42 protein-coding genes are annotated in these 42,608 nt (G+C 71.8%); 16 read left to right on the top strand and 26 right to left on the bottom strand.

Annotation, left to right across the window (positions count from 1 at the left end):
- Nucleotides 1-429: 429 nt before the first annotated feature.
- From ACTOQ2_RS40000 to ACTOQ2_RS39985, 4 genes are all read left to right on the top strand, one after another.
- Nucleotides 430-2,142 (top strand): ABC transporter ATP-binding protein, encoded by a 1,713-nt coding sequence (locus ACTOQ2_RS40000; protein ID WP_440106633.1) that lies wholly within the window; start codon nucleotides 430-432, stop codon nucleotides 2,140-2,142.
- Nucleotides 2,139-4,046 (top strand): ABC transporter ATP-binding protein, encoded by a 1,908-nt coding sequence (locus tag ACTOQ2_RS39995; protein ID WP_440106631.1) that lies wholly within the window; start codon nucleotides 2,139-2,141, stop codon nucleotides 4,044-4,046. Before ACTOQ2_RS40000 ends, ACTOQ2_RS39995 begins: the two co-directional genes overlap by 4 nt.
- A gap of 288 nt (nucleotides 4,047-4,334) precedes the next feature.
- A complete protein-coding gene (locus ACTOQ2_RS39990) occupies nucleotides 4,335-4,919 on the top strand; it encodes a DUF305 domain-containing protein (protein WP_440106635.1) in 585 nt (194 codons plus the stop codon).
- A 177-nt stretch (nucleotides 4,920-5,096) separates the two neighbouring features.
- A complete protein-coding gene (locus ACTOQ2_RS39985) occupies nucleotides 5,097-6,509 on the top strand; it encodes an Ig-like domain-containing protein (RefSeq protein ID WP_440106629.1) in 1,413 nt (470 codons plus the stop codon).
- Between the two features lie 248 nt (nucleotides 6,510-6,757).
- Here the strand turns inward: ACTOQ2_RS39985 and ACTOQ2_RS39980 are convergent, their stop codons facing one another.
- From ACTOQ2_RS39980 to ACTOQ2_RS39970, 3 genes are all read right to left on the bottom strand, one after another.
- Nucleotides 6,758-7,702 carry a sulfite exporter TauE/SafE family protein gene (locus ACTOQ2_RS39980; protein ID WP_440106627.1) on the bottom strand — a complete coding sequence of 315 codons (945 nt, stop codon included), beginning with the start codon at nucleotides 7,700-7,702 and terminating at the stop codon, nucleotides 6,758-6,760.
- 212 nt (nucleotides 7,703-7,914) lie between these two features.
- Nucleotides 7,915-8,751: an aldo/keto reductase gene (locus ACTOQ2_RS39975; RefSeq protein WP_440106625.1), complete on the bottom strand. Its 837-nt coding sequence runs from the start codon at nucleotides 8,749-8,751 to the stop codon at nucleotides 7,915-7,917.
- Between the two features lie 49 nt (nucleotides 8,752-8,800).
- Nucleotides 8,801-10,024 (bottom strand): MFS transporter, encoded by a 1,224-nt coding sequence (locus ACTOQ2_RS39970; RefSeq protein ID WP_440106623.1) that lies wholly within the window; start codon nucleotides 10,022-10,024, stop codon nucleotides 8,801-8,803.
- A gap of 94 nt (nucleotides 10,025-10,118) precedes the next feature.
- Here ACTOQ2_RS39970 and ACTOQ2_RS39965 point away from each other — a divergent pair, with 94 nt between their 5' ends.
- Together ACTOQ2_RS39965 and ACTOQ2_RS39960 are read left to right on the top strand one after the other, a co-directional pair.
- Entirely contained in the window at nucleotides 10,119-10,679 is a 561-nt protein-coding gene (locus ACTOQ2_RS39965; RefSeq protein ID WP_440106621.1) for a TetR/AcrR family transcriptional regulator, read from the top strand.
- Nucleotides 10,680-10,995: 316 nt separating this feature from the next.
- Nucleotides 10,996-12,825 (top strand): pentapeptide repeat-containing protein, encoded by a 1,830-nt coding sequence (locus ACTOQ2_RS39960; protein WP_440106619.1) that lies wholly within the window; start codon nucleotides 10,996-10,998, stop codon nucleotides 12,823-12,825.
- 141 nt (nucleotides 12,826-12,966) lie between these two features.
- Here ACTOQ2_RS39960 and ACTOQ2_RS39955 read toward each other — a convergent pair whose 3' ends face one another.
- Nucleotides 12,967-13,731, bottom strand: coding sequence for an SDR family oxidoreductase (locus ACTOQ2_RS39955; protein WP_440106617.1), 765 nt, complete (start codon nucleotides 13,729-13,731; stop codon nucleotides 12,967-12,969).
- A 122-nt stretch (nucleotides 13,732-13,853) separates the two neighbouring features.
- Here ACTOQ2_RS39955 and ACTOQ2_RS39950 point away from each other — a divergent pair, with 122 nt between their 5' ends.
- From ACTOQ2_RS39950 to ACTOQ2_RS39940, 3 genes are all read left to right on the top strand, one after another.
- A complete protein-coding gene (locus ACTOQ2_RS39950) occupies nucleotides 13,854-14,426 on the top strand; it encodes a TetR family transcriptional regulator (protein ID WP_440106615.1) in 573 nt (190 codons plus the stop codon).
- A gap of 104 nt (nucleotides 14,427-14,530) precedes the next feature.
- Nucleotides 14,531-15,427, top strand: a complete 897-nt coding sequence (locus ACTOQ2_RS39945) for a metalloregulator ArsR/SmtB family transcription factor (RefSeq protein ID WP_440106613.1) — start codon at nucleotides 14,531-14,533, stop codon at nucleotides 15,425-15,427.
- Nucleotides 15,424-16,026, top strand: a complete 603-nt coding sequence (locus ACTOQ2_RS39940) for a dihydrofolate reductase family protein (RefSeq protein ID WP_440106611.1) — start codon at nucleotides 15,424-15,426, stop codon at nucleotides 16,024-16,026. The genes ACTOQ2_RS39945 and ACTOQ2_RS39940 overlap by 4 nt, the downstream gene beginning before the upstream one ends.
- 5 nt (nucleotides 16,027-16,031) lie before the next feature.
- On the opposite strand, the gene ACTOQ2_RS39935 is transcribed toward ACTOQ2_RS39940, so the two are convergent.
- The 9 genes from ACTOQ2_RS39935 to ACTOQ2_RS39895 form a co-directional block, all read right to left on the bottom strand.
- Entirely contained in the window at nucleotides 16,032-16,700 is a 669-nt protein-coding gene (locus ACTOQ2_RS39935) for a response regulator (RefSeq protein ID WP_440106608.1), read from the bottom strand.
- Nucleotides 16,697-19,267, bottom strand: coding sequence for a DUF4118 domain-containing protein (locus ACTOQ2_RS39930; RefSeq protein ID WP_440106606.1), 2,571 nt, complete (start codon nucleotides 19,265-19,267; stop codon nucleotides 16,697-16,699). Before ACTOQ2_RS39930 ends, ACTOQ2_RS39935 begins: the two co-directional genes overlap by 4 nt.
- Nucleotides 19,264-20,133, bottom strand: a complete 870-nt coding sequence (locus ACTOQ2_RS39925; protein ID WP_440106604.1) for a potassium-transporting ATPase subunit C — start codon at nucleotides 20,131-20,133, stop codon at nucleotides 19,264-19,266. Before ACTOQ2_RS39925 ends, ACTOQ2_RS39930 begins: the two co-directional genes overlap by 4 nt.
- On the bottom strand, nucleotides 20,134-22,278 hold the full coding sequence (gene kdpB, locus ACTOQ2_RS39920; RefSeq protein ID WP_440106602.1) for a potassium-transporting ATPase subunit KdpB: 2,145 nt from the start codon (nucleotides 22,276-22,278) through the stop codon (nucleotides 20,134-20,136).
- Complete coding sequence (gene kdpA, locus ACTOQ2_RS39915) at nucleotides 22,278-23,939, bottom strand: potassium-transporting ATPase subunit KdpA (RefSeq protein WP_440106600.1); 1,662 nt, start codon at nucleotides 23,937-23,939, stop codon at nucleotides 22,278-22,280. Before kdpA ends, kdpB begins: the two co-directional genes overlap by 1 nt.
- 16 nt (nucleotides 23,940-23,955) lie before the next feature.
- Nucleotides 23,956-24,045: a K(+)-transporting ATPase subunit F gene (kdpF, locus tag ACTOQ2_RS39910; RefSeq protein ID WP_344745511.1), complete on the bottom strand. Its 90-nt coding sequence runs from the start codon at nucleotides 24,043-24,045 to the stop codon at nucleotides 23,956-23,958.
- Nucleotides 24,046-24,343: 298 nt separating this feature from the next.
- A complete protein-coding gene (locus ACTOQ2_RS39905; protein WP_440106598.1) occupies nucleotides 24,344-24,562 on the bottom strand; it encodes a hypothetical protein in 219 nt (72 codons plus the stop codon).
- Nucleotides 24,563-24,741: 179 nt separating this feature from the next.
- The gene (locus tag ACTOQ2_RS39900) at nucleotides 24,742-25,065 is read right to left on the bottom strand and encodes an ArsR/SmtB family transcription factor (protein WP_440106596.1); all 324 of its coding nucleotides are present in this window, start codon (nucleotides 25,063-25,065) and stop codon (nucleotides 24,742-24,744) included.
- Nucleotides 25,058-25,495, bottom strand: coding sequence for an SRPBCC domain-containing protein (locus ACTOQ2_RS39895; RefSeq protein ID WP_440106594.1), 438 nt, complete (start codon nucleotides 25,493-25,495; stop codon nucleotides 25,058-25,060). Before ACTOQ2_RS39895 ends, ACTOQ2_RS39900 begins: the two co-directional genes overlap by 8 nt.
- Nucleotides 25,496-25,602: 107 nt before the next feature.
- Between ACTOQ2_RS39895 and ACTOQ2_RS39890 the strand changes: the two genes are divergently transcribed.
- Entirely contained in the window at nucleotides 25,603-25,839 is a 237-nt protein-coding gene (locus tag ACTOQ2_RS39890; protein WP_440106592.1) for a hypothetical protein, read from the top strand.
- Nucleotides 25,840-25,872: 33 nt separating this feature from the next.
- Nucleotides 25,873-26,262 (top strand): hypothetical protein, encoded by a 390-nt coding sequence (locus ACTOQ2_RS39885; protein ID WP_440106590.1) that lies wholly within the window; start codon nucleotides 25,873-25,875, stop codon nucleotides 26,260-26,262.
- A 167-nt stretch (nucleotides 26,263-26,429) separates the two neighbouring features.
- Here ACTOQ2_RS39885 and ACTOQ2_RS39880 read toward each other — a convergent pair whose 3' ends face one another.
- Both ACTOQ2_RS39880 and ACTOQ2_RS39875 read right to left on the bottom strand, forming a co-directional pair.
- Nucleotides 26,430-26,795 (bottom strand): GntR family transcriptional regulator, encoded by a 366-nt coding sequence (locus ACTOQ2_RS39880; protein ID WP_440106588.1) that lies wholly within the window; start codon nucleotides 26,793-26,795, stop codon nucleotides 26,430-26,432.
- The gene (locus tag ACTOQ2_RS39875; protein ID WP_440106586.1) at nucleotides 26,795-27,814 is read right to left on the bottom strand and encodes a hypothetical protein; all 1,020 of its coding nucleotides are present in this window, start codon (nucleotides 27,812-27,814) and stop codon (nucleotides 26,795-26,797) included. The genes ACTOQ2_RS39880 and ACTOQ2_RS39875 overlap by 1 nt, the downstream gene beginning before the upstream one ends.
- 579 nt (nucleotides 27,815-28,393) lie before the next feature.
- Between ACTOQ2_RS39875 and ACTOQ2_RS39870 the strand changes: the two genes are divergently transcribed.
- Nucleotides 28,394-29,923 (top strand): carboxylesterase/lipase family protein, encoded by a 1,530-nt coding sequence (locus ACTOQ2_RS39870; protein ID WP_440106584.1) that lies wholly within the window; start codon nucleotides 28,394-28,396, stop codon nucleotides 29,921-29,923.
- A 171-nt stretch (nucleotides 29,924-30,094) separates the two neighbouring features.
- Here ACTOQ2_RS39870 and ACTOQ2_RS39865 read toward each other — a convergent pair whose 3' ends face one another.
- On the bottom strand, nucleotides 30,095-30,490 hold the full coding sequence (locus tag ACTOQ2_RS39865; protein WP_440106582.1) for a nuclear transport factor 2 family protein: 396 nt from the start codon (nucleotides 30,488-30,490) through the stop codon (nucleotides 30,095-30,097).
- A gap of 58 nt (nucleotides 30,491-30,548) precedes the next feature.
- On the opposite strand from ACTOQ2_RS39865, the gene ACTOQ2_RS39860 reads away from it, so the two are divergent.
- The 3 genes from ACTOQ2_RS39860 to ACTOQ2_RS39850 all read left to right on the top strand — a co-directional run bounded on the left by ACTOQ2_RS39860 (nucleotide 30,549) and on the right by ACTOQ2_RS39850 (nucleotide 32,764).
- Nucleotides 30,549-31,145, top strand: a complete 597-nt coding sequence (locus ACTOQ2_RS39860) for a CGNR zinc finger domain-containing protein (protein ID WP_440106580.1) — start codon at nucleotides 30,549-30,551, stop codon at nucleotides 31,143-31,145.
- A gap of 26 nt (nucleotides 31,146-31,171) precedes the next feature.
- The gene (locus ACTOQ2_RS39855; RefSeq protein ID WP_440106577.1) at nucleotides 31,172-32,257 is read left to right on the top strand and encodes a Gfo/Idh/MocA family protein; all 1,086 of its coding nucleotides are present in this window, start codon (nucleotides 31,172-31,174) and stop codon (nucleotides 32,255-32,257) included.
- 183 nt (nucleotides 32,258-32,440) lie between these two features.
- Nucleotides 32,441-32,764, top strand: coding sequence for a chorismate mutase (locus tag ACTOQ2_RS39850; protein ID WP_440106575.1), 324 nt, complete (start codon nucleotides 32,441-32,443; stop codon nucleotides 32,762-32,764).
- Nucleotides 32,765-32,957: 193 nt separating this feature from the next.
- Here the strand turns inward: ACTOQ2_RS39850 and ACTOQ2_RS39845 are convergent, their stop codons facing one another.
- Together ACTOQ2_RS39845 and ACTOQ2_RS39840 are read right to left on the bottom strand one after the other, a co-directional pair.
- A complete protein-coding gene (locus ACTOQ2_RS39845; RefSeq protein WP_440106573.1) occupies nucleotides 32,958-33,671 on the bottom strand; it encodes an SDR family NAD(P)-dependent oxidoreductase in 714 nt (237 codons plus the stop codon).
- Between the two features lie 122 nt (nucleotides 33,672-33,793).
- Nucleotides 33,794-34,156 (bottom strand): YybH family protein, encoded by a 363-nt coding sequence (locus ACTOQ2_RS39840; RefSeq protein ID WP_440106572.1) that lies wholly within the window; start codon nucleotides 34,154-34,156, stop codon nucleotides 33,794-33,796.
- 67 nt (nucleotides 34,157-34,223) lie between these two features.
- Between ACTOQ2_RS39840 and ACTOQ2_RS39835 the strand changes: the two genes are divergently transcribed.
- Nucleotides 34,224-34,841 carry a TetR/AcrR family transcriptional regulator gene (locus ACTOQ2_RS39835; RefSeq protein WP_440106570.1) on the top strand — a complete coding sequence of 206 codons (618 nt, stop codon included), beginning with the start codon at nucleotides 34,224-34,226 and terminating at the stop codon, nucleotides 34,839-34,841.
- 169 nt (nucleotides 34,842-35,010) lie between these two features.
- On the opposite strand, the gene ACTOQ2_RS39830 is transcribed toward ACTOQ2_RS39835, so the two are convergent.
- The 8 genes from ACTOQ2_RS39830 to ACTOQ2_RS39795 form a co-directional block, all read right to left on the bottom strand.
- Entirely contained in the window at nucleotides 35,011-36,387 is a 1,377-nt protein-coding gene (locus ACTOQ2_RS39830; protein WP_440106568.1) for a nucleotide pyrophosphatase/phosphodiesterase family protein, read from the bottom strand.
- Complete coding sequence (eboE, locus tag ACTOQ2_RS39825; RefSeq protein ID WP_440106567.1) at nucleotides 36,384-37,511, bottom strand: metabolite traffic protein EboE; 1,128 nt, start codon at nucleotides 37,509-37,511, stop codon at nucleotides 36,384-36,386. Before eboE ends, ACTOQ2_RS39830 begins: the two co-directional genes overlap by 4 nt.
- Entirely contained in the window at nucleotides 37,511-38,365 is an 855-nt protein-coding gene (locus ACTOQ2_RS39820) for a TatD family hydrolase (RefSeq protein ID WP_440070222.1), read from the bottom strand. The genes eboE and ACTOQ2_RS39820 overlap by 1 nt, the downstream gene beginning before the upstream one ends.
- Nucleotides 38,365-39,000 (bottom strand): EboA domain-containing protein, encoded by a 636-nt coding sequence (locus tag ACTOQ2_RS39815; RefSeq protein WP_440106565.1) that lies wholly within the window; start codon nucleotides 38,998-39,000, stop codon nucleotides 38,365-38,367. The genes ACTOQ2_RS39820 and ACTOQ2_RS39815 overlap by 1 nt, the downstream gene beginning before the upstream one ends.
- The gene (locus ACTOQ2_RS39810; RefSeq protein WP_440106564.1) at nucleotides 38,997-39,899 is read right to left on the bottom strand and encodes a sugar phosphate isomerase/epimerase family protein; all 903 of its coding nucleotides are present in this window, start codon (nucleotides 39,897-39,899) and stop codon (nucleotides 38,997-38,999) included. The genes ACTOQ2_RS39815 and ACTOQ2_RS39810 overlap by 4 nt, the downstream gene beginning before the upstream one ends.
- Complete coding sequence (locus tag ACTOQ2_RS39805) at nucleotides 39,896-40,789, bottom strand: SCO3242 family prenyltransferase (protein WP_440106563.1); 894 nt, start codon at nucleotides 40,787-40,789, stop codon at nucleotides 39,896-39,898. Before ACTOQ2_RS39805 ends, ACTOQ2_RS39810 begins: the two co-directional genes overlap by 4 nt.
- Nucleotides 40,789-41,937, bottom strand: coding sequence for an inositol-3-phosphate synthase (locus ACTOQ2_RS39800; protein ID WP_440106560.1), 1,149 nt, complete (start codon nucleotides 41,935-41,937; stop codon nucleotides 40,789-40,791). Before ACTOQ2_RS39800 ends, ACTOQ2_RS39805 begins: the two co-directional genes overlap by 1 nt.
- Nucleotides 41,938-42,386: 449 nt before the next feature.
- Nucleotides 42,387-42,608 (bottom strand): sugar phosphate isomerase/epimerase family protein (locus tag ACTOQ2_RS39795; protein ID WP_440106558.1); only part of this gene is annotated, 222 nt, incomplete at its 5' end.

Raw genomic sequence — 42,608 nt, 5'->3', positions numbered from 1 at the left:
CGGACACGGGGAACGCTCCGGCGCAAGCCGGAAGCTGCCTGAGAGCGCGCTCACCACAGCACACTCACAAGCAACGGTTACAGCATGGGGACCGTCAAATCAGTTGCCGACGCCGCGCCCGGGTGCGAAGACTGGATGGTCACCCGTGTCACGCGGGTGGCGGTGATCCGACGGGGCGGCCACCGGGAGCGGTGGCACGGGAGAGACCGGTCGAGAGGGGATGGTGTTCCGGCCTGCCATGTCCCGGACGGCTCTCACCCCGTCAGAACACCGTGAGGAGCGTGCCGCCTGCCGATGCCCCCTGACACCGGAACCACCACATCCAAAGCAGACAACACAAACAACACAGACACCTCGGCCGCCGACACGGAATCCCCGCCCCGGCAACCCCTCTCCCCGCGCCGCGCCAGGGCCGCCTCCCTGTGGCGGTTGAGGTCCTACCTCCGCCCGTACGTCGCCCGCCTGGTCGCCATCTGGCTGGTGTCCTTCGCCGCGGTCGCGATCGGCATCGCCATCCCGCTGATCGGCAGGGAGATCATCGACGGCCCCGTCGCCCGGGGCGACACCGGGGCCGTACCTCCCCTCGCGCTGCTGGCCCTGACCCTGGGCGTGGTCGAGGCACTGCTCGTCTTCCTGAGGCGGTGGCTGCTGGCCGACGCCGTCCTGGGCCTGGAGACCAGCATCCGCGACGACCTCTACGGCCACCTGCAGCGGCTGCCGATGGGGTTCCACGCCTCCTGGCAGTCGGGCCAGCTGCTGTCCCGGGCGACGACCGACCTGTCGACGATCCGGCGCTTCCTCGGCTTCGGCCTGCTCTTCCTCGTCCTGACCACCGTCCAGATCGCGACGGTGACCGGGTTGCTGCTCCACATGTACTGGCCGCTCGGGTTGCTGGTCGTGGCCTCGGCGGTGCCGATCGTGTTCACCACCCTGCGCTTCGAGCGCACGTACATCACCATCTCCCGCCGGGTCCAGGACGAGCAGGGCGACCTCGCCACGGTCGTCGAGGAGTCGGCGGCCGGCATCCGTACGATCAAGGCCTTCGGCCGCGGTCGGTACGTCTCCGGGATCTTCGAGGAAGGAGCGCTGAAGGTCTACCGGACCTCGATGGAGAAGGTCCGCCTGTCGGCCAGGTTCTTCACCTTCCTCGAGGTGATCCCGAACATCACCCTCGCGCTCGTGCTGCTGCTCGGCGCCCTGGCGGTCGGCTCGGGCACGCTGACGCTGGGCACGCTGGTGGCCTTCGCCACCCTGATGCTGCAGCTGGTCTGGCCCGTCTCCGCGCTCGGCTTCATCCTGACGATGGGTCAGGAGGCGATGACCGCGGCGGACCGGGTGATGGAGGTGCTCGACACCGAACCGGAGATCGTCGGGGGCACCGGCGCGATCGAGCGGCCCCGGGGGCACCTGCGCTTCGAGGGGGCGTGCTTCGCCTTCCCCGGTGCCGCCGAACCGGTGCTCCACGACGTCTGGCTGGAGGTGCGGCCGGGAGAGACGGTGGCGGTCGTGGGCGCGACGGGGTCGGGCAAGACCACGCTGACCTCCCTGGTGCCGCGGCTGTACGACGTCGGCGCCGGCCGGGTCACGATCGACGGGGTCGACGTCCGCGACCTGCCGCTGCCCGTGCTGCGCTCGATGGTCGCCACGGCCTTCGAGGAACCGACGCTGTTCTCGATGAGCGTCAGGGAGAACCTCACGCTGGGGCGGCGCGACGCGAGCGAGGAGGAGATCGCGGAGGCGCTGCGGATCGCCCAGGCCGGATTCGTCCACGCGCTGCCGTGGGGGCTGGAGACCAGGATCGGCGAGCAGGGCATGTCCCTGTCCGGCGGCCAGCGCCAGCGGCTCGCGCTGGCCCGCGCGGTTCTCAGCCGTCCCAGGATCCTCGTGCTGGACGACACGCTCTCTGCCCTGGACGTCGAGACCGAGGCCCTGGTGGAGGAGGCGCTGCGGCACGTGCTGCGCGAGGCCACCGGGATCGTCGTCGCCCACCGGGCCTCCACCGTGCTCCTCGCCGACAGGGTGGCCCTGCTGCTCGACGGCACGATCGCGCATGTCGGCGAGCACCACGAGCTCATGGCGAGCGTGCCCGAGTACCGCGCGCTGCTGTCGGCCGACCCGGACGCAGAGGAGGCACGGCTGTGAGCGTGACCGAACCTTCCACCCAACCTTCGAGACCTTCCTCCGGACCCTCCCCTGCCGAGACCGCGAACGGATCCCGGGAGTGGCGGGGGGTCGCGGCGGAGAACCAGGACGAGCTGTCGGCGCGGGTGTCGTTCCTGCTGCGCGACAGGTCCAGGCGGCTGCTCGGCGACCTGCTGCGCCCGTACCGCAAAGAGATCATCCTGCTCGTCGCGATCATCGTGACCTGCAACGTCGCCTCGCTCGCGATCCCCTACCTGGTCAAGGTGGGCATCGACGCGGGCATCCCGCCGATGGTGGCGGGCGCGGGACCGCGGACGCTGGTGACGGTCGTCGCGGCGATCCTGACGGCGGCGGTCGTCCAGCTGGTGACCCGGCGGATATTCCTCAGGATGGCCGGGCGCATCGGCCAGGGCATCCTGCTGGAGCTGCGGCGGCGGGTGTTCGTCCACTTCCAGCGGCTGTCGCTGTCGTTCCACGAGGACTACACCTCGGGCCGGGTCGTCTCCCGGCTCACCTCCGACATCGACGCCATCTCCGAGATGCTGCAGTCGGGGTTCGACGACCTCGTCACCGCCGTGCTGACGCTGGTCGGCACGGCGGTCCTGCTGCTCGTCCTGGACGTCCACCTCGGCGTGGTCGCGCTGCTTCCGCTGCCGGTCCTGATGCTGTTCACCGGTTGGTTCCGGCGGCAGTCGAGCATCATCTACCGCAGGACCCGGGAGACCGTGGCCCTGGTGATCGTCCACTTCGTGGAGTCGATGGCCGGCATGCGCGCGGTCCAGGCGTTCCGCGGGGAGCCGCGCAACCAGGAGATCTTCTCCCACCTGAACGCCGACTACCGCGACGCCAACCGGCGGAGCATGCACCTGATCGCGATCTTCTCACCGGGCGTCAAGCTGATCGGGAACGTGACGATCGCGGCCGTCCTGCTCTACGGGGGCACGCTGGCGATCCAGGGTGAGGTCACGGTGGGCGTGCTGGCCGCCTTCCTGCTCTACCTGCGCCAGTTCTACGAGCCGATGCAGGAGATCAGCCAGTTCTACAACACCTTCCAGTCCGCCGGGGCTGCGCTGGAGAAGCTCTCCGGCGTGCTGCAGGAGCGTCCCGTGGTGGCCGAACCCGACGACCCGGTGACGCTGGAGCGGCCACGCGGGAGAGTCGAGTTCCGGGGCGTGGAGTTCTCCTATCTGGACGGCACCCCCGTGCTGCCTCGGCTGGACCTGGTGGTCCCCGCCGGGCAGACCGTGGCACTGGTCGGCACCACGGGGGCGGGCAAGACCACGCTGGCGAAGCTGGTCTCCAGGTTCTACGACCCGGTGGCGGGCCGGGTGCTGCTGGACGGCGTCGACCTGCGCGACCTCGGCGAGGAGTCGCGGCACGCCGCGGTGGTCCTGGTTACCCAGGAGAACTTCCTGTTCAGCGGGTCGGTGGCGGACAACATCAGGTTCGGTCGGCCGGGCGCGAACATGACCGACGTGGTGGCGGCGGCCCGCTCGATCGGCGCCGACGCGTTCGTCTCCGCGCTTCCCGAGGGGTACGACACCCAGGTCGGCAAGCACGGCGGCCGCCTGTCGGCCGGGCAGCGGCAGCTGGTGGCGTTCGCGAGGGCGTTCCTGGCCGACCCGGCGGTGCTGATCCTCGACGAGGCGACGTCCAGCCTGGACGTCTCCAGCGAGCGGCTGGTGCAGCGGGCGATGCGGACCATCCTGGCGGACCGGACGGCCCTGATCATCGCGCACCGCCTGTCGACCGTCGAGATCGCCGACCGGGTGCTGGTGATGGACGGCGGCAGGATCGTGGAGGACGGCCCGCCCGGCGAGCTCGTCCGGCGGGCGGGCCGCTACGCCGACCTGCACCGCGCCTGGCTCGACAGCATCTCCGACCACCGCGACGTCCCCGGCTGACCCACCCGGCGGCCGGGCCCTGCGAGCTCGTCGGGCGGGCGAGCCGCCACTCGTTCGAGTCCCGCGACGTCCCCGGCCACGTCAGACAGGGCGCGCTCAGGACAGGGCTCACCCAGAGGACGGAGTGCGCTCGGAAGACAGGGCGCGGCCCGAGCCGGAACCGGGTGCCCGGAATGTCGGGCACCCGATTTCCGGCGGACCCTGAACCCCGGGAACGGGACCCGCGTATCTCAGGGCGGAACGGCACGAATGATCCTTCCCACCCGCAGGAAAGGGGCAGTGATCTCGATGAGCACCCGGCGGTCGCGCAGAAGACGGTCTCTGACCGCCACCTTGCTGGTCTCCGCCATACTGGCCGCCGGGTGCTCGTCAGCGGCCGTGACGACCGGGGCCGCAGTCCAGGCGGTGGGACTGGCCGACGATCGGGCGGACGCGGACGTCCGCTTCTCCCAGGAGATGATCCCCCACCATCGCCAGACGATCCGGCTCGCCGGCCTGGTGGACGGCCGGAGCGAGAACCCGTACGTGCGCGACCTGGCCGCGAAGATCAGGAAGCACGAGGCCGCCGACATCGACCTGATGTCCGGCTGGCTGCGGTCGTGGCAGGTCGAGGTGCCGGCGGAGGGCGACCACGCCGCGCACGACATGCCGGGCATGCTGTCCGCCGCCCAGTTCTCGTCCCTGGAGGGACGGTCGGGTGCCGCCTTCGACAAGCTGTGGCTGAGCGTGCTGGGCAAGCACCTCGACAGCGGTGTCCAGATGGCCCAGGTCGTGATCGCGCTGGGCAGGCACCGGCCCACCGCCCGGCTGGCGGAGAAGATGGTCACCGGGCAGCGCGCCCTGATCGCCGAGATCGGGAAGAAGCTCGCCTGAGCCGCCGTACCTCCGGGTGGCGGGCCGTCCAGGAGCGGCCCGCCACCCGGACGCGTCGAGGGCGCGACATGAAGATCGTCCCACACCTCACGCGATCGAACGACTACAGAGAGTAGCGTGCGTTGTGAAGTTGATCTACGAGGACACCCATCACGACAGAATGGGAGTTCAGCGTTGGTGTCACAACGGTCCAGATCCGCCCTCACCGCGTTGGCCTGTGCCCTGCTGGCGCTACTGGCCGTACCGGGGCCGGTGGCGGCCGATACCGGTGCGCACGCCGCCACCGACGCGCGGCAGGCCGTCACGCGAGTCGCCGCCGCGCCCTGTGTCCGGCCGGGGCAGACGACCTACCCCGTCGACTACTACTGGAAGAACGCGTTGGGCATGAGGCTGGGCAGCGGGTCGATCTCGGTCGGCACCTCCCCGTCCCTGTGGGGCGGGCAGATCACGCCGGGCGGCACCTTCACCCTCACGCTGGCGCACCGCACGGCCCAGTGGCCGCTGCTGGTCAGCCGCTACACCACCACGTGGGATCTGTCGTCACTGCTGGCCCACGCCGACGTCGTCGGCCAGTCGGGGACCGGCACCATCAGCGGCAACACCCTTTCGATCGCCTCGTCGGGCACCAAGACCGGCCCCTCCCCGAAGGTCATCACCTTCCAGGTCAGGCAGGGCATCGCCGGGGGCGCCATGACGATCCGGCCGACCGGGATCAGCAGCGTCATCGCCGCTCCCGGCCAGCTCGGGAACAACACGGCCGCCCCCGCGATCCAGATCGCCGACGGGCAGTCCATCTCGCCCACCAGAGCCGTCAACGACACCGCCACCGCCGGGCAGGGCACGGCCGTCAGCGTGCCCGTCCTGGCCAACGACACCGCGACCTCACCGACGATCAGCGGCGTCACCCAGCCCGCCCACGGCACCGCGACGATCTCCGGCGGCAACGTGGTCTACACACCCGCCACGGGCCTCGGCGGCACCGACACCTTCACCTACACCGTCACCACCGCCTGCGGAACCAGCACCGCGACGGTCACGGTCGTCGTCACCTGCGCCTACACACCGGTCACCCTGGTCAACGGCGGTTTCGAGGCGCCACCCGTGACCACGATCGACTGGTCCATCCCCGACGCCTCCGTCAACCCGAGCGTCGGCTGGCGCACCACCGCCACCGACAACAAGCTGGAGTTCTGGCCGGGCGGCGCGAGCGGGGTTCCGGCGGCCGAAGGCCGGCAGTTCGCCGAACTCAACGCGAACCAGGTCTCCACGCTCTATCAGGACGTGCCCACCGTGCCGGGAACGCCGATGACCTGGTCGCTGTATCACCGGGGCCGCCTCGGCACCGACGTGATGCGGGTGCTCATCGGCGCCCCGGGCGCGACCGTGGCGCAGACTCCCACGGGGCCTCCTCCCCTGACATCTCCGACGACGACACCGCCTGGCGTCAGTACACCGGGGTGTACATCGTGCCTTCGGGACAGACCACCACACGATTCTCCTTCGAGTCGGTCTCGGCCGCGGGTGGCAGCCAGGGGGCGGGCAACTTCCTGGACGGCGTGGTGTTCCAGACGCCGCCCTGCCTGCCCATGACCAGGAGCACATGAAGGCCGGCGGAGTCCTGGGGCGCGCACCGCGAACCGACCGGCCGCCGCGCGACCACCCGGGTCCCTGACCGTCACACACGACACACGACACCCGGCCGAGGAGCGAGGGCCGCCCGGACGGAAACCGACGGACAGCTCCCGCGTCCCGCGAACCCGCCGTACACGGCACGAAGGCCCCTCTCGCCGGAGCGAGAGGGGCCTTCGTGCGATATGGCGGCCCGGAGCGCGCCGGGCTCAGCTGGCGGTGCCCGCGGTCTCCTGCTCCCCGGCGCGGCGCCTCTCCTCCTCCTCGATGGCCTCGACCGTCTCGTTGTCGCGGTCACGGCGGTACTCGCGGACCGAGTAGGCGATGGCGGCGGCCCAGATGACGGCGATGGTGATGTAGGCGAAGGTCTGGACGCCGCTGGAGGCGTCGATCCAGTCGCTGCGCAGCAGGGTCCTGACATTGGTCAGGATGATGACACCGCCGACGGCGGAGCCCAGGATGCGCGGCGGGATGTGCCGGACCAGCCAGGCGGCGATGGGGGCCGCGATGACGCCGCCGATCAGCAGCACGGCGACCCAGGAGAAGCCGATGTTCTCGGAGCCGATGCCGACGAAGAAGCCGATGCTGGCGGCGATGGCGACCAGGAACTCGCTGGCGTCGATGGAACCGATCACCTTGCGCGGCGCCAGGCGGCCGCTGGCCAGGATCGCCGGGGTGCCGACCGGGCCCCAGCCGCCGCCACCGGTGGCGTCGACGAAGCCGGCGACCAGGCCGAGGGGGGCGAGGAAGCGCTTGCGCAGCGGCTTGCCCAGGTTGCCGCGCGGGAGGCCGAAGGCCGTGAAGCGGATCAGGACGTAGGCGCCCAGCGCGAGCAGGATGATCGACATGACCGGTGCCGCGACCTCGGTGGAGAGGCCGGACAGGAAGGTGGCTCCCGCGAACGCGCCGACGGCGCCGGGAACACCGATCTTGGCGACGACCTTCCAGTCGATGTTGTTGAAGCGCCAGTGGGATATGCCCGAGGCGAGGGTCGTGCCGATCTCGGCGAGGTGGACGGTGGCCGAAGCGGCGGCGGGGTTGGTGCCGATGGCCAGGAGCAGCGTCGTCGAGGTGACACCGTAGGCCATGCCGAGGCTGCCGTCGACGAGCTGTGCCGCGAAGCCGACCAGGCCTAAGAGGATGAGCGCACGCACAACGCTCCCCTTCCTGTTTTTCCTACTCTGTTGATAGGAATTATCGTGATTGAATGCCACGGCGACGTCAAGTCACGTTTCGAGCAAGGCGTCTCAAGGTATGGGAATCTTCATCCCACGCGCGGCGCACAGTGCACCGTCACACCCCGCGTCGCCGGCCGGCCGCCCTCGCACCGAGGTCAGCCCGCCGGCGCCGGAGAAGGCCGGTGGGGTCAGTGACCGACGGAGTCGGAGTCGGTCGCGGCGGCCTCGCCCCGGTCGAGGGAGGACAGCTCGGAGACCTCCTCGGGGGTGAGGGCGAAGTCGAAGATGTCGGCGTTGGCCCTCATCCGTTCGGGGCTGGACGACTTCGGCACGGTGATCAGGCCGAGCTCGATGTGCCAGCGCAGCACGATCTGGGCGGGGGTCCTGCCGTGCCGCTCGGCGGCGGCCGTGACGACCGGCTGCGCCAGCAGGTCGCCGCCCTGCCCGATGGGGCCCCAGGACTGGGTGGCGATCCCGTGGGCGGTGTCGTAGGCGCGGGGCTCGTCACGGGTGAAGAACGGGTTGAGCTGGATCTGGTTCACGTCGGGCACCACGCCGGTCTCGGCGAGGAGCCGATCGATGTGGGCCGGCTTGAAGTTCGACACGCCGATCGCCCGCACGCGACCGTCCTCCAGCAGCTTGACCATGCCCTTCCACGCCTCCACGTAGCGGTCCTTGCGCGGCAGCGGCCAGTGGATCAGGTAAAGGTCGGCGTAGTCGAGGCCGAGCCGGTCCAGGCTGGCCCGGTACGCCTCCTGGGCGGCGTCGTATCCGTGCCACTCGCCGTTCAGCTTGGTGGTGACGAACAACTCCTCCCTCGGCACTCCGCTCGCCCGCAGCCCGCGCCCCACGCCGGTCTCGTTGCGGTACGCGTAAGCGGTGTCCACCAGCCGGTAGCCCATCTCGACGGCCTCGGCGACCGCGACCTCCGCCTCCTCGTCCGACATGGGCCAGGTGCCCAGGCCGACCTGCGGGATGTCCGCGCCGTTGACCAGCTTCAAGGTTGGGATGTCCAGAACAGTCATGGCCGACAGCCTTCCACGCCGGGCCCGGCGAGCCGTCGCCGGGGAGCGGTCACGCCGGGCGCGTCGCCTCGGGGAGACGCTCGCGGACGAAGAACGTCCCGGCCAGGGCGGCCAGGGCCAGGAGGGTGAGGACGATCCCGTAGTACGTGGTGAGTTCGACGAGGGGCAGGTGGCCCGCGACGACCCCGGCGGCGGTGGCGGGGATGCTCATGGCGAGGTAGCTGACGATGTAGAAGGCGGCCATCAGCCCGGCCCGCTCGTGCGGGGCGGCGGCCGGCAGCAGGGTGCGCGCGGCGCCCTGGAAGCCCGCGCCGAAGCCCAGCCCGGCGACGACCGTACCGGCGAAGAACAGCACTCCCGAGCCGGCGTTGACACCGAGCAGGGTCACGACGACGCCGAAGGCCAGCAGTGCGGAGGCCACCCGCATGGCGCGCCGGGCGGGGACCGCCCGCAGGGCGAGGATCGCGACGGTGCCGCTGATGGTCAGCGCGAAGAGCAGCAGCCCGCCCACCACGACCGATCCCGAGCCGGTGACCTCGCGCGCCAGGGACGGCCCCAGGGACAGGTAGAACCCGCCGAGCGCCCACCCGGCCACGGTGATCGGGGTGACCAGCAGCAGGACCCGGCGCGCCCCTGCGGGCACGCTGACGCGCGGGCGCAGCGAGGCCAGCGCGCCCGCCCGGCGGCCGGCGGACTCGGGCAGGAGGAGGATGGCGGCGCCCTGCAGCACGAACGCGACGGCCAGGACGAGGAACACCGTCCGCGTCGGCGCGGGCAGGTACTGCACGAGCAGGCTCGATCCCAGGCCGCCCGCCGCCAGGCCCAGGGCGGGCGTCACGCTGTTGACCAGCGGGCCGCGCGTCCGGTCGGCGTCCAGCAGGCCCGCTCCCAGCGCCCCGGTCGCGGCCCCGGTGGCGAAGCCCTGCAGGACGCGCGCGACCACCAGGGCGGTCACCCCGTCGGCGGAGGCGAAGATCGCCATCGCGACCGTCTCGAGCGCCACCGCTCCGAGGATCACCGGGCGGCGCCCGACGTGGTCCGACAGGGAGCCCACGGTGAGCAGGGCCACCAGCAGGCTGACGGCGTAGACGGCGTAGACCGCGGTCAGGACGCTGGAGGAGAAGCCCCAGTGGCCCTGGTACACGGCGTACAGCGGGGTGGGCGCGCTGGCGGCGGCCATGAACGTCGTCAGGGTCGTCGCCAGGAGCACCACGGCCGCGCCGGCCCCCAAGCGGACCCGCTGGGCGGGCAACGTCGAAGTCACGGTGGACATGGAGGAACTCCCGAAGCTTTAAAGCAAAGGATTTGCGTTAGCAACGTACACACCTCGGACCACTGAAGCAAATATTTTGCGTTAAGCTCGGTGCATGGCGACGAGGCAGGCGGTACGCACCGGGGGACGGAGCGCGCGGGTGCAGCAGGCCGTCCACGAGGCGGTACGGGATCTCCTCGCCGAGCGCGACCGAGCCGACCTGACCGTTCCGCTCGTCGCCGCCCGCGCGGGCGTGACCCCCTCGACCGTCTACCGCAGATGGGGTGACCTGCAGGAACTGCTGGCCGACGTCGCCCTTGAGCACATGCGGCCCGACGGCCCCCCGGCCGACCTCGGCAACCTGCGGGACGACCTCGCGACGTGGGCCGAGGAGTGGCTGGAGGAGATGTCCTCCCCCACCGGGCGCGCGTTCACCCGCGACGTGGTCGCCGGCGACGACGACGGCAGGAGCGCCGGACAGTGCTGCGCGTACACCAGCAGCCACATCCAGACCATCCTCACCCGCTCCGCCGGGCGCGGCGAGGACGTGCCCACGCTGGACGCGGTGCTGGACCACGTGGTCGCGCCGATGACGTACCGGCTCCTGTTCATGAGCGACTCCCTCGCTCCCGGATACGGCCGCGCCCTGGTCGACGCCCTGCTGGGCTCCCGGTAGCGGCCGGGCGGGGAAGCATCGGATCCGTCCGCGGCGCTGTGTCTTCGGCGCCTTCGGCGCCTTCGTGTGCGCCGCCCCGATCGGCTCCGCGGGCGGTGCCGACCCGGCACGGCGGGAGAGGAGCCACCGCGGAAGGCGGTTCGCAAGCGGGCCGCAACCGGGCCCTCCTATAAAGGGTCGCGTTCCCGTATGGTCCATCGGGCGGGCCCCTCCCCCTCGGGATGTCACCCGCACCGGCCTGTCCACGAGCTCCCGCCCGGCACCGCTCTCCCCCGCCGGCGGATCCGCGCGCCCCGGGGGAGACAGTGAGAGAGACATGCCCAGCCTTACCCGCCTGCTCGCCGGGGCCGTGATCGTGCTGCCCGCCCTGCTGCCCGCCCTGCTGCCCGCCCCCGCGGCGTCGGCCCACGCCGTTCAGGACACCCACGCCGTCCAGGACGGCCGGAGCGCGCGGGACGACCGGGCGGCGGGGAGCGCCGCCGGTTGCAGGCCCGGCAGCGGTCCCAAGCTGGCCGGCAGGGACCTCACCCGGATCACGCTGCCCGCCGACCTCTCCTGCGCCGACCTGCGGAGGGCGAGGCTGGACGGCGTGGTCGTGCGCAGCCTCCTCACCGGGGCCGACCTGCGGGGCGCCTCGCTCAAGGGCGCCCGCCTCGGGAACGCCGAGATGGCCGGGGCCAAGCTGCGCGGGGCCGACCTGACGGAGGCGGAGCTGTACTACGCGAACCTGCGCGGCGCCGACCTGCGCGAGGCGACCATGGACGACTCGCTGCCCTACGGCACGCACTTCGAGGGTGCCGACCTGAGCGGGGCCACGATGGTGCGCGCCAGGACGTACGGAGCCCAGTTCGACGACGCGAAGCTGGTCGGCGTCGACCTCACCGACGCCGACGCCTACGGCGTGGACCTGCGCCGAGCCGATCTCACCGGTCTCAAGGCGCCCAAGGCCCGCATGTACGACTCCACGATGATCAAGGCCGTGTTCCGGGACGCCGACCTGCGGGGCGCGCAGTTGCGCGGGTCGGTGCTGGACGGCGCGACCTTCCAGGGCGCCGACCTCGGCGGGACCGAGCTGCGCGAGGCCACGGGCGCGCTGCTGGCGGGCAGCAAGGGCATGCCCAAGGACCTGCCGACCCCCGACCCGGCGTGCGCGCCGGGCAGCGGGCAGAAGTACGCGGGCTGGGACCTGACCTCGGTCGCCGAGTTCCCCCGGGACCTGAGCTGCGCCGACCTGACCGGCGCCAAGCTGGACGGGGTCGACCTGGGCAGCGTCAAGCTGGACCGGGCGATCCTGCGCGACGTCTCGGCCACCGGGGCCACGATCCGCTACCTCAAGGGCGCCGACCTGCGCGGCGCGCGCCTGGAGCGCGCCAAGCTCGGCAGCGTCGAGCTGATGGGGGCCGACCTGACGGGGGCGCGCATGGCGAGGGCGGAGCTCGGCAGCGCCAAGCTCGCCGGGGCGAACCTGTCGAAGGCGGACCTGTCGGGGGCGGCGTTCGGCAGCGCCGACCTGACGCAGGCCAGGCTGGGCGGCGCCGACCTGCGCGATGCGGAGTTCGGCAGCGCCAGGGCCGACCGGGCCGACTTCACCGGTGCCAGGATGGAGCGGGCCGACCTGAGCAGCGGCAAGTTCCAGGACGCGGTCTTCCGCGGGGCGACGCTGACCGACGCCGACCTGAGTTTCGCCGAGCTGCGGGGGGCCACCTTCGTGGACGCCGAGGTCACCGGCATGAAGACCGGCCACGCCAAGGACGCCGACCTGTCCGGGTCGTCCAGCCGGATGGCGATCGGCTGGGTGATCCTCCTCTCGCTGGTGGGCCTGGTCGCGCTCTGGGTGCTGGTCAAGGTGGTCGCGCGCGGGCGGCGGCTCGCGAAGGCGGTCAAGCGAGAGGTGGCCGAGCGGGCGGCCCGCCTGGAGAAGACCAGGCTGTCGCAGGAGGAGAACGTGACGCGGCTGGGCGAGGAGATCGACCGCCTGGCCGACGGGGGCGAGGGCGGCGACGACGTCAATTGGCACCGGGCCCTGGACGCCTACGACGCGGCCAAGCAGGCGCTGGCTGCCGCCCGCGACATCGACGAGGTCAAGGCCGTCGACATCATCGTGGCGCGGGGGCGTGACGCGTTGAGGGGACGCACCGCGAGGTAGGAACCGCCAGGCGGGAACCGGCGCCTCCGTCGCGCGGGGGCGGCGCCCAGGCGGTCGTCCCCACCGGGAAGAGGTAGCGGGCCGGCCGTCCCGGGCAAGGACGCCGGTTTCCCGCCACCGACCGGACGGACGCGTCGCCGATCAGACGCGCGGCCCGAGGAACAGGCCACCGCTCGCGTCGATGACCTGACCGGTGATCCAGCGCGCGGCGTCGGTGGCGAGGAACGCGACCACGTCGGCGACGTCGCCGGGCCCGCCCAGGCGATCGAGCGCCGTCGTCCCGGCGATGAGCTCGGCCAGGCCGGGCACTTCGAAGACCGCTGCGTTCGTCGCCGTACGGGTGGCGCCGGGAGCGACCGCGTTCACCGTGATCCCCCGGACTCCGAGCTCGTTGGCCAAGGTCATGCTCATCGTCTCGACCGCGCCCTTCGTCATGGCGAAGGACGTCTGGGCGGGGTTGGCCATCCGGGTCGCCACGGACGAGATCGTGACGATGCGGCCACCGTCGCGGAGCAGCGGCAACGCCCGCTGGATGATGAAGTACGGCGCTCGCACGTTCACCGCGAAGAGGTGGTCGAACTCCGTCCGCGTCGTGGCTCCGAGCGGGCCGGCGGGCGCGGCCGCCGCGTTGTTGACGAGGATGTCGAGTGGCCGCCCGGCCAGACCGGCCTCGACTCCCGCGAAGAGTGTCTCGACGTCGTCGTCCACGCCCAGCTCCGCCCTGACGGCGAGCGCGGTCCCACCGGCACGCTCGATCTCGTCGACCGTCGCCGTCGCGCCGTCCTCGTCCGTGCCGAAGTGCACGATGACCACCGCCCCCTTCGCCGCCAGCCGGACCGCGATCGCCTGCCCGATGCCGCGCGACGCGCCGGTCACGAGAGCCGTCCTGCCGATCAGATCGTTCATGCCGACCACCTCATCTCGTTAGTCACTACCAATCTGGTAGTAACTACCAACCTGGTAGGGTCTATCACATGTCCGACCAGCACTCAACCCTGCGAGCGCAACGGAGAGCCGAGACGCAGCGCATGATTCAGGCACACGCGGTACGGCTGTTCACCGAGCGCGGATACGACGCCACGACCGTGACCGACGTCGCCGAAGCCGCGGGCGTGTCGCCCATGACCGTGTACCGGCACTTCCCCACGAAGGAGGACCTCGTGCTCGTCGACCAGCACGGCCGTCTGGTCGCGGAGCGGATCGTCGCGTCGTCCGCCGCGCAGCCCCTGGTCCGCCGCATCGGCGGCGCGCTCATCGACTCGGCCGCGACGTTGACCCGTGGCGCTCGCGGAGACGACGTGGAGACGGGCGAGCGGTTCCTGCTCGCCCGCCTCCGGCTCATGATCTCGACGCCGGCCCTGCGGGCCAGGCACCTGGACAACCACTACGCCCTTCAGCGGGCGATCGTCGACGCCCTCGGGGACGACGCCACCGATCCCGACACGGCGTTCCACGCCCAGGTGGCGGCCAGTGCCTGCCTGGCCGCCATGCACACGGCACTGGTGCGCTGGGCCGAGGACGACGGGCGGACCGAGCTGCCCGACGTGATCGCGAAGGCGCTCGCCGCCGCCTTCGGCGACGACGTCGGGGACCGTCGATGACCTTCACCGGGATCCCCGGCGGGGCGCATGTCGCGCGAGCCGCAGCGGCCACGTTCTCAGACATTCCTTGACACGAATATTCTCTATGAAGAATACTTTTCTTCATGGATGCGCTCCTCACCGCACTGGCCGACCCGGCCCGATGGCGGCTCGTGAACCTGCTGGCCGAGCGGCCCCGGTCGGTCGGTGTCCTCGCCCAGCTCGCCGGGGCGCGTCAGCCGCAGACGACCAAGCACCTGCAGACCCTTGAGCGCGCCGGCCTCGTCACCTGCCGGCGCATCGGCCAGCGCCGCGTCTACGCGCTCCAACCCGGTCCTCTACGGGAGGTGGCGGCCGTGCTCGGCCGGCTCGCCGACGCCGCGGACCGGCCTGGTGGCCCGCGCGAGGCCTACGACCGCCACGGGCTCAGCCTCCACGCGGAACGGCTCGCCGCCGAGGAGCCGGGCTGGGCCGACGGCCGCATGTTCAGGTTCCTCCGGTCACTGACGGCGCGTCCCGAGGTGGTCTGGCGCCACCTGACCGAGGCCTCCCTGCTCGCCCGGTGGTGGACGCCCGACGACCTCCGCGTCTCCGAGCTCGTGTTCGAGGCGCGACCGGGCGGGCGGATCGTCCAGGAGTACCGCGACGCCGAGGACGCCGACGGCTCCGACCTGGTCGCCGGGCGCGCGGAGGGAGTCGTCGACGACGTACGCCCCGGCGAGCGCCTCTCCTACCGGCTCTCCCCGCTGCTTCCCGGCGGCGGCCTCGCCTTCACCGCCCACCTCGACCTCGGCCTCCGGCCCACCGGCACCGGCACGGACCTCGACGTCCACTACCGGATCACCGACAGCACGGTCGACTCCGCCGACTTCCTCGCGGGCATCGAGATCGGCTTCGGCCAGAGCCTCGACAAGCTCGTGGCGACCCTCGCCGCGAACCCGCACGACACCGCCGACACCGCCGACAGCAGCGGCAGCACCGGCAGCACCGAGCATGACCCCGACACGAGGAGCACGAAGTGACACAGCAGACCGGCGGCCGCAGGGTCGTCACCAACATGAGCCTCTCCCTCGACGGTCACTACGCTGGGCCGGGCGACCCTCGGGACATGGGCTGGGTGATGCCGTACGCACACACCGATGTCGCCCGCGACCACCTGACCAGCCTCTGGGAGCCGGCGACGACGGCTCTGCTCGGGCGGGTCAACGCCGAGGGGTTCCTCGGCTTCTGGCCCACCGTCATCGGCGTGGAGGGGGTCGACCCGCGTGACGAGGGCTTCGCGAAGTGGCTCGTCGACACCGACAAGGTGGTCCTGTCCTCCACCCTCGGCGAGGCGCCGTGGGAGCGGACGACGGTCGTCGACAAGCCGGCCGACGAGGTGGTCGCGGACCTCAGGGCGACCGAGGGCGGTGACATTCTCGTGCTCTCCAGCGCGAGCGTCATCAAGGCGCTGCTGGCGGCCGACGAGGTCGACCGGCTGGCACTCACCGTCTTCCCGGTCTTCCTCGGCGGCGGGCCGCGCCTCTTCGACGACGGCCTGCCCGCCGGGCGGTGGACGCTCGCCGGCCAGGCCGCGGGCGAGCACGGCACGTTGGCCCTCGTCTACGACCGGATCCGCTGAGCCGGTCAGGGCTGGAAGCGGTATCCCATGCCGGGCTCGGTGAGCAGGTGGACCGGGCGGGCGGGGTCCCGTTCCAGTTTCTTGCGCATCTGGGCCATGTACTGGCGCAGGTAGTGGGTCTCCTTGAGGTAACTGGAACCCCAGACCTCCGTCAGCAGCCGCCGCTGGGTGATGAGCTTGCCGGGGTTGCGGACCAGGATCTCCAGCAGGTGCCACTCGGTGGGGGTCAGCCGTACGCCGCCGGAGACGGTCTTGCCGACCAGGTCCACGATCCGGTCGCCGACGCGGATCTGGGCGAGTTCCGCGTCGTGCAGCGTGCTGCGCCGGGAGACCGCCCGGATACGGGCGAGGAGCTCGTCGATGCCGAACGGCTTGGTGACGTAGTCGTCGGCCCCGGCGTCCAGCGCGTCGACCTTGTCGGATCCTCCGGTACGGCCGGAGAGCACGATGATCGGGACGGTGGTCCAGCCGCGCAGGCCGTGGATGACGTCGATCCCGTCGAGGTCGGGCAGGCCGAGGTCGAGCACGACCAGGTCGGGGTGCCAGTCGGCGGCCTGCCGCAGGGCCCCGCCGCCGTCGGGGGCCACGGCCACGTCGTAGTGGCGCGCGGCGAGGTTGATGCGCAGGGCGCGCAGGAGCTGGGGCTCGTCGTCGACGACGAGGACGCGGGTCACGGTCGTTCCGCCGCGTCGGCCCCATCGCGCGCCCGCGCGCGGGAGGAAACGGGAAGTGTCAGGATCATGGTGAGACCACCCCCTGGGGTCTCGTCCGGTAGCAGGGTGCCGGCCATCGCCTCGGCGAGCCCCCGGGAGAGCGCGAGGCCCAGGCCGACGCCGGTGTGGTTGTCACGGTCGCCGAGCCGCTGGAAGGGCATGAAGACCCGGTCGTAGGCGTCGGGCGGGATGCCCGTGCCGCGGTCGACGACGCGGATCTCCACGTGGTCGCCGTGCTCGCCGGCCATGACGAGGACCTTGCGGTCCTCGGGGCTGTAGCGGACGGCGTTGGACATGAGGTTGACCAGGATCCGTTCCAGCAGCGCCTGATCGGCGACGACCTCGGGCAGCGCGACGGAGAGATCCGTCTCGATCCGCGACGACAGGGGGCCGAGGTCGTCGACGGCGCGCGGCACGATCTCCTCGAGCGCGGTCGGCTCCAGCCTCAGCCCGAGCACCCCCGCCTGCAGGCGGCTCATGTCGAGCAGGTTGGCCACCAGGCGGTCCAGCTTGACCAGGGACTCGTCGGCCGTGGCGAGCAACTCCTCCCTGTCCTGCGGCGACCAGTCGATGCCGGTGTTGCGCAGGCTCTCCACGGCCGCCCTGGCCGAGGCGAGCGGGGTGCGCAGGTCGTGGCTGACCGCGGCGAGCAGCGCGGTGCGCATCCTGTCGGCCTCGGCCAGCGGCCTGGCCCGCTCCGCCTCCGCCGCCAGCCGGTCCTGGCGCAGCGCCACCGCCGCCTCGGCGGCGAACGCCTCCAGCACCCGCCGGTCGGAGGCCTCCAGCAGCCTGCCCCGGATGGCCAGGACGAGCCGCTCGTCGATGGCCACGTCGGTCTCCGCGCCCCCCGGGCAGGTGCAGGGCGCCTCACCGGCGGTGGCCACGATCCGCCACGCCTCGGGATCGGACTGGTCGTCGAAACCCGGCTCGCCGGTGCGTTCCAGCAGGGTGACCGAGGCGAGCCCGAAGGTCTCCCGCAGCCGGGCGAGCAGCGAGGCGAGCGCGTGCTCGCCGCGGAGCACGTGCCCGGCCAGGGTGGAGAGGACCTCGGCGTCGGCGCGGGCGCGGGCCGCCTCCCGGGTACGGCGGGCGGCGACGTCCACGACCGCGCTCACCATGACGGCCACCAGCACGTAGACGCTCAGCGCGAACAGGTTCTCCGGGTCGGCGATGGTGAAGCGGTCGACCGGCGCGGTGAAGAAGTAGTTGAGCAGCAGGAAGCCGAGCACGGCGGCGGTGACGGCCGGCCACATGCCTCCGGCCAGGGCGACCACGACCACCATGAGCAGGAAGAGCAGGATGTCGCTCGGCAGGTTCACGTCGCCGCGGAAGGGATGCAGCGCCAGCGTCAGGAGCGGCAGCCCGAGGATCGCGAGGAGCCAGCCCGCCACCCGGCGGGTGCGGGTCAGCGCGGCCCGCGACGGGGCGCGGCCGCGCCCCCGCTTCACCTCGTCGTGGGTGATCATGTGGACGTCGATGGGCCCGGACCGCGCGGTCGTGGTCACCCCGACCCCCCGGGAGAGGATCTGCGCGAACCGGCCGCGCCGGGAGGCCCCCAGCACCAGCTGGGTGGCGTTGACGCCGCGCGCGAAGTCCAGCAGGGCGGTCGGGACGTCGTCGCCGACGACCTGGTGGTAGGTGCCGCCCATGTCCTCCACCAGCGTGCGCTGGCGGGCCGTGCTCGCCGGATCGGCCCCGGCCAGGCCGTCGGCGCGCGTGACGTGCACGGCCAGCAGGTCGGCCCCCTTGCTCCTGCCCGCGATCCTGGCGGCCCGCCGCACCAGCGTGTCACCCTCCGGGCCGCCGGTCAGCGCGACCACGACGCGCTCGCGCGCCTCCCAGGTGCCGGCGATGCCGTGCTCGGCGCGGTAGCGGTCGAGCTGGTCGTCGACCTTGCCCGCCACCCACAGCAGCGCCAGCTCGCGCAGCGCGGTCAGGTTGCCGACCCTGAAGTAGTTCGACAGGGCCGCGTCGACCTTCTCCGGCGCGTACACGTTGCCGTGCGCCATCCGCCGCCGCAGCGCCTCCGGCGCCATGTCCACCAGCTCCACCTGGTCGGCGCGGCGCACCACCTCGTCGGGCACCTTCTCGCGCTGAACCACCCCGGTGATCTCCTCGACCACGTCGTTGAGCGACTCCAGGTGCTGGATGTTGACGGTGGAGATGACGTCGATGCCCGCGTCGAGAATCTCCTCGATGTCCTGCCAGCGCTTGGCGTTGCGCGAGCCCGGCACGTTGGTGTGGGCCAGTTCGTCGACCAGGGCGACCGCAGGCCTCCTGGCGATGACGGCGTCCACGTCGAGCTCGGTGAACACGCTTCCCCGGTGGACCATGCTCGCGCGCGGGACGACCTCCATGCCGTCGAGAAGTTCCGCGGTGCGAGGGCGGCCGTGGGTCTCGACGAGGGCCACGACGACGTCGGTGCCCCTCGCGAGGCGGCGGCGGCCCTCGCAGAGCATCATGTACGTCTTGCCGACACCCGGCGCGGCCCCGAGATAGACGCGCAGCCGCCCCCGCCCCCCGTTCATCGGTCGAGCGCCAGGTTGAGCTCGAGGACGTTCACCGCCGGCTCTCCCATGAAGCCGAGGGGGCGGCCGGTGGTGTTCGCCGCGATCAGCCGCCGCACCGTCTCCACCGGCATGCCGCGCTCCCTGGCGACGCGCGCCGCCTGGAGGCCGGCGTACGCGACGGAGATGTGCGGGTCGAGGCCGGAGCCGCCGGCGGTGACCGCGTCGGCGGGCACCACCGCCCTGGCCGTGCCCCGGACCGGGACGGTGCGCCCGGCCGCGTAGTCCTCGCCGGGCCTGCCGCACTCGACCTTCACGCCGCGGTACTCGGTGACGAACGGGGCCGCGGGGCAGGCCTGGTTGACGCTGACGGCCCTGGTGGGGGTGCCGACCGCGGGGAAGACCTTGAGCACGGCGCCGACGCCGTCGGGCGTGCAGTACGGCCGGGCGCCGCTCACCCCCTCCAGCTCCCCGACGGCCCTGGAGCGGGCGCAGACCTGGGTGAGCAGGCTCTGCCTGCCCTCGTCCGGGTTGCCCTCGTCGTCCTTCGCCCCCGGGACCGGCAGGACGTCCACGACGTCCTCGGGCCCGAGGTTGCTCGCGGAGGTGGAGAGCATGTCGTAGCCGTCACCGGCCGCCGACGGCCGGCTCTGGAAGTATCTGCCGACCGGCCTGCCGCCGGCGTCGGTGAAGCTCTGGCCGACGATCGCGCTTCCCACGTCCTTTCCGTCCTTCTGGACGAGGGAGCCGTTGGCGCCGGTGTTGAACACGGCCTGGGCGACACCGGTGACCACCAGCGGATAGAGGGCCCCGGTGACCAGGGTGAGGACGAGCAGCGCGCAGAGCGCGGCGAGATGCTGGCGGATCCAGCTGGGCATGCGTTCCATTTAAGACATCCCCGGAAGGAACTGGATGAGAAGGTCGATCAGCTTGATGCCGACGAAGGGCACGACGATGCCGCCCAGACCGTAGACGTAGAGGTTGCGGCTGAGCAGCTTCGACGCGCTGGAGGGGCGGTAGCGCACGCCACGCAGGGCGAGCGGGATCAGCGCGACGATGACGACCGCGTTGAAGACGACCGCGGACAGGATCGCCGACTGCGGGCTGGACAGACGCATGACGTTCAGCGCGTCAAGACCCGGGTAGACCGCCGCGAACATCGCGGGAATGATCGCGAAGTACTTGGCGACGTCGTTCGCGATCGAGAAGGTCGTGAGCGCGCCGCGGGTGATGAGCAGCTGCTTGCCGATCTCGACGATCTCGATGAGCTTGGTCGGGTTGGAGTCGAGGTCGACCATGTTGCCGGCCTCCTTGGCGGCCGAGGTGCCGGTGTTCATCGCCACCCCGACGTCGGCCTGCGCGAGCGCGGGCGCGTCGTTGGTGCCGTCACCGGTCATCGCGACGAGCCTGCCGCCCTCCTGCTCCGATTTGATCAGGGCGAGCTTGTCCTCGGGCGTGGCCTCGGCGAGGAAGTCGTCCACGCCCGCCTCGTCGGCGATGGCCCTGGCCGTCAGCGGGTTGTCACCCGTGATCATGACGGTGCGGATGCCCATCCTGCGCATCTCGTCGAAGCGCTCGCGCATGCCCTGCTTGACGACGTCCTTGAGGTGGACGACCCCCAGGACCCGCGCCTTCCCCTCGACTACCTCCCCGACGACCAGCGGGGTGCCGCCGGAGCCGGAGACGGCGTCGACGATGCTCCCCACCTCGTCGGTGGGGTGGCCGCCGTGCTCGCGCACCCACTTCATCACGGCGGTGGCGGCGCCCTTGCGGACCCGGCGGCCGTCGAGGTCGACGCCGCTCATCCGGGTCTGCGCGGTGAACCCGATCCACTCGGCGTGGGCGAGCTCTCCTGGCTCGCGTTCCCTCAGGCCGTACGCCTGCTTGGCGTAGACCACGATGGAGCGGCCCTCGGGGGTCTCGTCGGCGAGGCTGGCCAGCTGCGCGGCCGCCGCCAGCTCGTCGGCGGAGATGCCGGGGGCGGTGAGGAACTCCGACGCCTGCCGGTTGCCCAGCGTGATGGTGCCGGTCTTGTCCAGCAGCAGGGTGTTGACGTCTCCGGCGGCCTCGACCGCGCGGCCGCTCATCGCGAGGACGTTGCGCTGGACGAGGCGGTCCATGCCCGCGATGCCGATCGCCGACAGCAGTGCCCCGATGGTGGTCGGGATGAGGCAGACCAGCAGCGCGACCAGCACGATGCCGGTGACGCCGTCCCCGGTCAGGGCGAGCGAGTCCGGTACGCCGGGGTTCTGGGCCTTGGCGTAGATCGCCAGCGGCTGCATGGTCGCGGTGGCGACCAGGAAGATGATCGTCAGGGCGGCCAGCAGGATGTTGAGGGCGATCTCGTTGGGCGTCTTCTGCCGGTCGGCGCCCTCGACCAGGGCGATCATCCGGTCGATGAAGCTCTCGCCTGGCCGCTGGGTGATCTGGACGACGATCCGGTCGCTCAGCACCTTCGTGCCGCCGGTCACCGCCGACCTGTCGCCGCCCGACTCGCGGATGACCGGGGCGGACTCGCCGGTGATGGCCGACTCGTCCACCGAGGCGATGCCGTCGACCACGTCGCCGTCACCGGGAATGATCTCCCCGGCCTCCACGACGACGAAGTCGCCGCGCAGCAGCTCGGGGGCTCCGACGACGTCCCACTCGGCGGAGTCGCGCCCGCGCAGCCGCCGCGCCGTGGTGTCGCGCTTGGCGGCGCGCAGCGTGGCCGCCTGGGCCTTGCCGCGCCCCTCGGCGACGGCCTCGGCCAGGTTGGCGAAGATCACCGTCAGCCAGAGCCACACCACGGTGGCCCAGGCGAAGAACGACGGGGTGAGCACGGCGAGCACCGTGGTGAAGACCGCGCCGATCTCGACGATCAGCATCACCGGGTTGCGCCAGAGAGTGGCCGGGTTGAGCTTCCGCACCGCCTCGGGCAGCGAGGTGAGCAACTGCCTGGGGTCGAGGAGGCCGCCGCCCACCTTCCCGTCCTTGCCGCCGCCCTTCGGGGCGGGGGTACGGCCCGGCGCTTCGAGCGTCTGGGTGGGCATCACTGGATTCCTTCCGCGAGCGGGCCGAGCGCCAGGGCGGGCAGGAAGGTCAGCGCGACGAGGATCACCGTCACGCCGACGACCATGCCGACGAACTGCGGGCGGTGCGTGGGCAGCGTGCCCGCGGAGACGGGCACCGGTGCCTGCCTGGCCAGGGAGCCGGCCAGGGCGAGAACGAAGACGATCGGCAGGAAGCGGCCGAAGGCCATGCACAGGCCGAGGGCCACGTCGTACCACGGGGTGTTGACGGTGATGCCGCCGAACGCGGAGCCGTTGTTGTTGGACGCGCTGGTGAAGGCGTACAGCACCTCGGAGAAGCCGTGCGGGCCGCTGTTGAGCATGCTCGCCCGCTGCTCGGCCGAACCCATCGCCAGCGCCGTGCCGGTCAGCACGAGCAGCGGCGTGACCAGGAAGTACATCGCAGCGAACTTGATCTCGCGCGAGCCGATCCGCTTGCCCAGGTACTCGGGGGTGCGGCCGACCATGAGCCCGGCCACGAAGACCGTGATCACGGCGAGGACGAGCATGCCGTACAGGCCCGCGCCCGCGCCGCCGGGGGCGACCTCGCCGAGCATCATGTTGAACATGGTGAGCATGCCGCCGAGCGCGGTGAACGAATCGTGGAAGGAGTTGACCGCCCCAGTGGAGGTGAGCGTGGTGGCGGCGGCGAAGGTGCCGGAGTTGGGCACGCCGAAGCGCACTTCCTTGCCCTCCATCGCCGCGCCGACCGCCTGCGGGACCGTGCCGCCGTGGGCGATCTCCAGCCCGGTCAGCAGCGCGACGCTCGCCAGCGCCAGGGTCCCCATGATCGCGACGATCGCGTAGCCCTGCCGGGTGTCGCCGACCATGCGGCCGAACGTGCGGGGCAGCGCGAACGGGATCAGGAAGATCGCGAAGATCTCGACCCAGTTGGTCCAGGCGGTGGCGTTCTCGAACGGGTGGGCCGAGTTGGTGTTGTAGAACCCGCCGCCGTTGTTGCCCAGCTCCTTGATGATCTCCTGGCTCGCCACCGGGCCGCCGGTGATCGCCTGGGTGCCGCCGGTCAGGGTGGTCACCTCGTGCGGGGAGGCGAAGTTCTGGACCAGACCGCCCGCGAGCAGCACGACCGCGCCGACGAGGGCGAGCGGCAGCAGGACGCGGACGACGCCGCGGACCAGGTCCACCCAGAAGTTGCCGAGCTCCTCGGTCCTCCTGCGGGCGAAGCCGCGGACCAGCGCGATCGCCACCGCCATGCCCACTGCGGCGGACACGAAGTTCTGCACCGCCAGGCCGGACATCTGCACCAGGTGACCCATGGTCGACTCGCCCGAGTACGCCTGCCAGTTGGTGTTGGTGACGAAGCTGACGGCGGTGTTCCAGGCGACGTGGTCGGGCACCGGGGCGAGGCCCAGTGACAGGAACAGCCTGTCCTGCAGCCGCTGCAGCCCGTAGAGGAGCAGGACGGAGACCGCCGAGAACGCCAGCAGGGCGCGGGCGTAGACGCTCCAGCGCTGCTCGGCGTCCGGCTGGACGCCGACGAGCCGGTAGATCACCCGCTCGACGGCGAGATGCTTCGTACCGGTGTAGACGCGGTACATGTAGTCGCCCAGCGGCCGGTGGACCAGCGCGAGGGCGACGACGAGGGATCCGACGAACAGGATCCCGGCCGTGGTCGAGGACATTAGAAGCGCTCCCTCATCAGAAACGCTCCGGGAAGAGCAGGGCCGCGACCATGAAGATCACCAAACCGGCGACCACGACGAGACCGACGGCGTTGACGGCGCTCACAACCGTTCCACCGCCCTGACGACCAGCCCGAGGATCACGAAAACCGCGACCGTCAGGGCGACGAAGATGACGTCTGCCATCCCCACTCCTCGAATCCGGGGTTCACTCGCCACCGCCCGACGGGCGGGGCATACGTAAGGAAACCGCCGTTTTTCGCACTTACTGCGCGTCTTGACGGGTCCCATACGCCCCGGCCCCGAGGCTTGACGCCTCCCCTACGCGAGACCCGGACGACCCCGGACCGGATCCCGTACGGCCTTGCGGCAGCCGTACGGGATCCGGTCCGGGGCGCGAGCGGTCACGACGCCGGCGCGGTGGTGTCCGCCCGGCGCGGCTTCACACAGCCCGGCTCGACCCGGTCGGCGAGGCGGCGCAGCGCCACCGCGGTCAGCCGGCGCACCGCGGCGCCGCGCCGCCGCCGCGGGCGCTCGGGCACCACGGGCGCGTTCGGACGGGCGGACAGCACGTGACGTCTGGTCGCCTTGTCAGCCAAGATCATCGCGACTGGGTCGAACATCGGACACTCCCTTCGGACGGGGTCGGCCGGGACCCGGACGACGAGTTCGGCGGGCAGAACGGCCAGGCACTGCGCGAGGCCGGCCGGCGAGATCACGCGGAAACCGGTCGGCCGGGCGCCCGGCCTCACCGCGACCGGCCGGGCCCCGGTCCTTGCTTCAACCGGCCGGGCGCCGCCCCCTACTTCAACCGGTCCTGCAGGGCGGCCAGCGGACCGTCCCAGTCGCGGGCGAGCACGGCGAGGAACTGCTGCGCCACCTTCATCGGCGCGGAGTCCACCCGGTAGCGGACCCGGCGCCGCTCCCCCGGCTCGGCCACCACCAGCCCCGCCTCGGCCAGCAGGGCGAGATGCTTGGCGATGGCCTGCCGGGTGATCGGCAGCTGGGCGGCCAGATCCGTCGCGGTGGCCGGCCCCCCGGCCGCGAGCGCGGCGAGGATCTCCCGCCGACTCGGATCGGCCAGGGCGGTGAAGACCTCCTGCGCCACCGCCTCCAGGTCAGCCATGTCCGTCGAGGTACGCGACCAGCTCGCCCAGCTCGTTCGTCCAGCCCTTGGTGTTGCCTGAGTAGGCCGCCTTGTGGGCTTCGGCGTCCGGCAGCTGCGCGAACCCGCTCTCGACCATGGTCAGCGTGGTGCCGGCGCCGGCGGGCTCCAGCGTGAACTCCACGTAGGTGCGTCGCGGATCGCCGTCGGGGAGGCCGGCGACCGGCCAGGTGTAGCCGAAGACGCGCGGCGGCTCGAGGCGCTCGATGGTGAGGGTGGCGGTGTCGCCGCTGTCCCAGACGAGCTTGGCCTCGCCGCCGACGCGCAGGTCGACCTCGGCACGGTTCCCGAACCAGGTGCCCAGGCCCTCGGCGGTGGTCAGCGCCGCCCAGACCCGCTCCGGCGAGTGAGCCAGCTGGACCGTGCGCTCGATGCGATCGGGGAATGTCATGTCCGCCTCCATGTAGCAACCAGTTGGTTGCTACTGAATATATGGCAATCAACTGGTTGCGTCAACAGGGCTGTTCTTGACCGCTCGATTTCGTGAGACTGCCAGCTATGACCTCCCTGGACGAACACGACTCCGCCGATCGTGTTCATCGGCTGGCGCATGTCCGCTGGATCGCCGGGGGCACCGGCGCCGGCAAGAGCACGCTCGTCCGGATCCTGGCCGAGCGGCATGACGTACTCGTGTATGACGGCGATCTGGCCGAACGCCGCTACGTCCGGCGATGCACTCCGCAGCGACAGCCCCGCCTGCGGGCATTGTCGCGAACACCCCTGGAACGCAGATAGGCGGACCGCACACCCGAGGAGGCCTTCCGGTCCATGCCCAGCCTGCACGGCGAGACATTCGGATTCGTCGTCGAAGACCTGCTCACCTTGCCCGCCGACCGCCCCGTGCTCGTCGACGACTTCCGCACCCTGCCCGCGCACGTCGCACCATTGCTGGCGTGGCGCGGGCAAGCCGTGTTCCTGCTGCCCACACCCGAGTTCCGCGGCCACGCGCTGGGCACCCGATTCGCCGACCCCGCCCGAGCACGGGCCAACTGGGGGAACAGTGATCACTCCGGCGCACTGGCGAAGCGACTGGCCCGTGACGAACTCTGGGATGAAGAGGTACGACGCCAGGCTCTCGGGCTGGGCCTGCCGGTCCTGGATGTCGACGGCTCCCAGGACGCCGCCCGGCTGGCGAACTGGCCGCGATGTTCCTGCTGACCGGGAACCGGTCGCACACGCCCGGCCGGACTCCGGGGAACCACCATGGGAACCGCTCAGATGGGCGATCCCGAACCGAGACGGACGGGTTCGAGGCCGGACCTCGATAAGCGGCCGACGGCCGGCTGGATGGCGGCGATGACTCGCGGATCGGATCCGCCCTCCGATCAGTCTCGCATGGCGAGAAGCGCCTTCCGTGCCGCGGCGAGCGCCTCCTCCTCGGAGGCTCCGGCGCGCAGAGCGGCCTGGGCGAACTCCTCGGCCGCCGCCGCGAGCCGGAGGCGGAACTGGTCGGCCGCGCCGGTGATGACGGCCGCCCGGCCCCGGCGTAACTCCACCAGCCCCTCGTCGCGCAACTGCTGGTAGCCCCGCAGCACGGTGTGCAGGTTGATGCCGAGGGTGGCTGCCACGTTGCGCGCGGAGGGGAGCCGATCTCCGGGGGCGGCCATGCCGTTGGCCAGCGCGGCACGTACGGAGCCCGCCACCTGGTCGGCGAGCGACTGTGCCGAGGAGGGGTCAACCGTGATCAGCACTACGCCGTCCCCGTCTGTCGTTCTCTGCTCAGCCATCCGTTGACCAGCGCGGCCGCCGTCTCCGCTTCGCGCGTGGAGTAGACGAACCAGCGGCCGTCACTGAGCGACAGGGCGAGCACCGGCCCCTTCCCTCCGACGACGCCCCAGCCCGCCGTCCCGTCGTCCAGCTTGTACCGCCCGGGGGGAGCCTCGCTCCTGACCTCGGCGAACCGCACCATCTGGTACGGCACCGTCCGGCTCAGAGGAGGCAGCCAGGGGAGTTTCACCGTGACTCCCGAGCCGTCGATCTGCAGGTGGGTACGCGCCTGTACCGCCTCGAAGACCGTACACGCCGCCAGTATCACCGTACCCTGCCACGCGTTGGAACCGTTGAACACGGTCCACACGGTGACCACGGCCAGCACCGCGGCGATCAGCAGCCTGCGCGCCGACCAGGTGGAGGTCACGAACATGGCGCGCTGCACCGGGCCGAGCGCCATGGTGGGCGCGTGCGGCGGTGGCACGGCGGTGACCACGGGCGCCGATGGCAGCGGACCCGCCGCCACCCAGCCCAGGACGATCGCCCCCGCGGTGGCGACGATCTCCACCGCCAGGTGCCAGGCGGGCCGGGCCACGGCGCTCGGGGCGCCCGGGGCGCCGGCCAGCGTCAGCAGCCACAGCGCGCCGGACACCGGGACGGCCACGCCGATGAGGAAGCCGCCCACCACCAGAACCCGCTGAGCCTGAGGTAAGCGCCAGTAGCGCAGGAACGAAAGGAAGAACAGCACTTCGAACCACACCACCACGGCCCAGAGTGGCTGCGAGAGCCAGTCTTGCCAGGTCGCCGTACGCCTGGTGTCGATGGCCCAGTTCTGGATGTGCACACGGTCGGGAAGGAGCTCGCCGTACAGGGTGACCAGGACCATCGGTACGACCAGGAGGAACAGCGGGCCGACGATCGTCAGGGCCAGGCGGCGGAGCCTGCCCGGCGCCGCATGGTCGGGATAACGCGGCAACGCGGAAGACAGGGGGATGAACACGGCACACCTCCAACTGTTTGCGTTCGAATATAACAATACAAACAGTCTCCTGGAAGGTACCGGAATACCTCCCAAGCCGGACCGACTTCCGGTTCCACGTGATGTGATCACACATGTGCGCCGGGTGGCTCCACCGGGCCGACCCGCGACGCAGATGGCGCGGAGATCATGTTCAAGGCCGGAAGCCGGTGAGCGCTCCGGCGCTCGCCGGCACTCACCAGCAACGGACATCCCAACCTCCGCCGTCGTGACCGTTGTCCTGGATCTCGACGATGACCCGCTGACGACCACCGTCTTCCAACGGGGAAGGCTGTGACCGGGACAGCGTCCACACATTGATCTCAAGCGGCCTGTTCCCTTCAACAGGTTCGATCTTCGCTGCCTGGTAGTGCTTCAGCGTCTCCGCTGCCGACCTGTACGTGTGCGGGAATCGGCGCGGGAGGGATCGTTTCCGGAAAGCGTTCAAGATTAATTCAACGCGGCTTTTCAGGCTCATGCGGGCCGCGTCCTAAATGCTTTGCCCGCGGATGGCGCGCGCTGGGATGCTCGACCGAGCCGGCACGGGGAGGAAACCGCGAAATGGCCGTCACCGCATCGAGCAAGTCGTCCGAGTCCGAGCCGGAGGTCCGCACGGCGGCCGGCGTCCTGCGCGGCGGCCGGGAGGCGGGCCTGGCGGTCTTCCGCGGCGTCCCGTTCGCCGAGCCGCCGGTCGGCCCCCTCCGCTTCGCCGCGCCGCAACCGGTGCGCGGCTGGGACGGTGTGCGCCCGGCGGTCGCGTACGGCCCGCCACCCCCGCAGTCCGGCGTGCTCGGGGTGTCCCGGGACACCGCCGGCGACGACTGGCTGACGCTCAACGTCTGGACACCGGAACCGGATCCGGCGGCAGGGCTCCCGGTGATGGTGTGGATCCCCGGCGGCGGTTACGCCATGGGCGACTCCAGCCTCCCGGAATACGACGCCGGGCACCTGGCCGGGAGCGGAACCGTGGTCGTGACCCTCAACTACCGTCTCGGGGTCGAGGGGTTCGCGCAGATCGGCGGAGCCCCGGCCAACCGGGGGCTGCTCGACCAGGTCGCGGCCCTGCGGTGGGTGCGGGACAACATCCGGGGGTTCGGCGGCGATCCGGACCGGGTCACGATCTTCGGCCAGTCGGCGGGTGGCGGATCGGTCGCCGCGCTGCTCGCCATGCCGCGCGCCGCAGGGCTCTTCCACCGGGCGGTCGCGCAGAGCGTGCCGGGGACGTTCTTCTCCCCCGAGCTCGCCGCCGACATCGCCGCCGCCTGCGCCGCCGAGCTGGGGGTACGGCCCACGGTGTCCGGCCTGTCGGCGGTGGCCCCGGACCGGCTGCCCGCCGCGGGCGACGCGGTCTTCGCCAAGACGGTCCAGTGGCGGGAGCGCTGGGGGCAGATCACACACCGGCCGATCCCGTTCGCACCGGTCGTCGACGGTGACGTCCTGCCGGCGGCCCCCTGGCAGGCGCTGGCCGACGGCGCCGCCCGGGACGTCGGGCTTCTCGTCGGGCACACCCGTGACGAGCACCGGTTGTTCAGCCTGATCGACGGCGTGCTCGGCCAGGTCACGCACGAGCAGGCCGAGACCGCCCTGCGCATGCTCGCCCCCGGCCCTGACGGCGCGCGCCGATACCGGCGGGCGTTCCCGGCCGCGTCCGACGAGGAGCTGTACGAGCTGGTCAACGCGGACTGGTTGTTCCGCATGCCGAGCCTCCACCTCGCCGACGCGCAGATCGCCGGCGGCGGCCGGGCCCACCTCTACGAGCTGACCTGGCCCGCCCCGGGATTGGGCGGTGCCCTCGGCGCCTGCCACGGCCTGGACGTGCCGCTCGTCTTCGGCAACCTGAGCAGCGGACAGCCCGCCATGCTGATCGGCGACCAGCCCTCCCCGGTGGCGGAGGAGCTGTCCGCGCGGATCCGCGGGGCGTGGACGGCGTTCGCCGCCCACGGCGACCCGGGCTGGCCCCTGTACGACGCCGGCCACCGCCTCGCACAGCTCTTCGACACGCCGTCGACGGTGGCCGCCTACCCGGAGGAGACCTCGCGGCTGCTGTGGCAGGACCACACCTTCCCGGCGCTCCCGCTGCTCGCGCGGTGAATCTGGAGCGGTGTGGGCGATTCGCCCACACCGCCGGAGAAATCCACCTTGGCGAATATCCTTATTTCGGAGGATTGCCATTTACGACATGAATGGCATCTGAAGCGGCACGCTACCGAAAACCGCTCGTGGAGCCGCGTCACCTCGATGATCACCTGACCGGGACGCGCCTCACCCGGCGGGCGCCGGGGTGATCTGGAACAGGGCGGCCTTCCACTCGCCGTCGCGGCGGGTCAGCACGGTGGTGGCGAAGATTCTCATGGTCTGCTTGTCCGTGCCGTTGACTAGCACGTCGATCTCCACGGTGGCGGTGTGGGTCGCGCCGCCGTCGTTCAGCACGGTCACCCGGTGGTCGCTCAGGTCCGTGCGCGTGTACGGGTTGCGGTTCTCGGCGAACCCCTTCAGGATCGCCTCCCGGTCGTCCACGATCCCCCACTGCGACACGCTCAGCGGCGCCTCGGTGAGGAAGCGGTCGTAGAACTCCGCGTCGCCGTTCCTGTTGGCCTCCCAGGCCCGCTCAGACAGTTCGATCAGCTCACGCTCGGCCTGCTCACGCTCAGGGCTCATCGTCACGCTCCCTCTCGTTGACACTGGTTTAACCGGTGTCAAGTGTTACACTCGATCCATGACCCTGGCAACCGGTATGGAGCTCACCCCGCTCGACGGGCAGCGCTTCAGGTTCGACGCCGGCACGCTGTGCCTGGAGCTTCTCGTCACCGGAGGCGAGGGGGAGCTCTCGAAATGGGAGCGGCTCCACACGCCCGGCGACCTCGCCGCCTGGATCCCGCACTCCAGGGCGGGGCTCGGAAACCTCGTCCAGGTCTCCCCCGGCGACCTCGCCGCCGCCCTCCGCCTGCGCGCCGCCGTCCAACGGCTCGCCGCGACCGCCGCCACGGGCTCGCGCGCCTTCTCCGAGGCCGATCTCGCCACGCTGAACGAGGCCGCCGCCGCGCCGCCGCCCGTCCCGGTCATCGGCCCCGCCCTGGATCGCGGCTGGGCCTCCCCCGTGACCGGGGCGCAGTTCCTCTCCGCGGTGGCCCGCGACGCCGTCGAGGTGTTCGGCGGCCCTGCCCTCGACCGGATCAGGATGTGCGGGGGCGAGCGCTGCTACCTGCTCTTCCTCGACACCTCCCGCCCCGGGGCGCGGCGCTGGTGCTCGATGGACCGCTGCGGCAACCGCCACAAGCTCCGCACCCGCCGCGACCGCCACCCGACGGGCTGACAACGCCCCCCTTTCAAGGAAGTGTGATGACCTCACAGTCAGCAGGACGTTTCGGCCTGGTCGGCAGCGGATGGCGTTCGGAGTTCTTCGTCCGCCTGGCCAGGCAGTTGCCCGGGCGGTTGTCGGTGTCCGGCGTGGTGACCAGGTCGCGGGAGCGCGGCGCCGAGGTCGAGGCCGCCTGGGGCGTGCCGGCGTTCCGCTCCGTCGGGGAGATGCTCGCCGCCGAACGTCCCGAGTTCGTCATTCCCTCGGTGCCGTGGCCGGTCACCCCGGAGGTGACGAAGGAACTGGTGGGGTTCGGCGTGCCGGTGCTGGCGGAGACGCCCCCGGCGGCCGACCTGGACGGGCTGCGCGACCTGTGGTCGGCCGTCGGATCCAGCGGCCTGGTGCAGGTCGCCGAGCAGTACTCGTACATGCCGGGACACGCGGCGAGGCTCGCGCTCGTCCGCGAGGGGATCATCGGGCAGGTGACCTCCGCGCAGATCTCCTCGACGCACCTGTACCACGCCGTGTCCCTGATCCGGCACCTGCTCGGGGCCGGTTTCGGGGAGACCACGGTGACGGCGCGCTCGTTCACCGCCCCGCTGGCCGACCCGCTGTCCAGGGACGGCTGGACGGGTGACTCCACGCCGAAGGAGGCGGCCACCACGATCGCCACCCTGGAGTTCGCCGAGGGGATGGGGCTCTACGACTTCACCGACAACCAGTGGTGGAACCCGCTGCGCGCCCGGCGCGTCGTCGTCCGGGGATCGCTGGGAGAGATCGTGGACGACAGCGTGGTGCGCCTGGCCGACCCGAGGACTCCGGTGGAGTCGCGGCTCATGCGGCGCCAGACCGGGATCGACCTGAACCTGGAGGGCCGCGAGCTGGACCACATCAGCTTCGACGGGCGCGTGGTCTACCGCAACGACCATCGGGGCGCGCACTTCTCCGAGGACGATCTGGCCGTCGTCTCGCTCCTGTGCCGGATGACGTCCTGGTGCCGGGGTGAGGCCCCGGAGCCCTACTCCCTGGCCGACGGCTGCCAGGACCACCTGATCGGCCTGGCGATCGAGGAGTCCCTGCGCACCGGCGCCGATGTGACCACCGGCCGCGAGGCCTGGGCGCGGTAGCCCTCGCGGACACGGCCCGGCGGCCCGGTCACGGTCCCGCCGCGCCCGCGGGTGTAATCTTCACCGGTCACCCGATTGGCCCGGCCGGCGTGGTCGCGCCCGCCGGGAGACCTCCGGCCCGCCGAGGCCCGTCGAGGCGGGACGACAGACTCCACCACCGACCCGAGCGGAGGCGAGAAGCGAATGGACGACCAGTCTCTCGAGGACGACCGGCACGACGCCGATCCGACCCTCGCCCGCCTTCGAGATCTTCGCGACAGCATCGACAACATCGACGCGGCACTGGTCCACCTCCTCGCGGAGCGCTTCAAGTGCACCAGACAGGTGGGTGAGCTGAAAGCCGCCCACCGGCTCCCCCCGGCCGATCCCGTGAGGGAGGCGGCGCAGATCGAACGGCTCCAGGCGCTCGCCGCGCAGGCGAAGCTCGATCCGGAGTTCGCCAGGAAGTTCCTGCGCTTCATCATCGAAGAGGTGATCCGTCACCACGAGCTGGCCGCCCGCGCCTGACGGGTGCGCCACCCCGCTCGCCGCCGTCCCAAAGCCGCCGACCCGCGCGCCGCGGCACCAAAAGCCGTCCCAGAGCCGCCGCCCCAGAAGCCGTCCCAAAACCCCGGCCCCAAAACCCCGGCCCCAGAGGCGCGGGCCGGGAACAGCCCTCCCAGAGAGGCCCCCACCCCCGCCGGGGTCTCGCCGGAAGAGGTCAGTGACCGGCGCTCTGGCCACCGTCGACGTGCAGGATCTCGCCCGTCACGAACGGCGCGTTCTCCAGGTAGACCACGGCGTCGACGACGTCGGGGATCTCGCCCAGGCGGCCGACCGGGTGCAGGGTGGCCAGGGCCTCGTGCGTCTCCGGCGCGTGCATCGGGGTCCGGATGACGCCCGGCGACACCGCGTTGACCCGCAGGCCGCGGCCGGCGTACTCGACCGCGAGCGACTTCGTGGCCGACTGCAGGCCGCCCTTGGTGAGCGAGGCGAGCACCGACGGCACGTTGGAGTTGGCGTGGTCGACCAGGCTGGTGGTGATGCTGACGATGTGGCCGCCGCCATGGGCCAGCAGGTGCGGGACGGCCCGCCGGGTGACCTGGAAGAACGCGGTCAGGTTCACGCCGAGGTAGATCGCGAGGTCGTCGTCGGTGTAGTCGGTGAACGGCTTGGCGATGAAGATCCCGGCGTTGTTGACCACGGCGTCGAGACGGCCGAACTTCCCGATCGCGGCGTCGACGACCTTCTCCGCGGTGCCGGGGTCGGCGATGTCGCCCCGGACGGCGAGGATCTCCGGGTCCTCGGGCTGCGCGATGAAGCGCGACGTCGCGACGACGGCGTAACCCAGCCGGCGGTACGCGGCGACCAGGCCGGCGCCGATGCCCTGGGAGGCCCCGGTGATGATCGCGACCTTCTGCTCCTGCGTGTTCATATGATGACTCCTTACTAGCCGACTGGTCTACTATTTCAACGTAGACGACCGGTCTAGTATTCGTCAAACCTGGGAGGCGGCGGAGACCCGGCCCCGGAACCGGGCCTCCGCGGGCGCGCCGGCTACCGATCGAGGACGCGCGAGACGTGGTAGTGCCGGATGCGCCACGTGTCACCCTCACGCACCAAAACCAGGGAGAGGTTCACCGGCACATCGCCTTCGTCGCCACCACGGAACGTCACGGCGGCGAAGCCGCCCGCCGCCGTCTCGCCGAGCGAGTAGGTGTGCAGGATCCTCGCCTCGGCCGTGCGGCCGGGCGGGACGGCCGCGTAGTAGGCGCGTACGGCCTCCCTGCCGGACGCCGGTTCCGGGAGGAAGCCCAGGAACAACGCGTCATCGGTGAACAGCTCGGCCATCGCGTCCGGCCGGTGGCCGTCGAACGCGGCCTTCCATCGCTCCAGGATCACAGGCATCGGATGACTCATGATTACCCTCCGTTTATAGACGACCGGTCTAGTGGAAAACATAGACGACCGGTCGTACACTTGTCATATGGGACGGACCAGTGACGCCAGGGAAAAGATCCTCACCACCGCTCAGCGGCTGATCGAGCTGAACGGGTATTCCGCACTCGGGGTGGCGGAGATCTGCAAGGCCGCCGGCGTCCCGAAAGGCAGCTTCTACTACTTCTTCGAGTCCAAGGAAGCCCTGGTCCTGGCCGTCATCGACGAGGAGTGGACCGAGGAGCGCGACAGCTGGAAGGTGATCCTCGACGGCGACGGCGCCCCCCTGGAGCGGCTGCGGCGACTGTTCGAGGCGACCGCGGCCGAGCAGCGCGCCGGGAAGGAGTCGTGCGGCACCGTCTCCGGCTGCATGTTCGGCAACCTCACGCTGGAGCTGAGCAACCGGACCGAGCCGATCCGCGTCCGCCTGCAGGAGGTCTTCGACGCCCAGGTCGACATGGTGCGAGCCGTCGTCGAGGAGGCGCGCGAGCGCCGCGAGGTCACCGTGGCCGACAGCGCCGCGGCCGCCCGGGCCGTGGTCGCGCAGCTCGAGGGCCAGGTGCTCTTCGCGAAGCTGTACAACGACACCCAGGGCCTCGACACCATGTGGGCCAACTGCCTGGCCCTGCTGGGCGCCCACCTGCCGGAGCAGGCGACCGCCGCCTAGGACGGCGCCCTCGGCGCCCTCGGCACGAGGAGACCGGCGACCGGGATGCGCGGCCGCGCGCCGTCGGGAGAACGTGCGACCCGTCCGGAAGGCGTGCGAGGAGAAGGTGGAGAGCGCCGCCCGCCCGGGGGGTGAAAGGCACAGGCGGGCGGCGCCGTTGAGGAGCCGCTCAGCGCAGGGACAGCTGGAGCAGCAGGTCCTTCACCTCGGTGGCGGCGATCCGGTCGCTGGCCACGGACGGGTCGGAGCACAGCAGCACCGGCCCGTCGAGGGGGTTGTCGGGCAGGCGGCCGTGCGAGCCCCGGATGGCGCGGGCGCCCGCGTCGAGGCCGACGACGTTCATCGTGTAGCGCATGCCGGTCTTCTTGCGCAGCAGCGCCACGGCGGCCCTGCGCTTGGCCGCGCCGGGGGCGGCGGGGTCGAAGAACAGCTCGGCGGGGTCGTAGCCGGGCTTGCGGTGGATCTCGACCAGGTTGGCGAAGTCGGGACGCCGGGCGTCGTCGAGCCAGTAGTAGTAGGTGAACCAGGCGTCCGGCTCGGCGACGAGGACCAGCTCCCCCGCGCGGGAGTGCGCCAGCCCGTTTCTGGCCTTGCCCTCCTCGTCGAGCACCTCGGCGACCCCGGGCAGACCCGCGCAGAGCTTGGCGACGGCCGGGATGTCGGCGGGGTCGGCGACGTAGACGTGGGCCACCTGGTGGTCGGCGACGGCGAACGCGCGGGAGGTCCAGGGGTCGAGATACTCCATGCCGTCCTGGGTGTAGACCTCCAGCAGCCCTTCGGTCCGCAGCAGCCGGTTGATGTCGACCGGGCGGGAGACGTCGGTGATCCCGTACTCCGACAGGGCCACCACGGTGGTCCCGCGCGCGGCGGCGGCGTCCAGCAGGGGGGCCAGCACGGTGTCGAGCTCGGAGGCGGCGGCGGCCGAGCGCGGGTCGGACGGGCCGAACCTCTGCAGGTCGTAGTCCAGGTGCGGCACGTACGCCAGGGTGAGATCCGGGTCGTGGTCCTTCATGATCTGCTCGGTGGCGCGGCAGATCCAGGTGGACGAGGCGATTCCCGCGCCCGGGCCCCAGTAGGTGAACAGCGGGAAGGCGCCCAGCTTGCCGGTGAGCTCGTCGTGCAGCTCCGGCGGGTAGGTGTAGCAGTCGGGGTCCTTGCGCCCGTCGGCGCGGTAGATGGGCCGGGGGGTGACCGTCCAGTCGACGTCGGCGCCCATCGCGTACCACCAGCACACGTTGGCCACGGTGAAACCGGGCCGCTCGCGCCGGGCGGCGTGCCACAGCTTGTCCCCGCCGACCAGCGCGTTGTGCTGGCGCCACAGGAAGACCTCGCCGAGCTCGCGGAAGTACCAGCCGTTGCCGACGACGCCGTGCTCGGTGGGCGCGACGCCGGTGAGGAAGGTCGACTGGGCCGAGCAGGTGACTGCGGGCAGCACGGTGCCGAGCTCGGCCTGGAAGCCGCCGTCGGCGACGGCGCGCAGCCTGGGCATGTGCGCCAGCAGTCTCGGGGTGAGCCCCACCACGTCGAGGACCAGCAACGATGTCATGCTTTCACTCCCAGATCGCGCATCTCTGCGCGGGCGAAGTCCAGCTCGTCGGCGATGCCCGCGGCGAGCTGCTCGGGGGTCTGCGGGCGCAGCGCGGGTGGCAGCACGCCCCAGGTGTAGGTCTCCACGTCGAAGTGGTCGCAGAGCGGCTCGGGGCCGCCGACCAGCTCCGCGAGGGCCTCGCGGAGCACCGGCACGGTGGTGCCGAGCGGCGCCTGCGGTGCGACGTGCAGCGGTACGTGGTAGTGAACCCGCCACGGTCCTGGCAGCTTCCGCTCGAACGCCTCGTCGAGGTCGTCGGCGTCGTCGCCGGCCGCGTTGCGGGTCTGGTGCAGGAAGCGCGGCTCGACGTACTCGCGCAGGGTCTCCGGGTCGTCGCTCTCCAGGGCCGCGGAGACCTGCACCTTGACGATGGGCAGGCCCGCCTCGGCGTACTGGCGCAGCGCGTCGGCGGGCCGCTCCCAGGCGCAAGCCAGGTGGGCGAGGTCCAGGCAGATGCCGAGCCGGTCGGTGTCGACGCCGGACAGGGCACGTACGGCCTGCCCGGTGGTCTCCACCACGCAGCCGGGCTCGGGTTCGAACGCCACCCGGATGACGCGGCCGGTGGCGGACTCGACGGCGGCGAGCCCGGTGGCGAGCTCGTCGAGCCTGCTCATGGCGAGGCCGGCCATGTCCTCGTCCCAGGGGTCGCGCCAGGCCAGCGGGAGCGTGGAGATCGACCCCCTGGCGGCGTCGTCCGGCAGGAGGGCGGCCAGGATGTTCGCCAGGTCGAGGGTGTAGGTGAGCCGTTCGGAGGTGGTCCAGTCGGGGTGGTAGACCGCGTGCTTGACCACCGGGTCCTGGAACGAGCGGTAGGGGAAGCCGTTGAGCGTCACGACCTCCAGCTCCCGCGCGTCCAGCTCGCGGCGGAACCCGGCCAGCAGCGCGGGGTCGGCGGCGAGCGCGGCGGCGACGGGCGCGGCCAGCCAGAGCCCGAGCCCGAGCGTCTCGGCGCCGAGGCGGGCGCGGACCGGCACCGCGTACGTGTCGAGCTGCTCGACGATGCCGTCGAGGTCCTCGGCCGGGTGCACGTTGGTGCAGTAGCTGAGGTGCAACGTCCGTCCGCCGGGGTGACGCAGCCGCATCAAGACCCTCCGCGCTTGATGGAACTGCCCTCGAACGTGGCCTCCCGCGCCCCGGCGACCTCGGACAGGTCCAGGCGTCCCGACTGGCCGTAGAACTCCACCGGGTTGCGCCACAGCACCCGGTCGACGTCGTCCTCGCTGAACCCGGCCTCCAGCATCGCCCTGCCGGTCTCCAGGGTGAGCAGCGGGTCGGACACGCCCCAGTCGGCGGCGGAGTTGACCAGCACCCGCTCCAGGCCGTGCTCGCGCAGGATCTCCACCATGCGGGGCGGCGACATCTTGGTCTCGGGGTAGATGGAGAAGCCCATCCAGCAGCCCGAGTCGTGCACGATGCCCGCAGTGACCTCGTTGAGGTGGTCGACGGCGACCCGTCCGGGCGCGATGCCGGACGAGGCGACGACGTCGAGGGTGCGCTGTGTGCCCCTGGCCTTGTCGCGGTGCGGGGTGTGCACGAGCGCGGGCAGCTCGTGGTCGACGGCCATCGCGAGCTGCCGTTCGAAGGCGTCGTCCTCGGCGGGGGTCATCGAGTCGTAGCCGATCTCGCCCACCGCGACGACGCGGTCCTTCTCCAGGTAGCGCGGGAGCAGGTCGAGCACGGGCCGGCAGCGCGGGTCCCCGGCCTCCTTGGGGTTCAGCGCGATGGTGGCATGGTGCAGGATGCCGAACTGCCCCGCACGGTACGGCTCCCAGCCGATCAGCGAGTCGAAGTAGTCGGTGAACGAGCCGGGGTTGGTGCGCGGCTGGCCCAGCCAGAAGGCGGGTTCCACGACGGCGAGCACCCCGGCGGCGGCCATCCTGGCGTAGTCGTCGGTGGTGCGCGACGTCATGTGGATGTGCGGGTCGAAGATCCGCATCAGGCCTCCTTCTCGCTGGTCGGACGGTCGGACTTCTCACTGGTCAGGCGGCCGAGCAGTGCGGTCGCGTCGTCGGGGGTGTGGCGCCCGGCCGCGGTTCGCTCCTCGGCGAACGCGGCCAGCATCCCGGCCAGTTCGGCGTCGGCCCGCTCCTCCAGCCGGTCCACGGCGGCGAGCGGCACGCCCATGAACACGCACTTGAGCACCGCCTGCCGCCACATGGTCTGGTCGAGGTGGCGGGCGTACGGGCCGAGGGCGGCGGCCACCAGGCGGGTGTCGTTGGTGCGGATCGCGTCGTGCAGGAGCGGTACCGCCTCCGCGCCGAGGGGCAGCAGCGGCAGGGCCTTGAGCACGGCGCGCTTCTCGTCGGCGTCGCCGTACCGGTAGAGGTCGGCGACCTGCCCGGCCACCGCGTCCGGCGGGAGCGCGGCGAGCAGGACGGCCCTCGCCGCCTCGTCGGCGGTCCAGCCGGGTGCGTCCGGCAGCGGTGCCCGTCCGGCGCGCCGTCCCGCGGAGGCGAAGTGCCGCGTGACGCTCTCGGGCTTGGCGGCGACGCTTTCGCGCGCGCCGGCGAGCCACTCCTGGTCGAGCGCCTTCAGCAGGCCGTCCGTCTGGATGCTCGGTCGTGGGGTCATGCGTTCGTCCCTTCTGCGGCGGCCGCACGCAGGAAGTCCAGGGATCGGGCGGCCACCTGCGGCGCGGCGTGCGAGTGGCGGGGCAGCTCGACCGCGACGAGGCCCCGGTAGCCGCAGCCGGTCAGGGCGCGCAGCACGGGAGGGAAGTCGATCTCCCCCTCGCCGAACTCCAGGTGCTCGTGCACGCCGCGGCGCATGTCGTCGATCTGCACGTTGACCAGGTGTTCGGCGACGGCCCTGACGCAGTCGGGGACCGGGTCGGGTTCGAGGCAGCGGCAGTGGCCGATGTCCAGCGTGATACCGAACCCCGGCGGTTCGCCGAGCTCGGCGTGGAGCTTGCGCCATCCGGCGATCGTCTCGACGAGCATGCCGGGCTCGGGTTCGAAGCCCAGCGGCACGCCGGCGGCCCCGGCCGTCTCGGCGAGCCGGGCGCAGCCGTCGACGAGCCTGGCCCAGGCCGTGGCCTCGTCGACCGCCTCCGGGCGCACTCCCGCCCAGAACGACACCGCCTCGGCTCCCAGGTCGGCGCCTATGGCGACCGCCCGGTTCAGGAAGTCCAGGCGCGTCTCGCGCTCGTCGTGCAGCAGCGCGGGGGCGTGCTTGTGCCACGGGTCCAGCAGGTAGCGGGCCCCGGTCTCGACCACCACGCCGAGCCCGAGGTCGCGCAGCAGGTCGGCCGTGGCCGCGACCCTGCCCGCCAGCCCTTCCTCGTACGGGTCCAGGTGGTCGTGGTCGAGCGTGAGGGCGACCCCCTGGTAGCCGAGGTCGGCGATGACCCGGAGCGCGTCGGCGAGCCGGTGGTTGGCGAACCCGTTGGTGCCGTAGCCGAACCTCGGCCCGGTGCCCGCGCCGGTGCCGGTGCTGGTGTCGGTGCTGATGTCGGTGCTGCCGGAGCTCACGTGGGGGACACCTTCCTCGCGAGGGCCCGCCCGAGCGGGACGGCCGCCGCGACCGCGATGCCCTCGCGGGTGGCGCCGCTGCGGGCGACGAGCGCGCCCTGCAGGGCGGGCAGCGCGACGATGCCGGTGCCGACGGCGGCCCGCAGCCGGGAGGCCGACGGCTCGGCGACCGCCTGGGCCTGGGACAGGCCGAACCTGGCGGCGTACCAGCCGGTGAGGCCCGCCTGCACGGCCCGCACCACCTGCGCCGCGCGCGCGGTCTGCGGCCGCGACGACGCCTCGCCGCGTCCCAGGGCGGTGGCCACGGCGAGCGCGACGGTACCGGCCAGGGTCGCCACCGGGAGGCTCCGGTCGGAGCCGGACACCTCGGCGCGCGACAGCGCGGTGAGCAGGTAGGTGTGGGCCGCGACGGTGAACGCCGAGGGCAGCGCCTCCGCGACGCTCCGCCCCGGGGTGGCGCCCAGCAGCACGTCGAGCCCCCGGCACAGCGCCATCGCCAGGGGGCCCGCCGCGGTGTTCTTGGCCACCAGGTCGTACGACCAGACGGCGGCGGCGAGCGGTACGGCGACCGCGAGGGCCCGGCGGCCGCCGGAGAGCCCGGCCGCCGCGAGACCGGCGGCGGTGAGCCCGGCGGCGATCCCGAGCGCCGCGCCGGGCGACACGCGGCCGGACGGGATCGGCCGCTCCGGGCGTTCCACCGCGTCCAGGTGGCGGTCGGCCCAGTCGTTGGCGGCCATCCCCGCCCAGTACAGGCAGACCGAGGAGCAGGCCAGGCCGAGGGTCCTGCCGCCGAGCACCTGCCCGGCGGCGGCCCCGGCGACGACGTCACCGGGTACGGACAGGGCGGCGGGGGCGCGCACGAGCTCCACGAGGTCGCGCAGCGACGGCATCAGACCGGCTCCTCTCCGCCGAGGGTGCCGGCGAACTCCCGGAGCACCCGCCACTGGTCGGCCAGCGCGTGCGGCACCACCCCGAGCGGGTCCTTGAAGAAGAAGGCCAGCTCGCTCAGCGGGCCGGTGCGGCCGGAGCGGTGCGCCGCCGCCGTGAGCCTCGCCAGGTCCAGGACCAGGGGCGCGGCGAGGGCGGAGTCGCAGCCGTGCCAGGTGAACTCCATGCGCATGGGCGTACCCAGGAACCCCTCGAAGGTGACAAGGTCCCAGGCGGTCTTGAAGTCGCCTATGTCCTCCACATACTCGATGCGGGTCTCGCCCTGCGGGGTGTAGCCGAGCGTCTCGCCCAGCACCCGCTGCTTGCTGGCGGCCTTGGCGGCGTTGGCGGCGGGGTCGGCGAGGTTGGCGCCGTCTCCCCCGCCGAGGAGGTTCATCCCTGACCAGGTGCGGACCCGCAGGTTGCGCTGGGCGAACATCGGGGCGAGCACCGACTTGACGAGCGTCTCGCCGGTCTTGCCGTCGTGGCCTCCGTACGGCAGCCCCAGCAGTCCGGCGAGCCGGTCCAGGGCGGGCAGCCTGGCGCCCGTCGACGGGGTGAAGTCCACGTAGGGGCAGCCCGCGCGGAAGGCGGCGTACGCCGTCAGGGCGCTGGGCGGCAGCAGGTCCCGGGAGACCGCCAGCTCGGCCTCCAGCAGCTCCAGGTCGGTGTACGCCGGATGGGGCTCGGGGGCCGGCTCGGTGGTCGAGACGTTGATGACGACGACCCGTTCCAGGCCGTGCCGCAGCCTGAACTCGGTGATGTCGGCGCTGATCAGCTCCGCGGTCGCGGCCTGGTTCTCGGCGAGCGGCACCTGCCTCAGGTTCTCCTCGACGCGGGCGAGCTCGTCGCGCAGGGCCTCGACCAGCCGGGCCGGTACGATCCCGGCTCCGGCCAGCGCGGCCGCCTTCTTCTCCAGCGGGGTCGGCACGATGTCGTGCCCGCCGAACACCAGGTCTCCCAGACCTGGCAGCCCGGCGCCGCCGAACTCGGGGAGTTCCGTGACGCAGCCCGTCGGCTGGGCGAGACCGGCGCGCACCGCGAGCGCCCCGATCACACTCGTGACGGCGACGGACCCTCGTGCTCCTACCAGCCACACTCCCGTACGCATCTGGCCTCCTATGGTGAGTCGACTCCTGGGGGATGACGGTTTTCATCCGCCCGGCCGAGGCCGGACGGCGCCGATGACATCACCATTTCGGCCATCCGGTCGGAGGGGATGTCACGGCGGGCATACGTGGTCGTTGAAACGAAGGAGACGACCCCGCGGCGGGTCGAGCCGGGAGGTCCGACCCGCTTGTGCAAGGAATCGTACGTTGTGCGGATATTACGGATATATGTCTCAGGGTCATATTTTTCCGTCAGAGCAGCTCAACTTAAGAAAATTCTGTCAGCGAGCTCAGTCAGGAATCCCGGGCCGGGACTTTCGGCCCGGGAGGTTCGCCCTGAGGGGGTCGGTTCGGGTTTCAGACCGGGTTGCCGCGCGGATTTCAGCCGGGAAGTTCGGCTGGTCTCCGCCGGGGTTTTCGGCCTGGGGGTTCGGTCCGAGGATCTGAGGGTTCAGTCCGAGGAGAAGGCGGCGTCGAAGGCGGTGGCGGGCGGGGTGATGGCGTTGAGCTTGCGGATGATGGCCAGCGCGTCGGGGGCGCCGTCGAGGCGGTCCATGCCGGCGTCCTCCCACTCGATGGAGATGGGTCCGGCATAGCCGATGGCGTTGAGGGCGCGGAAGCAGTCCTCCCAGGGCACGTCGCCGCGTCCGGTGGAGACGAAGTCCCAGCCGCG

It is taken from the genome of Streptosporangium sp. H16 (genome assembly GCF_051918855.1).
Classification (GTDB): domain Bacteria; phylum Actinomycetota; class Actinomycetes; order Streptosporangiales; family Streptosporangiaceae; genus Streptosporangium.
Note: the sequence above shows the minus strand (reverse complement) of the source record. Positions and strands in the feature narration are given on the sequence as shown.

Coding starts and splice junctions, on each gene's coding strand:
- ACTOQ2_RS39990 (WP_440106635.1), top strand. CDS start 4,335: ATGAGCACCCGGCGGTCGCGCAGAAGACGGTCTCTGACCGCCACCTTG.
- ACTOQ2_RS39975 (WP_440106625.1), bottom strand. CDS start 8,751: ATGACTGTTCTGGACATCCCAACCTTGAAGCTGGTCAACGGCGCGGAC.
- ACTOQ2_RS39970 (WP_440106623.1), bottom strand. CDS start 10,024: ATGTCCACCGTGACTTCGACGTTGCCCGCCCAGCGGGTCCGCTTGGGG.
- ACTOQ2_RS39965 (WP_440106621.1), top strand. CDS start 10,119: ATGGCGACGAGGCAGGCGGTACGCACCGGGGGACGGAGCGCGCGGGTG.
- ACTOQ2_RS39960 (WP_440106619.1), top strand. CDS start 10,996: ATGCCCAGCCTTACCCGCCTGCTCGCCGGGGCCGTGATCGTGCTGCCC.
- ACTOQ2_RS39955 (WP_440106617.1), bottom strand. CDS start 13,731: ATGAACGATCTGATCGGCAGGACGGCTCTCGTGACCGGCGCGTCGCGC.
- ACTOQ2_RS39950 (WP_440106615.1), top strand. CDS start 13,854: ATGATTCAGGCACACGCGGTACGGCTGTTCACCGAGCGCGGATACGAC.
- ACTOQ2_RS39945 (WP_440106613.1), top strand. CDS start 14,531: ATGGATGCGCTCCTCACCGCACTGGCCGACCCGGCCCGATGGCGGCTC.
- ACTOQ2_RS39930 (WP_440106606.1), bottom strand. CDS start 19,267: ATGAACGGGGGGCGGGGGCGGCTGCGCGTCTATCTCGGGGCCGCGCCG.
- ACTOQ2_RS39925 (WP_440106604.1), bottom strand. CDS start 20,133: ATGGAACGCATGCCCAGCTGGATCCGCCAGCATCTCGCCGCGCTCTGC.
- kdpB (WP_440106602.1), bottom strand. CDS start 22,278: ATGCCCACCCAGACGCTCGAAGCGCCGGGCCGTACCCCCGCCCCGAAG.
- kdpA (WP_440106600.1), bottom strand. CDS start 23,939: ATGTCCTCGACCACGGCCGGGATCCTGTTCGTCGGATCCCTCGTCGTC.
- ACTOQ2_RS39905 (WP_440106598.1), bottom strand. CDS start 24,562: ATGTTCGACCCAGTCGCGATGATCTTGGCTGACAAGGCGACCAGACGT.
- ACTOQ2_RS39900 (WP_440106596.1), bottom strand. CDS start 25,065: ATGGCTGACCTGGAGGCGGTGGCGCAGGAGGTCTTCACCGCCCTGGCC.
- ACTOQ2_RS39895 (WP_440106594.1), bottom strand. CDS start 25,495: ATGACATTCCCCGATCGCATCGAGCGCACGGTCCAGCTGGCTCACTCG.
- ACTOQ2_RS39890 (WP_440106592.1), top strand. CDS start 25,603: ATGACCTCCCTGGACGAACACGACTCCGCCGATCGTGTTCATCGGCTG.
- ACTOQ2_RS39885 (WP_440106590.1), top strand. CDS start 25,873: ATGCCCAGCCTGCACGGCGAGACATTCGGATTCGTCGTCGAAGACCTG.
- ACTOQ2_RS39870 (WP_440106584.1), top strand. CDS start 28,394: ATGGCCGTCACCGCATCGAGCAAGTCGTCCGAGTCCGAGCCGGAGGTC.
- ACTOQ2_RS39865 (WP_440106582.1), bottom strand. CDS start 30,490: ATGAGCCCTGAGCGTGAGCAGGCCGAGCGTGAGCTGATCGAACTGTCT.
- ACTOQ2_RS39860 (WP_440106580.1), top strand. CDS start 30,549: ATGACCCTGGCAACCGGTATGGAGCTCACCCCGCTCGACGGGCAGCGC.
- ACTOQ2_RS39855 (WP_440106577.1), top strand. CDS start 31,172: ATGACCTCACAGTCAGCAGGACGTTTCGGCCTGGTCGGCAGCGGATGG.
- ACTOQ2_RS39850 (WP_440106575.1), top strand. CDS start 32,441: ATGGACGACCAGTCTCTCGAGGACGACCGGCACGACGCCGATCCGACC.
- ACTOQ2_RS39845 (WP_440106573.1), bottom strand. CDS start 33,671: ATGAACACGCAGGAGCAGAAGGTCGCGATCATCACCGGGGCCTCCCAG.
- ACTOQ2_RS39840 (WP_440106572.1), bottom strand. CDS start 34,156: ATGAGTCATCCGATGCCTGTGATCCTGGAGCGATGGAAGGCCGCGTTC.
- ACTOQ2_RS39835 (WP_440106570.1), top strand. CDS start 34,224: ATGGGACGGACCAGTGACGCCAGGGAAAAGATCCTCACCACCGCTCAG.
- ACTOQ2_RS39830 (WP_440106568.1), bottom strand. CDS start 36,387: ATGACATCGTTGCTGGTCCTCGACGTGGTGGGGCTCACCCCGAGACTG.
- eboE (WP_440106567.1), bottom strand. CDS start 37,511: ATGCGGCTGCGTCACCCCGGCGGACGGACGTTGCACCTCAGCTACTGC.
- ACTOQ2_RS39820 (WP_440070222.1), bottom strand. CDS start 38,365: ATGCGGATCTTCGACCCGCACATCCACATGACGTCGCGCACCACCGAC.
- ACTOQ2_RS39815 (WP_440106565.1), bottom strand. CDS start 39,000: ATGACCCCACGACCGAGCATCCAGACGGACGGCCTGCTGAAGGCGCTC.
- ACTOQ2_RS39805 (WP_440106563.1), bottom strand. CDS start 40,789: ATGCCGTCGCTGCGCGACCTCGTGGAGCTCGTGCGCGCCCCCGCCGCC.
- ACTOQ2_RS39800 (WP_440106560.1), bottom strand. CDS start 41,937: ATGCGTACGGGAGTGTGGCTGGTAGGAGCACGAGGGTCCGTCGCCGTC.